This window comes from Polaribacter aquimarinus (assembly GCF_003129485.1).
GTDB classification, from domain to species: Bacteria; Bacteroidota; Bacteroidia; order Flavobacteriales; family Flavobacteriaceae; genus Polaribacter; species Polaribacter aquimarinus.
On sequence record NZ_QFFG01000006.1, the window covers coordinates 115,343 to 173,013 of the forward strand.

The 57,671-nt window shown below is 29.0% G+C and carries 63 protein-coding genes and 2 tRNA genes (2 of these 65 running past the window's edge); 37 read left to right on the top strand and 28 right to left on the bottom strand.

Going from position 1 to position 57,671, the window contains the following annotated elements:
* Positions 1–238, top strand: partial view of a hypothetical protein gene (locus tag DIS07_RS12965; protein ID WP_109405683.1) — the final stretch only. Its footprint begins 872 nt before the window's first position; 238 of the gene's 1,110 nt are visible here — the last part of the coding sequence; the start codon falls outside the window, past its left edge; its stop codon occupies positions 236–238.
* A gap of 37 nt (positions 239–275) precedes the next feature.
* On the opposite strand, the gene DIS07_RS12970 is transcribed toward DIS07_RS12965, so the two are convergent.
* Entirely contained in the window at positions 276–1,172 is an 897-nt protein-coding gene (locus DIS07_RS12970; RefSeq protein WP_109405684.1) for a sterol desaturase family protein, read from the bottom strand.
* A gap of 124 nt (positions 1,173–1,296) precedes the next feature.
* Between DIS07_RS12970 and rpsF the strand changes: the two genes are divergently transcribed.
* The 4 genes from rpsF to DIS07_RS12990 all read left to right on the top strand — a co-directional run bounded on the left by rpsF (position 1,297) and on the right by DIS07_RS12990 (position 2,957).
* Positions 1,297–1,635 (top strand): 30S ribosomal protein S6, encoded by a 339-nt coding sequence (rpsF, locus tag DIS07_RS12975; protein ID WP_109405685.1) that lies wholly within the window; start codon positions 1,297–1,299, stop codon positions 1,633–1,635.
* 3 nt (positions 1,636–1,638) lie between these two features.
* Positions 1,639–1,935 carry a 30S ribosomal protein S18 gene (gene rpsR / locus DIS07_RS12980; RefSeq protein WP_109405686.1) on the top strand — a complete coding sequence of 99 codons (297 nt, stop codon included), beginning with the start codon at positions 1,639–1,641 and terminating at the stop codon, positions 1,933–1,935.
* Positions 1,936–1,949: 14 nt separating this feature from the next.
* Positions 1,950–2,396 (top strand): 50S ribosomal protein L9, encoded by a 447-nt coding sequence (gene rplI, locus DIS07_RS12985; protein ID WP_109405687.1) that lies wholly within the window; start codon positions 1,950–1,952, stop codon positions 2,394–2,396.
* A 93-nt stretch (positions 2,397–2,489) separates the two neighbouring features.
* Positions 2,490–2,957, top strand: a complete 468-nt coding sequence (locus tag DIS07_RS12990; RefSeq protein ID WP_109405688.1) for a DUF6495 family protein — start codon at positions 2,490–2,492, stop codon at positions 2,955–2,957.
* Positions 2,958–2,990: 33 nt separating this feature from the next.
* Here the strand turns inward: DIS07_RS12990 and DIS07_RS12995 are convergent, their stop codons facing one another.
* Positions 2,991–3,680 (bottom strand): SIR2 family NAD-dependent protein deacylase, encoded by a 690-nt coding sequence (locus tag DIS07_RS12995; protein WP_109405689.1) that lies wholly within the window; start codon positions 3,678–3,680, stop codon positions 2,991–2,993.
* 57 nt (positions 3,681–3,737) lie between these two features.
* Between DIS07_RS12995 and DIS07_RS13000 the strand changes: the two genes are divergently transcribed.
* The 3 genes from DIS07_RS13000 to DIS07_RS13010 are packed head-to-tail and all read left to right on the top strand — an operon-like array spanning position 3,738 to position 5,461.
* Positions 3,738–4,421, top strand: a complete 684-nt coding sequence (locus DIS07_RS13000; protein ID WP_394340970.1) for a TrmH family RNA methyltransferase — start codon at positions 3,738–3,740, stop codon at positions 4,419–4,421.
* Between the two features lie 30 nt (positions 4,422–4,451).
* On the top strand, positions 4,452–4,865 hold the full coding sequence (locus DIS07_RS13005; protein WP_109405691.1) for a VOC family protein: 414 nt from the start codon (positions 4,452–4,454) through the stop codon (positions 4,863–4,865).
* Positions 4,865–5,461: a YdeI/OmpD-associated family protein gene (locus tag DIS07_RS13010; RefSeq protein WP_235869147.1), complete on the top strand. Its 597-nt coding sequence runs from the start codon at positions 4,865–4,867 to the stop codon at positions 5,459–5,461. The genes DIS07_RS13005 and DIS07_RS13010 overlap by 1 nt, the downstream gene beginning before the upstream one ends.
* Before the next feature lie 81 nt (positions 5,462–5,542).
* Here the strand turns inward: DIS07_RS13010 and DIS07_RS13015 are convergent, their stop codons facing one another.
* Genes DIS07_RS13015 through tsaE form a run of 4 tightly spaced genes read right to left on the bottom strand, consistent with a single transcriptional unit; the run spans position 5,543 to position 7,992 of the window.
* On the bottom strand, positions 5,543–5,947 hold the full coding sequence (locus DIS07_RS13015) for a DUF4258 domain-containing protein (protein WP_109405693.1): 405 nt from the start codon (positions 5,945–5,947) through the stop codon (positions 5,543–5,545).
* A 15-nt stretch (positions 5,948–5,962) separates the two neighbouring features.
* Positions 5,963–6,331: a DUF4258 domain-containing protein gene (locus tag DIS07_RS13020; RefSeq protein ID WP_109405694.1), complete on the bottom strand. Its 369-nt coding sequence runs from the start codon at positions 6,329–6,331 to the stop codon at positions 5,963–5,965.
* 48 nt (positions 6,332–6,379) lie between these two features.
* A complete protein-coding gene (locus tag DIS07_RS13025) occupies positions 6,380–7,576 on the bottom strand; it encodes an alanine dehydrogenase (RefSeq protein ID WP_109405695.1) in 1,197 nt (398 codons plus the stop codon).
* Positions 7,577–7,587: 11 nt separating this feature from the next.
* Complete coding sequence (gene tsaE, locus DIS07_RS13030; protein ID WP_109405696.1) at positions 7,588–7,992, bottom strand: tRNA (adenosine(37)-N6)-threonylcarbamoyltransferase complex ATPase subunit type 1 TsaE; 405 nt, start codon at positions 7,990–7,992, stop codon at positions 7,588–7,590.
* Between the two features lie 130 nt (positions 7,993–8,122).
* On the opposite strand from tsaE, the gene DIS07_RS13035 reads away from it, so the two are divergent.
* Entirely contained in the window at positions 8,123–8,797 is a 675-nt protein-coding gene (locus DIS07_RS13035) for a hypothetical protein (protein ID WP_109405697.1), read from the top strand.
* An 11-nt stretch (positions 8,798–8,808) separates the two neighbouring features.
* Positions 8,809–10,788, top strand: a complete 1,980-nt coding sequence (locus tag DIS07_RS13040) for a hypothetical protein (RefSeq protein WP_109405698.1) — start codon at positions 8,809–8,811, stop codon at positions 10,786–10,788.
* A gap of 55 nt (positions 10,789–10,843) precedes the next feature.
* On the opposite strand, the gene DIS07_RS13045 is transcribed toward DIS07_RS13040, so the two are convergent.
* On the bottom strand, positions 10,844–11,419 hold the full coding sequence (locus tag DIS07_RS13045; protein ID WP_109405699.1) for a DUF1287 domain-containing protein: 576 nt from the start codon (positions 11,417–11,419) through the stop codon (positions 10,844–10,846).
* A 91-nt stretch (positions 11,420–11,510) separates the two neighbouring features.
* Positions 11,511–13,058 (bottom strand): T9SS response regulator signal transducer PorX, encoded by a 1,548-nt coding sequence (porX, locus tag DIS07_RS13050; RefSeq protein ID WP_109405700.1) that lies wholly within the window; start codon positions 13,056–13,058, stop codon positions 11,511–11,513.
* A 255-nt stretch (positions 13,059–13,313) separates the two neighbouring features.
* Between porX and DIS07_RS13055 the strand changes: the two genes are divergently transcribed.
* The 12 genes from DIS07_RS13055 (at position 13,314) to DIS07_RS13110 (ending at position 25,874) form a co-directional block, all read left to right on the top strand.
* On the top strand, positions 13,314–14,537 hold the full coding sequence (locus DIS07_RS13055) for an HD domain-containing protein (RefSeq protein WP_109405701.1): 1,224 nt from the start codon (positions 13,314–13,316) through the stop codon (positions 14,535–14,537).
* Between the two features lie 45 nt (positions 14,538–14,582).
* Positions 14,583–15,626, top strand: a complete 1,044-nt coding sequence (gene lpxD / locus DIS07_RS13060; protein ID WP_109405702.1) for a UDP-3-O-(3-hydroxymyristoyl)glucosamine N-acyltransferase — start codon at positions 14,583–14,585, stop codon at positions 15,624–15,626.
* Positions 15,619–17,010 (top strand): bifunctional UDP-3-O-[3-hydroxymyristoyl] N-acetylglucosamine deacetylase/3-hydroxyacyl-ACP dehydratase, encoded by a 1,392-nt coding sequence (locus DIS07_RS13065; protein WP_109405703.1) that lies wholly within the window; start codon positions 15,619–15,621, stop codon positions 17,008–17,010. Before lpxD ends, DIS07_RS13065 begins: the two co-directional genes overlap by 8 nt.
* A 7-nt stretch (positions 17,011–17,017) precedes the next feature.
* Complete coding sequence (lpxA, locus tag DIS07_RS13070; protein ID WP_109405704.1) at positions 17,018–17,803, top strand: acyl-ACP--UDP-N-acetylglucosamine O-acyltransferase; 786 nt, start codon at positions 17,018–17,020, stop codon at positions 17,801–17,803.
* Between the two features lie 8 nt (positions 17,804–17,811).
* A complete protein-coding gene (efp, locus tag DIS07_RS13075; protein WP_109405705.1) occupies positions 17,812–18,378 on the top strand; it encodes an elongation factor P in 567 nt (188 codons plus the stop codon).
* A gap of 6 nt (positions 18,379–18,384) precedes the next feature.
* Entirely contained in the window at positions 18,385–19,155 is a 771-nt protein-coding gene (locus DIS07_RS13080; RefSeq protein WP_109405706.1) for a class I SAM-dependent methyltransferase, read from the top strand.
* Between the two features lie 2 nt (positions 19,156–19,157).
* Positions 19,158–20,087, top strand: a complete 930-nt coding sequence (locus DIS07_RS13085) for a UDP-3-O-(3-hydroxymyristoyl)glucosamine N-acyltransferase (RefSeq protein WP_109405707.1) — start codon at positions 19,158–19,160, stop codon at positions 20,085–20,087.
* A 107-nt stretch (positions 20,088–20,194) separates the two neighbouring features.
* Positions 20,195–21,067: a succinate--CoA ligase subunit alpha gene (gene sucD / locus DIS07_RS13090; protein WP_109405708.1), complete on the top strand. Its 873-nt coding sequence runs from the start codon at positions 20,195–20,197 to the stop codon at positions 21,065–21,067.
* Positions 21,068–21,173: 106 nt separating this feature from the next.
* Positions 21,174–21,920 carry a 3-oxoacyl-[acyl-carrier-protein] reductase gene (gene fabG / locus DIS07_RS13095; protein ID WP_109405709.1) on the top strand — a complete coding sequence of 249 codons (747 nt, stop codon included), beginning with the start codon at positions 21,174–21,176 and terminating at the stop codon, positions 21,918–21,920.
* A gap of 104 nt (positions 21,921–22,024) precedes the next feature.
* Complete coding sequence (locus DIS07_RS13100) at positions 22,025–24,052, top strand: VWA domain-containing protein (protein WP_235869148.1); 2,028 nt, start codon at positions 22,025–22,027, stop codon at positions 24,050–24,052.
* Positions 24,053–24,096: 44 nt separating this feature from the next.
* Positions 24,097–24,999 (top strand): cation diffusion facilitator family transporter, encoded by a 903-nt coding sequence (locus DIS07_RS13105; protein WP_109405710.1) that lies wholly within the window; start codon positions 24,097–24,099, stop codon positions 24,997–24,999.
* 44 nt (positions 25,000–25,043) lie between these two features.
* Positions 25,044–25,874, top strand: coding sequence for a prohibitin family protein (locus DIS07_RS13110; RefSeq protein ID WP_109405711.1), 831 nt, complete (start codon positions 25,044–25,046; stop codon positions 25,872–25,874).
* A 54-nt stretch (positions 25,875–25,928) separates the two neighbouring features.
* Here the strand turns inward: DIS07_RS13110 and DIS07_RS13115 are convergent, their stop codons facing one another.
* Positions 25,929–26,465, bottom strand: a complete 537-nt coding sequence (locus tag DIS07_RS13115; RefSeq protein ID WP_235869149.1) for a DUF1572 family protein — start codon at positions 26,463–26,465, stop codon at positions 25,929–25,931.
* 148 nt (positions 26,466–26,613) lie between these two features.
* On the opposite strand from DIS07_RS13115, the gene DIS07_RS15230 reads away from it, so the two are divergent.
* Positions 26,614–26,736, top strand: coding sequence for a hypothetical protein (locus tag DIS07_RS15230; RefSeq protein ID WP_262503149.1), 123 nt, complete (start codon positions 26,614–26,616; stop codon positions 26,734–26,736).
* Between the two features lie 64 nt (positions 26,737–26,800).
* On the opposite strand, the gene DIS07_RS13120 is transcribed toward DIS07_RS15230, so the two are convergent.
* Entirely contained in the window at positions 26,801–27,604 is an 804-nt protein-coding gene (locus DIS07_RS13120) for a carboxypeptidase-like regulatory domain-containing protein (protein WP_109405713.1), read from the bottom strand.
* A 249-nt stretch (positions 27,605–27,853) separates the two neighbouring features.
* On the opposite strand from DIS07_RS13120, the gene DIS07_RS13125 reads away from it, so the two are divergent.
* The 3 genes from DIS07_RS13125 to DIS07_RS13135 are packed head-to-tail and all read left to right on the top strand — an operon-like array spanning position 27,854 to position 31,408.
* Entirely contained in the window at positions 27,854–28,855 is a 1,002-nt protein-coding gene (locus DIS07_RS13125; protein ID WP_109405714.1) for a GlcNAc-transferase family protein, read from the top strand.
* A 32-nt stretch (positions 28,856–28,887) separates the two neighbouring features.
* Entirely contained in the window at positions 28,888–30,366 is a 1,479-nt protein-coding gene (locus DIS07_RS13130; RefSeq protein ID WP_109405715.1) for a hypothetical protein, read from the top strand.
* Position 30,367: 1 nt separating this feature from the next.
* Positions 30,368–31,408, top strand: coding sequence for a 2OG-Fe(II) oxygenase (locus tag DIS07_RS13135; RefSeq protein ID WP_109405716.1), 1,041 nt, complete (start codon positions 30,368–30,370; stop codon positions 31,406–31,408).
* Between the two features lie 26 nt (positions 31,409–31,434).
* Here DIS07_RS13135 and DIS07_RS13140 read toward each other — a convergent pair whose 3' ends face one another.
* The 3 genes from DIS07_RS13140 to DIS07_RS13150 form a co-directional block, all read right to left on the bottom strand.
* Positions 31,435–33,861, bottom strand: a complete 2,427-nt coding sequence (locus tag DIS07_RS13140; RefSeq protein ID WP_146190737.1) for an outer membrane beta-barrel protein — start codon at positions 33,859–33,861, stop codon at positions 31,435–31,437.
* Positions 33,862–34,201: 340 nt separating this feature from the next.
* Complete coding sequence (locus DIS07_RS13145) at positions 34,202–34,945, bottom strand: glycosyltransferase family 2 protein (protein ID WP_109405718.1); 744 nt, start codon at positions 34,943–34,945, stop codon at positions 34,202–34,204.
* 1 nt (position 34,946) lies between these two features.
* Positions 34,947–35,720 (bottom strand): TylF/MycF/NovP-related O-methyltransferase, encoded by a 774-nt coding sequence (locus DIS07_RS13150; RefSeq protein ID WP_109405719.1) that lies wholly within the window; start codon positions 35,718–35,720, stop codon positions 34,947–34,949.
* A 40-nt stretch (positions 35,721–35,760) separates the two neighbouring features.
* On the opposite strand from DIS07_RS13150, the gene DIS07_RS13155 reads away from it, so the two are divergent.
* The 3 genes from DIS07_RS13155 to DIS07_RS13165 are packed head-to-tail and all read left to right on the top strand — an operon-like array spanning position 35,761 to position 38,202.
* A complete protein-coding gene (locus tag DIS07_RS13155) occupies positions 35,761–36,018 on the top strand; it encodes a PqqD family protein (RefSeq protein WP_109405720.1) in 258 nt (85 codons plus the stop codon).
* A complete protein-coding gene (locus tag DIS07_RS13160; RefSeq protein ID WP_109405721.1) occupies positions 36,011–37,111 on the top strand; it encodes an FkbM family methyltransferase in 1,101 nt (366 codons plus the stop codon). The genes DIS07_RS13155 and DIS07_RS13160 overlap by 8 nt, the downstream gene beginning before the upstream one ends.
* Positions 37,108–38,202: a hypothetical protein gene (locus DIS07_RS13165; RefSeq protein ID WP_109405722.1), complete on the top strand. Its 1,095-nt coding sequence runs from the start codon at positions 37,108–37,110 to the stop codon at positions 38,200–38,202. The genes DIS07_RS13160 and DIS07_RS13165 overlap by 4 nt, the downstream gene beginning before the upstream one ends.
* Here the strand turns inward: DIS07_RS13165 and DIS07_RS13170 are convergent.
* The 3 genes from DIS07_RS13170 to DIS07_RS13185 form a co-directional block, all read right to left on the bottom strand.
* On the bottom strand, positions 38,186–38,713 hold the full coding sequence (locus DIS07_RS13170; protein WP_109405723.1) for a cysteine peptidase family C39 domain-containing protein: 528 nt from the start codon (positions 38,711–38,713) through the stop codon (positions 38,186–38,188). The genes DIS07_RS13165 and DIS07_RS13170 overlap by 17 nt on opposite strands.
* A 962-nt stretch (positions 38,714–39,675) precedes the next feature.
* A tRNA-Leu gene (locus tag DIS07_RS13180) sits at positions 39,676–39,759 on the bottom strand.
* Between the two features lie 46 nt (positions 39,760–39,805).
* Positions 39,806–39,878: transfer RNA gene (locus tag DIS07_RS13185), tRNA-Lys, on the bottom strand.
* A gap of 95 nt (positions 39,879–39,973) precedes the next feature.
* On the opposite strand from DIS07_RS13185, the gene DIS07_RS13190 reads away from it, so the two are divergent.
* Positions 39,974–40,492 carry a shikimate kinase gene (locus tag DIS07_RS13190; protein ID WP_109405725.1) on the top strand — a complete coding sequence of 173 codons (519 nt, stop codon included), beginning with the start codon at positions 39,974–39,976 and terminating at the stop codon, positions 40,490–40,492.
* Here DIS07_RS13190 and DIS07_RS13195 read toward each other — a convergent pair.
* The gene (locus DIS07_RS13195) at positions 40,484–40,987 is read right to left on the bottom strand and encodes a phosphoribosyltransferase domain-containing protein (RefSeq protein WP_109405726.1); all 504 of its coding nucleotides are present in this window, start codon (positions 40,985–40,987) and stop codon (positions 40,484–40,486) included. The two genes, DIS07_RS13190 and DIS07_RS13195, sit on opposite strands and share 9 nt — an antisense overlap.
* Entirely contained in the window at positions 40,984–41,364 is a 381-nt protein-coding gene (locus tag DIS07_RS13200; RefSeq protein WP_109405727.1) for an RNA-binding S4 domain-containing protein, read from the bottom strand. Before DIS07_RS13200 ends, DIS07_RS13195 begins: the two co-directional genes overlap by 4 nt.
* 79 nt (positions 41,365–41,443) lie before the next feature.
* Between DIS07_RS13200 and DIS07_RS13205 the strand changes: the two genes are divergently transcribed.
* Positions 41,444–42,355, top strand: coding sequence for an FKBP-type peptidyl-prolyl cis-trans isomerase (locus DIS07_RS13205; RefSeq protein WP_109405871.1), 912 nt, complete (start codon positions 41,444–41,446; stop codon positions 42,353–42,355).
* 76 nt (positions 42,356–42,431) lie between these two features.
* Here the strand turns inward: DIS07_RS13205 and DIS07_RS13210 are convergent, their stop codons facing one another.
* The 5 genes from DIS07_RS13210 to smpB all read right to left on the bottom strand — a co-directional run bounded on the left by DIS07_RS13210 (position 42,432) and on the right by smpB (position 46,154).
* Positions 42,432–43,031, bottom strand: a complete 600-nt coding sequence (locus tag DIS07_RS13210) for a porin family protein (RefSeq protein WP_109405728.1) — start codon at positions 43,029–43,031, stop codon at positions 42,432–42,434.
* A gap of 50 nt (positions 43,032–43,081) precedes the next feature.
* On the bottom strand, positions 43,082–44,035 hold the full coding sequence (locus tag DIS07_RS13215) for a transketolase family protein (protein WP_109405729.1): 954 nt from the start codon (positions 44,033–44,035) through the stop codon (positions 43,082–43,084).
* A gap of 60 nt (positions 44,036–44,095) precedes the next feature.
* Positions 44,096–44,674 carry a Maf-like protein gene (locus tag DIS07_RS13220; protein ID WP_109405730.1) on the bottom strand — a complete coding sequence of 193 codons (579 nt, stop codon included), beginning with the start codon at positions 44,672–44,674 and terminating at the stop codon, positions 44,096–44,098.
* An 86-nt stretch (positions 44,675–44,760) separates the two neighbouring features.
* Positions 44,761–45,687, bottom strand: coding sequence for a geranylgeranylglycerol-phosphate geranylgeranyltransferase (locus DIS07_RS13225; protein WP_109405731.1), 927 nt, complete (start codon positions 45,685–45,687; stop codon positions 44,761–44,763).
* A complete protein-coding gene (gene smpB, locus DIS07_RS13230) occupies positions 45,687–46,154 on the bottom strand; it encodes an SsrA-binding protein SmpB (RefSeq protein ID WP_109405732.1) in 468 nt (155 codons plus the stop codon). The genes DIS07_RS13225 and smpB overlap by 1 nt, the downstream gene beginning before the upstream one ends.
* 104 nt (positions 46,155–46,258) lie before the next feature.
* Between smpB and DIS07_RS13235 the strand changes: the two genes are divergently transcribed.
* The 4 genes from DIS07_RS13235 (at position 46,259) to DIS07_RS13250 (ending at position 49,740) form a co-directional block, all read left to right on the top strand.
* Positions 46,259–46,987: a DUF6503 family protein gene (locus DIS07_RS13235; protein WP_109405733.1), complete on the top strand. Its 729-nt coding sequence runs from the start codon at positions 46,259–46,261 to the stop codon at positions 46,985–46,987.
* 32 nt (positions 46,988–47,019) lie between these two features.
* Positions 47,020–48,678 (top strand): ATP-binding protein, encoded by a 1,659-nt coding sequence (locus DIS07_RS13240; RefSeq protein WP_109405734.1) that lies wholly within the window; start codon positions 47,020–47,022, stop codon positions 48,676–48,678.
* A 2-nt stretch (positions 48,679–48,680) separates the two neighbouring features.
* A complete protein-coding gene (locus tag DIS07_RS13245; protein ID WP_109405735.1) occupies positions 48,681–49,316 on the top strand; it encodes a response regulator in 636 nt (211 codons plus the stop codon).
* A 118-nt stretch (positions 49,317–49,434) separates the two neighbouring features.
* The gene (locus DIS07_RS13250) at positions 49,435–49,740 is read left to right on the top strand and encodes a hypothetical protein (protein ID WP_109405736.1); all 306 of its coding nucleotides are present in this window, start codon (positions 49,435–49,437) and stop codon (positions 49,738–49,740) included.
* 120 nt (positions 49,741–49,860) lie between these two features.
* Here DIS07_RS13250 and DIS07_RS13255 read toward each other — a convergent pair whose 3' ends face one another.
* The 4 genes from DIS07_RS13255 to clpB form a co-directional block, all read right to left on the bottom strand.
* Complete coding sequence (locus DIS07_RS13255) at positions 49,861–50,355, bottom strand: phosphoglycerate mutase family protein (RefSeq protein ID WP_109405737.1); 495 nt, start codon at positions 50,353–50,355, stop codon at positions 49,861–49,863.
* Positions 50,356–50,424: 69 nt separating this feature from the next.
* Positions 50,425–50,883 carry a hypothetical protein gene (locus DIS07_RS13260; RefSeq protein WP_109405738.1) on the bottom strand — a complete coding sequence of 153 codons (459 nt, stop codon included), beginning with the start codon at positions 50,881–50,883 and terminating at the stop codon, positions 50,425–50,427.
* A 70-nt stretch (positions 50,884–50,953) separates the two neighbouring features.
* Positions 50,954–51,382 carry an Hsp20/alpha crystallin family protein gene (locus tag DIS07_RS13265; RefSeq protein ID WP_109405739.1) on the bottom strand — a complete coding sequence of 143 codons (429 nt, stop codon included), beginning with the start codon at positions 51,380–51,382 and terminating at the stop codon, positions 50,954–50,956.
* Between the two features lie 200 nt (positions 51,383–51,582).
* Entirely contained in the window at positions 51,583–54,189 is a 2,607-nt protein-coding gene (gene clpB, locus DIS07_RS13270) for an ATP-dependent chaperone ClpB (protein ID WP_109405740.1), read from the bottom strand.
* A gap of 159 nt (positions 54,190–54,348) precedes the next feature.
* On the opposite strand from clpB, the gene ytxJ reads away from it, so the two are divergent.
* Together ytxJ and DIS07_RS13280 are read left to right on the top strand one after the other, a co-directional pair.
* Positions 54,349–54,750 (top strand): bacillithiol system redox-active protein YtxJ, encoded by a 402-nt coding sequence (ytxJ, locus tag DIS07_RS13275; RefSeq protein WP_109405741.1) that lies wholly within the window; start codon positions 54,349–54,351, stop codon positions 54,748–54,750.
* Positions 54,751–54,810: 60 nt separating this feature from the next.
* Positions 54,811–56,361, top strand: coding sequence for a DEAD/DEAH box helicase (locus DIS07_RS13280; protein ID WP_109405742.1), 1,551 nt, complete (start codon positions 54,811–54,813; stop codon positions 56,359–56,361).
* A gap of 71 nt (positions 56,362–56,432) precedes the next feature.
* Here the strand turns inward: DIS07_RS13280 and DIS07_RS13285 are convergent, their stop codons facing one another.
* Positions 56,433–57,671, bottom strand: the final stretch of a protein-coding gene (locus tag DIS07_RS13285; protein WP_109405743.1) for a caspase family protein. 2,193 nt of this gene lie beyond the right edge of the window; 1,239 of the gene's 3,432 nt are visible here — the last part of the coding sequence; its start codon lies beyond the right edge, outside the window — the gene reads right to left on this strand; it ends in the stop codon at positions 56,433–56,435.

Below are 57,671 nucleotides of genomic sequence, written 5' to 3' on the forward strand. Positions count from 1 at the left end.
AGGTTTCGTAGGATTTAAATTAGGAACAAGGCAATATTTAGAATATAGAGATACTAACGGATCAGAAGTAAAACAAGTTCAGTTTAATAACTTTAATATGAATACAGTTAATTATGGTTTAAGTGCTTATTTAGGTTATAGAGATACTAGCTTTTATGTAAAGTATGATATGAATCCTTTATTTAAGGGTACAAACACCAGAAATATATCTATGGGAGTTCGTTTAGATTTAAATTAATTAATGAAACTTGTAGTTTTTAAAAAAGTCAATATCTCTAGATATTGACTTTTTTGTTTTTCTCCCATTTAGCTCTCAAATCTTTTGAGACCATTCCAGAATCATCATGCTTCCAACCTGGGGGTTTAATAAAATATTTTATTTTTTTTATCATAGATGTTTTAGAAGTGAAAAAGTCTTTAAACATAAAATACCATTCTAAAAAAGCAATTTTTAGAGGGTTATATGTTTCTATGTTTTTTACCAAACCATAAGATGGTTTTTCAATTTCTGGTTCGAATGAGTCAAAAAATTTATCCCAAATAATAAAAACACCCGCAAAATTTCTATCTAAATACTGTGGATTAGTTGCATGATGTACTCTATGATGACTAGGAGTATTAAAAATAGCTTCAATCCATTTAGGCAGTTTACTTATGAATTCTGTATGAATCCAATATTGATATATCAAACTAATAGACATTTGTACCAAAACCATAATAGGGTGGAAGCCAATTAAAATCAAAGGAATCCAGAAAATAAAAGTGTAAAAACCACCTGTCCAAGTTTGACGTAAAGCTGTGCTAAGATTGTATTTTTGTGAGGAATGATGCACAACATGGCTAGCCCAAAAAAACCTGCTTAAATGTCCAATTCTATGTGCCCAGTAATAAGTTAAATCTTCAGCAAAAAGCACTAAAACCCAAGCCCACCAAGTAAATGGAATAGTTAAAAATCGATATTCATAAAAAAACAAGAAAACTCCTAAAACAATTCCTTTTGTAAATAAACCTATAGTAACATTGCCTAATCCCATAATTATAGAAGTACCAGCATCTTTAAACTCATATTCCGTCATTTTAACTTTTACAGTTAACACAATTTCCAAGATAACCGTAATAACAAAAAAAGGAATAGCATAGTGAATTAAATTTGGAAATTCAGGTATTTGCATATCAGATAATTAAGTTTAAAATATAAGGTATACAAATATGATAATTTTAATAGAGAAAATAGGTGTTAAATAGTAAAAAGTATGTATATTTGCAGCCGTTAAAATAAATTATAAATAAATACTTATGAATCATTACGAAACTGTTTTCATTTTGAATCCCGTTTTATCTGATACTCAGATAAAGGAAACAGTACAAAAGTTCGAGGACTATTTGGTTTCTAAAGGTGCCGAAATGATTTCTAAAGAAGATTGGGGCTTAAAAAAATTAGCTTACCCAATTCAAAAGAAAAAAAGTGGGTTTTACCACTTATTAGAGTACAAAGTTGCAGGAGAAGAAATCTCTGCATTTGAGTTAGAATTTAGGAGAGATGATAGCGTTATGCGCTATTTAACTGTCAAATTAGACAAACATGCAGCAGCTTGGGCAGAAAAAAGAAGACAAAGTAAAACTGCAAAAAACTAAGAAATGGCATCAATAGAACAACAAGCAAAAGGTGGTAAATCTGCTGACGTTAGATATTTAACGCCATTAGACATCGACACAAAAAAAGAAGCAAAATACTGTAGATTTAAAAAGAAAGGTTTTAAATACATCGATTATAAAGATGCAGACTTCTTAATGTATTTAGTAAACGAACAAGGTAAAATTTTACCAAGACGTTTAACAGGAACATCATTAAAATATCAACGTAAAGTTGCGCAAGCAATCAAAAGAGCGCGTCATTTAGCGTTAATGCCTTACGTTGGAGATATGTTAAAATAATAAAGAGGTAGACCATGGAATTGATATTAAAACAAGACGTAGAAAATTTAGGGTTTAAAGATGATGTTGTATCTGTGAAAAACGGTTATGGTAGAAACTTTTTAATCCCAACAGGACAAGCAATTTTAGCTACTTCTTCTGCTAAGAAAGTATTAGCGGAAAACTTAAAGCAAAGAGCTTATAAAGAAGCAAAATTAATTGGAGATGCTAATAAATTAGCAGAGACAATTAAAGGGTATGAAATTAAAATAGCATCTAAAACTGGTTCAGGAGACAAATTATTTGGTTCTGTAAATAATATAGATTTAGCTGCAGCACTTGCAAAAGCAGGTACAGAAATTGACAAGAAGTTTATTAAAGTTGTTGGAGGTTCTGTAAAAAGATTAGGTAAATATGAAGCTTCTGTGAGATTACATAGAGATGTAATAGCTGACATTACTTTTGATGTAGTTGCTGAATAGTAATTACACTATATAATAATAAAAAGCTCGTTAGAAATAACGAGCTTTTTTACTTCCAACTTTACACTTCATCCTTCGAACTTCAAACTTAATATGAAATATAGACAACTTACCAAAGAACAATTCGAAAGTCTGCATAATGAGTTTGCACATTTTTTAGCAACTCAAAGTATAGATGTAAAAGAATGGAATGAAATCAAAAAAGAGAAACCTCATGTAGCTGAAGAAGAAATGAATGTGTTTTCTGATGTGGTTTGGGATGATGTTTTAAATAAAACTAAATTTGTAGAGCATTTTTCTGCAACTACTGCTAATTTGTTTAAATGTGAAGAAAATGAAATTCATAGAATTGCTATTAAAGTAAATTGGGATATTAATTTACTTGAACAAGAAGGTTTTGAATGGTTGATGAAAAATCCAATGGATAATTCTGTTGATATTTTTAAAGGTTCAAAACCTTATAATTCAGAAAGAAACACAGAAATTTTTGATTTGATAGAAAAAGGAAGTTCAATTTCTAAAGGAGAAATTTTTGAGTATTTTAATCAATTGATTTCTTAAATCTCTGTTATTTAGAATGTAATCGAGAGGTTTTTATAATTTATTATTCAATATTTTTACTAAATTATCTGTCCCAGAACTAGCAACATCATTAATAATTGTTAAATTATTAAAATCGTTTTTAGTAACGGAAGGTTTTGGGTCTATAAAATAAATAGGAGTATTGGGTTTAATATAATTTACCAAACTCGCAGCAGGATACACTTGCATAGAAGTCCCTATAATGACCAAAACATCAGTTGTTGCTGTTATTTCTATGGCTTTATCTAACATTGGTACCATTTCTCCAAACCAAACAATATGTGGTCTTAATTGGTTTCCTTTAGCATCTACATCTCCTAAAATCAAATCTTTTTTCCAGTCCAATACTAAATTTTCATCAACAGTACTTCTTACTTTAAATAATTCTCCGTGTAAATGGGTAACATTTTTACTTCCTGCACGTTCGTGCAAATCATCCACATTTTGTGTCACAATTTGAACATCAAAATGCTGCTCTAATGCGACTAAATTAAAATGTGCTTTGTTGGGAGTAACTTCTAATAATTGTCTTCTACGTTGATTGTAAAAATCAAAAACCAACTCTGGATTTGCTGCAAAACCTTCAGGAGAAGCCACTTCCATTACATGATGTCCTTCCCATAAACCATCAGCATCTCTAAAAGTTTTTATTCCGCTTTCTGCAGAAATTCCTGCACCAGTTAAGACAACGATTTTTTTCATAAATTAAAATTTAGTATTCTTCTAAAAGACTTCTATGATGCTAAAAATAATAATTTTATGTTTGTAAATATGATTGATAAAAAACTATTGCACTATTTTGAAGGGTATTTAACAGAGAAACGAAAAAATACCTTTAAAGAAGTTTTAGCAAACAGAACAAGACATTTTAGTGTGGTATTAGAAGATATTTTTCAACCTCATAATGCTAGTGCTGTTGTGAGAACTTGCGATATTTTTGGCGTACAAGATATTCATGCAATAGAAAATAAATACATCAATAAAGTTTCAAGACACGTTGCTAAAGGTTCACAAAAATGGATTACTTCCAAACGTTATAAATCTGATGGAAATAATACACAAATCTGTTTAGATCATTTAAGAGCAAATGGTTATCAAATTATTGCCACAACTCCTCATAACGATTCTTGTTTACTACAGGATTTTGACATCACTAAAAAATCGGCATTTGTATTTGGAGTAGAAGCAGAGGGAGTTTCTGACTATGTTAAAGAACAAGCAGATGGTTTTTTAAAAATACCAATGGTAGGTTTTACAGAGAGCTTAAATATTTCTGTGGCCGCTGCTATTATTTTACAAGATGTTACCACAAAATTGAGAAATTCTGATGTTGATTGGCAATTATCTGAAGAAGAAAAAGAAATTTTGTATTTTAATTGGGTAAAGAAAACTATTAAAAATGTTGATAAAATAGAAGCACATTATTTAAAAAACATTGTATAAATTTAAAACATCAACCTAAAAATTAGAATTATGAAATGTGATATGTATTTAACTTTCGATGGAAATTGTGAAGAAGCTATGTTGTATTATAAAGCTGTTTTGGGTGGGGAATTTACAGTAACAATGCGTTATGCTGATGGTCCACCTGAATATTCGAATCCAGAAATAGAAAACAAAATAATGCATCAAACTTTAATTTTTGGTGATGGTTGTGAGCTAAAAGCTTCCGATAGTTTTCATGAGCCATTAAATAAAGGAAATAATTTTCACGTTTCTATTTCTACAAGTAATGAAGCGCAAGCATTTTCTTTTTTCAAAGGTTTATCTAAAGAAGGAACCGTTACAATGCCTTTTGAGGAAGTTTTTTGGGGTGGTAAATTTGGAAGTTGTATCGACAAATTTGGTGTACAATGGATGGTAAGTTTAGAAGCTAAAACTATTTAATGATGAATCCAAAGGTTACAGATTATATTTCTTCCAATATAAAATGGCAAAAAGAACTTGAAATAATTAGAAATGTTTTGTTAGAACTTCCTTTAGAAGAGGATATAAAATGGGGGATTCCAGCCTATATCTACAAAAAGAAGAATATTATGGGTTTGTCAGCTTTTAAGAATTACTGCGGGCTTTGGTTTCATCACGGATGTTTTTTGAAAGATGAAATCAATATTCTAATTAATGCACAGAAAGACAAAACGAAAGGAATGCGTCAAATGCGCTTTATTTCTGTAGATGAAATTGATACAGATATAGTTAAACAATATGTTTTAGAAGCGATGGCAAATTCTGAAGCGGGTTTAGAAGTGAAACCAAAAAAAAATACCAATCCTGTGGTAATTCCTGAGGAATTAAATATTCAGTTTTCTAAAAATGAAAAATTAAAATATAAATTCAACGAATTTACCTTATCCAAACAGAGAGAATTTTGTGAGTATATTTTATCTGCCAAAAGAGAAGCAACAAAACAAAGTAGAATAGAAAAAATTATACCAATGATTTTAAATAAAATAGGGTTGAATGATAAATACCGGAATTGTTAACCTCTTTGTCATTGCGAATGTAATGAAGCAATCTCCTTTTTAATCAATAGATTACTTCGTCATTCTTCCTCGTAATAACTTTTACTCCACAATAATCTTTTCAATAGTAGCAGTAGAATCGCAACGTTTTACTAGCAAATTCACCTTTTCCAATTCTTTTTTTCCAGTTACATAATATTCAGCACAAGGTTTTTGTCTTGGATTTCCTTTCCCAAAATCTATATCTCCATTCCGAAGAATAGATGAAATTTGAGCCGTATCAATTTTAATTAATGACATTGTTTTCTCAGCTTCTTCAGAGTAGAGGCGTTTAAGAGCTAAAATTGTTGGTAAAGTTCGATTTTTCTTGTTGAAAGGATTTTCAGATTTAAGCTCAACTTTCTCATTATTCAAGAAAATATTTATTTCATTTGTTTCGACTTTTTCTATTCTCTGTTTACAAGAAAATAAAAAAAGTAAATATGATAAGTAGATTATTTTTTTCACAGACTTACTAAATTATTAATCAACTATCACTTTCTCAATAGTAGCAGTAGAATCGCAACGTTTTATGATCAAATTAACATTTTCTAATTCTTTTTTTCCAGTTACATAATATTCTGCACAGGGTTTTTGTCTTGGATTTCCTTTTCCAAAATCAACATCACCAGTATATAAAATAGTAGAGATTTTTAAAGTATCTATATTGTACTTTTCCATTGCTATTTTAGCTTCCTCAGAAAACAAACGCTTTCTAATTCTTATGGTTTTAAGTGTCCTTGCATCCATTCCATAATCGAAAGAAGCATCTTTTTTCTGCCAAAAAAAATAGACAGCTACTGAACCAATTGATAAACCCACTAAATAATAACCTATTCGCTTAATTAACATTGTAAAATATTGAAGTGCAAATGTACTTTAATACAGTGATAAAAAGAATTATAAAATCAACAAATTAATATCTCTAAAAGGCAAATCAAACCAATTCGCAACAGTTCTATTGGTTAGAATTCCGTGATAAAAATACATTCCGTTTCTAAGGCTTTTATCAAAACGAGCCGCATTTTCAAATCCTCCTTCATCAGCTATATTTAATAAATAAGGTGTAAAAATATTGCTAATTGATAAAGAAGCAGTTCTTGCATAACGTGCAGGAATATTAGGCACACAGTAATGTACCACTCCGTGTTTTACAAACGTTGGCGTTTTATGTGTAGTTACATTGGAAGTTTCAAAACAACCACCTCTGTCAATACTTACATCAATAATTACAGCCCCTTCTTTCATCGTTTCTATCATTTCTTCTGTAGCACAAATAGGCGATCTATTTTTACCTCGAATTGCTCCAATAGCAACATCTGCACGCATTAATGCTTTAGCAACGGATTTTGGTTGTAAGGTTGATGTATAAATTGGCGATGGTAATGAATGTTGTAATTTACGTAGTTTGCTTATAGAATTATCAAAAACCTTCACTCTAGAACCTAAACCTAAAGCAGTTCTTGCTGCATATTCTCCAACAGTTCCTGCTCCAAAAATAACTACACTACTTGGAGGAACACCTCCAATATTTCCTAGTAACAAACCATTTCCTTTGTTAAGTCCACTCATCAATTCCGCAGCAATTAACACAGAAGCAGTTCCTGCAATTTCGCTTAACGATTTTACAATAGGATAAGTGTTATGATCATCTTTAATATAATCGAATGCTACAGCCGTAATTCGTTTTTTTGCTAAACATTCAAAGTATTTTTTATTTTGAGTTTTCAACTGTAAAGAAGAAATCAGAATCGTTTGCGGATTCATATATTCAATTTCTTTTTCAGTTGGTGGGGCTACTTTTAAAACAATATTGCATTTAAAAGCTTCTTCTACATCATAAGAGATTTTTGCTCCAGCTTCAGAATATTCTTTGTCTGAATAGTTGGCATTGTCTCCTGCACCAGTTTCTATAACAATTCTATGTCCGTGTGTACACAAAGCTGAAACTGCATCAGGAGTTAAGCAAACACGTTTTTCCCCTAAATAGGTTTCTTTGGGTAAGCCAATAAATAATTCTCCTTTTTGTTTTTTTATCTCTAACATTTCTTCCTGTGGAAGCAATTCTTCTTTACTGAAAGGAGAGAATGAACTCATAATTTGGTTGTTTATAGTTGAATGTTGCGTTGTCCGTCCTCTAAAATAGTCAATTGAATTCGAACAGCATCTAAAGGTAATAAATTTTCGATATTTTCTGGCCATTCCACCAAACACCAAGCATTTTGATAAAAATATTCTTCAATCCCCATATCTAAAGCTTCTTCTTCATCTTCGATTCTGTAAAAATCAAAATGAAAAACTTTTGCATCAGTAGTTGTGTGATATTCATTCACCAAAGAAAAAGTAGGAGAGGAGATATTGTCTAAAACATCTAATTGCTTACATAACTTTTTAATCAGTGTTGTTTTACCAACACCCATTTCGCCATAAAATAAAAGGGTTTTATTTTTTGATGATGCAATTATTTCTTTTGCAATTTCTTCTAATTTTTCTAAAGAATAGTTTTTATTCATGCTACAAAAATAGATTTGTTTTTCGTTTTCTCATAATTTTAATTGCAAATGTATTTCACTATATGTAGGTATTTTTTTTAGTAGTCTTTTAGTTGACTTTTGTTTTGTTAAACAACTAAAACTATTAAATATGAAGAAAAAAAAATATTTATTTATTATTTGTTGCTGTTGTGTTTTATATGCAACTGCCCAAAAAAGAGAAAAATTCTCGAACAAAGAAAGGAAAAATGCTTTTGGAATATCTGGAGGAACAGGATTCGGATTTGATTATTCAAGAAAACTTAGTGATAAGTTCTACACAACGATTAGTTATAATTCATTTGTTTATTCCATTAAAGATTTTGAACAAGAAATTAGTGGAGAAACATTATTAGTAAACACCGATTTAGATTTTACAAATATTGATGTTAAAATTAGTTATCACCCTTTTTCATCTGCTTTTAAACTAGTTGCTGGTTTAGGATTCTTTTCATCAAGTAATGTAAATATCTCTACTACCTTCAAAGATAATATTAAAATTGGGGATGTTGAATTTAATTCAGCGGATTCAGGAAGCCTGTTAATAGATATGAATTGGGGTAAAACTTCACCTTATATAGGTTTAGGATTTGGAAGATCAGTACCTAGAAAAAGGTTAGGATTTGCTATTGATATTGGTACATACATGTCAAGTTCTCCAGAAATTACTCTAGATGCTACAGGGATTATAGAAGACACAAAAAATCAAGAAGGGCTTCTAAATGAAACTTTTGAAAGTTTTAAATTCATTCCTTATGCTGCCTTTAGATTATCATATTCATTTTAAAAAAAAACATCATGAAAAAATATATTAAATGCACATTTTTATTATTACTTATAATATTTACAAACTCTTGTAATTTTGAAAAATTAAAGACTCTAGAAGATGATTTTATAGTTACAATAACTCCAGAACCGGTAACAAATAAAAAAAAATTAGTAGTAGTTAATTATGAAGATGATGGACAGGTTCCTGATAATTTAAAAATCGAGTTTTCTGGAACTTACTCTGACTTTATTTATCGTTCTGATGGAGTAAAGGATTTTAAGTTTGATGATAATGAATTATCAATTGGATTAGGGCTTAATAGTGGTATAAAACCATCCGCTTCTAACCCAATTGAATTAACTGCAAAAATTAGCGCCCCAGGGTTTCAAGAAGAAGAGTTTAATTTTACATTAAACAGTCAAACGATTAGTAGTGAGGTTTTTAAATTAAAGTCATTAAGTTATATTCCTGTAGGTAAGGTGGAAACTAAATTGTCCACCAATTTAGTTGGTGGAAAAGTTTCGCAAGATATTGTTGTTAAAACTGATGGATTTGAAGATATAGTAGATGTAGATGAATTGGTAATACCCAAAGCAACTGAATTTTTTGATGAAAATGGAGAGTCAACTAATGTTTCTGAAATTGAAATTCAAATGGACTCATATGAACCTGATACAGATTCAGATACTCATGCTTATGATGCTCATCCTTCAGATGAAGATTTATTTGAAGACGGAGATGATTCTAATATTTCCTTTAAGGGTTCTAATAAAAAAAATAATAGTAAAAAAGAACTTGAGATAAAAAACAAATTAATATCAAAAAATATTAATAATGCTTATTGGCATCGCTATGCAGCAAGATTTACAAGAATAATTAGTAGGAATGGAGTGAGTATGAGATTTAGAAGATTATTTATAAATATTCCTTTATATAGAATAGAAAGAAGGGGGAGGAGAAAGGTTGCGGTTAAAACAGTAAACCCCTCAACAGGTAAAAATTTTAAAAATGGTGAGGAAGCTTGGGTTGTAAAAGCTTATCCAAAAAGAAGAGGTTCTGGGTATTGGTATTTTATTAAAAAAGCAACTATTCAGGTTAATAGAAGAGGATATGCTTCGATTCCTACTGTAATCTATGATAATCGAGCAATGGTTACGGCTTATATTTTTGTACCGCCAACAACAATTTCTTGTGATAAATTTGAATTTAAATATGCTGGTGTACCTGTTAAGAATTTAGCCTTGAGAGCCACAAATAAATTTACAGAGGAAAAAGTAAGTTTTTCATTTAAAAATTTCTGGCAAAGTACTTTTAAATCTAGACCAGAAGAGAGTTTTGATGGTACAATTAATTCTCAAATTATTTATGATGGGGCTAAATATGAGTTTAATTTGTTAGGACAGAATGAAAAATTCATTGAAGATATAATTACATTTCGTAAGCGAGTAAGAGAAAATTTTAATAATAATGATACAGACAAATTAAAAAGAAATTTAGGGCATTTAAGATATTTGTACAGAGAATACTACAGATTTAGAAAGTTCACGAGGTCTGATAATGACTATCTTATTAGTTATCCCAATTTTAATTGGACTACTGGTCACACTACAATAAGTTTTACTAATCAATGTGATGTTGTTACAGAGATATCAAATTTAACTAATTATCAAGGTAACTCACAGGTCAAAAAATCTGACATAAAATTTCAAGTAGAATGTGCAAAAAGAAAATTGGCACTGAAAAACAATGGGATATATTACAGATTAAAAGATGCACCATTTTATTTACCTAACACATCAACTATTAATATTTCATTGTTCGGATTTACAGACAATGAAGGCAAATTCGTAAATAAAGTACCTGTTTTAGAAGATAACAAAGAGTATATATTTTATGTTTATTGGGGCGGTAGAAAAGAAACTGAACCAATATTAGGTAGTAAAATAAATGCATTTAATCCTAACTTTGACTTTTCAACTCTATGTGATTATATTGACTCTCAAATATAAATTTGATTTTTATTAAGCTTGGTTAAGCGGGTTAATTTCATATTAACTCGCTTTTTCATTCACATCTATAATGACCAATAATTTTGAAAGAAAACAAACAATCTTCTAAAACTTGTCCTGCTCCAATATTATGTACAATTAAAAAACGTTTATTGTCTTTAGACTTTTTATTTACAACTACACCTGTATGTGTAATTGCACCGCCTAAATTCCAGCAAATGACATCTCCAGGAATATAATCTTTAGGATTTTTAGTAATTGGTTTTATAGTTCCTTTTCTAGAAAAGAAAGTCATTAAATTAGGAACTCTTCTGTGGTCAATATTCTTATCAGTATTTTTTAATCCCCATATTTTTGGATAGATAGAAAAATTAGATTTCATGTCTTCATGAACTTCTTTTTGTAAATCAACACCTAACTTTCTGTAAGCTCTAATAACTACATCTGTACAAACACCTTTGCCTTTTGGCACATCCCCATTAGGGTAATCAATAGAAAAATAACTTGGGTCGTAAACAACTTTGTCTTTGATTAATTCTAAAGCAGCTGTAGATAGTTTATCTTCATCAACTTGTGAAAAAAGAATATTTATTGATAAGAAAAGAAATAGAATTGAAAATGTTTTTTTCATAAAATCTAGCTATTTTTTATGGTTGACCACAAAGATTCATTGAATATATAAATTTACTGAGACTGAGACTGAGACTGCTAACAAAACTACTCTACTTAGGACTATAAACCGCACAAGGAATAATGACTTCTTCTAAAGAAACACCACCATGTTGGTACGTGTTTTTATAATATTTTACGAAGTGATTAAAGTTGTTTGGATAGGCAAAAAACAAATCTTCTTTTGCAAAAATAAAAGGAGCATTCATTGCAATTGTTGGTAAGAAAATATCTTTAGGATTTCTTACTGCATACACGTCTTTTTCTTCATAAGAAAGACTTCTACCAGTCTTATAACGCAAGTTTGCACTAATGTTTTTATCACCAATTACTTTAGTAGGATGTTTACAATTTATGGTTCCATGATCTGTAGTGATAATCAATTTTTGACCTATTTGTTGTGCTTTTTGAATGATTTCAAACAATGGTGAATTCTTAAACCAACTCAACGTTAAACTTCTATAAGCTTTATCATCTCCAGCCAATTCTTTAATTACTTCCATTTCTGTTTTAGAGTGGGAGAGGATATCCACAAAATTATACACAACTGCAGTTAAATCATTTTGTTTGGTTCCATTAAAATTATCCGCTAATTCTTTTCCATTTCTTAAAGAAGAAATTTTATAATACTCGTGTTTAATATCTAATCCTAAACGTTTTATTTGAGCCGATAAAAACTCATTTTCAAATAGATTCATTCCACCTTCATCTGTATCGTTTTTCCAAAAATTTGGATGACGTTTTTCCATTTCAGAAGGCATTAATCCAGAAAAAATGGCATTTCTTGCATACTGAGTTGCAGTAGGCAATATTGAGAAATAAGAATATTCTTCTTCTTTTTTATAATGATTGTTAATTAGTGGTTCTAAAATTCGATATTGATCGTATCGTAAATTATCAATAACAATCCATAAAACACCTTGGTCTTTGCTTAATTCAGGAACTACATAATCTTTAAATAATGTATGAGAAAATGTAGGCTTGTCGTGAGCAGTTAAATAGTCTTCATAATTCTTTTTAATGAACTTAAAAAACTGACTATTAGCTTCTTGTTTCTGACTTTCTAAAATCCCTAACATACCAGGATCACTTATGTTTTCTAATTCTAATTCCCAGTGAATTAGCTTTTTATACAATTCAATCCAATCTTCATAAGAATTCACCATTGCCAAATCCATAGAAATTTTTCGGAATTCTTGCTGGTAGTTAGAAGTTGTTTTTTCAGAAACCAAACGAGAATGGTCTAAATTCTTTTTTAAACTTAATAAAATCTGACTAGGGTTTACGGGTTTAATTAAATAATCAGCAATTTTAGAACCAATCGCTTCTTCCATAATATATTCCTCCTCACTTTTAGTAATCATTACTACAGGTAAATTGGCCTGCTTTTGCTTGATTTCAGAAAGTGTGTCTAACCCCGTTAAACCTGGCATATTTTCATCTAAAAAAACAATATCAAAATTCTCTTCATCAACCAAATCAATGGCATCTGCACCATTAGTGCATGTGGTAACTTTATAATTTTTACGCTCTAAAAAAAGAATGTGAGGTTTTAATAATTCTATTTCATCATCAACCCATAATATGTGAATACTGCTCATCTATTGTTTTTTTTTAACATTTAACGTTAAAAATATAGATTTGTTATACTTTAAAGTGTTTTAAAATGATAAAATATTGCCAATTTTTTATACCAAAAATTTATTAATTAGTATTTTTTGTATTTCGTTAAAATGAATATTTTTCTTAGTTTTTATAAAAATTAAGCATATGTTTTTTATTAACTAAATGCTTTATAAATTTGTGAATTCGTGGCATTAATTTGTATTTTGCCATAGATTGATAAAAACTCTCTTTTGAAGAAAAAAAAACCTAATAAATTAAAGATTTTAAATGATCCTATTTATGGATTTATCCAAATACCAAATTCTTTAATTTTTGATATTATAGAACATCCTTATTTTCAACGATTAAGAAGAATTACTCAAATGGGTTTTTCTAATTTAGTATATCCCGGTGCAAATCATACTCGATTCCATCATGCTATTGGCTGTATGCATTTAATGCAAAAAGCTGTACAAGTTTTACGCTTTAAACAAGTAGATATTTCTGAGGATGAAGAAAACGCATTGTATATTGCAATTTTATTACATGATATTGGACACGGGGCTTTTTCTCATGCATTAGAACATAGTATTGTAGATGGAATTTCTCATGAAGAAATTTCATTAAAATTTATGAGAAAGTTGAATGATGAGTTTGATAAAAAACTCTCATTAGCAATAACAATTTTTGAAGGGAAAAATCCTAGAAAATTCCTCTACCAGCTTATTTCCAGTCAGTTAGATATTGATAGATTAGACTATTTAAAAAGAGATAGTTTTTACACTGGAGTTACCGAAGGAAATATTTCATCTGATAGATTAATTGCAATGATGAACGTTATAAACGATGAATTGGTAATTGAACAAAAAGGAATTTATTCTGTAGAAAAATTCTTAATTGCAAGAAGATTAATGTATTGGCAAGTATATTTACATAAAACTGGCTTAGTAGCAGAAAATATGTTAGTAAAAGTACTTAAAAGGGCTAAAGAATTAGCTGAAAAAGGAGAAAAACTATTTTCGAGTACATCGCTCAACTATTTTTTAAGTACTAAAATTTCTAAAACCAATTTTAATGATAAAACATTAGAAATGTTCTCTAAATTAGATGATTATGATGTGCTATTATCTATTAAAGAATGGACACATCATCAAGATAAGGTGTTGTCATTATTGTCAAAAATGATTGTAAATAGAAAACTATTTAGAATTGAAATTCAAAATAATAAATTTGATAAACAATACATTTCAAAAAAAACAGATACAATATCAGAAAGATTCGGTTTAAATAAAACTGAAAGCAGTTTTTTTGTTTTTTCCGATATCATCATAAACCAAGCATACAATTCAAATAAACCAATATATATCTTAAATAAAAAAGGAAAAATTGAAGATATAGTAAATGCTTCAGACCAATTAAATCTTCAGGCACTTACAAATCCTGTTATAAAGCATTTTATTTGTTATCCAAAGTAAAATGATATTAGTCAAATCACTATAAATTTTATATTTTTGCGATTAATGAAATTTACAGCGCAGCAAATAGCAGACATTTTAGAAGGCGATATTGTAGGAAATCCTAATGAAGAAGTTTCTAAACTGTCTAAAATAGAAGAAGGAGAAAAAGGATCTTTAACCTTTTTATCAAATCCAAAATACAATCCCTATTTATACACAACAACTGCTTCTATAGTTATTGTTAATAAATCTTTTCAGCTAGAAAAAGAAACTTCTACAACCCTTATAAAAGTTGATGATGCTTACAAATCTTTTTCAAAATTATTAGAATTTTATAACGAAGTAAAGAATAACAAAATAGGTATTGAGCAACCAAATTTTGTTTCGGGTTCTGCTAAAATAGGCGATGGTATATACTTAGGCGCATTTTCTTATATAGGAGAAAATGTGGTAATTGGTAATAATGTTAAAATCTACCCTAATTCATTTATAGGGGATAATACAGTTATTGGTAATAATTGTGTGATTTTTTCTGGAGTAAAAATATATTCAGAAACACAAATTGGTAATCATTGTAAAATACATTCTGGTGTAATAATTGGCTCAGATGGTTTTGGTTTTGCACCAGATGAAAACGGTGAATATAATGCTATTCCTCAAATTGGAAATGTTATTATAGAAGACCATGTAGATATTGGATCTTCTTCAACTATTGATAGAGCTACATTAGGTTCAACTATTATAAGACAAGGAGTTAAACTTGACAATCAAATTCAAATAGCTCATAATGTGGAAATTGGAAAGAATACTGTTATTGCTGCTCAAACAGGAATTGCTGGTTCAACTAAAATAGGAGAAAATTGCATGATTGGTGGGCAAGTAGGGATTGTTGGTCACTTAACAATTGGTAACAACGTTCGTATTCAGGCTCAATCTGGTATTACCAAAAATTTAAAAGATAATGACCTTGTGCAAGGTACTCCTGCATTTGGTTATTCTGATTTTAATAAAAGCTATGTTTATTTTAGAAATTTGCCTAAAATGGTATCAAAACTAAATGATATAGAAAAAGAATTGAAGACTCAAAAATCAACCATAAATGAGTAAGAAACAAAAAACAATACAAAAAGAAGTTAGTTTATCTGGTGTTGGAATTCACACTGGAAACACAGTTAATATGACAATTAAACCTGCTCCTGTAAATCACGGATTTGCTTTTAGCAGAATAGATTTAGAAGGCTCTCCAACTATAGAAGCTAAGGCAGAATATGTTGTAAACACACAAAGAGGAACTAATTTAGAGAAAAATGGCGTTCAAATTCAAACTTCAGAACATGTTTTAGCTGCTGCAGTAGGTTTAGATATCGATAATTTATTGATAGAAATAGACTCTTCTGAACCACCAATTATGGATGGTTCTTCAAAATATTTTGTAGAAGCATTAGAGAAAGCTGGTGTAGAAGAACAAGATGCTGATATTGAAGAGTACGTTGTTAAAGAAATTATTTCGTACAAAGATGAAGTAACTGGTAGTGAGATAATTTTAATGCCTTCTGATGAATATCAGGTTACAGCAATGGTAGATTTCGGAACTAAAATTTTAGGTACTCAAAATGCTAATTTAGAAAAGATTTCTGATTTTAAAGAGGAAATAGCTGCTGCAAGAACATTTAGCTTTCTTCATGAAATAGAAATGCTTTTAGAAAACGATTTAATAAAAGGAGGTGATTTAAACAATGCCATTGTATATGTTGATAAGGAATTATCAGGGACAACAATGGAAAAACTAAAAAAAGCCTTTAAAAAAGACGATATCACTGTTAAACCAAACGGTATTTTAGATAATCTTACATTGCATTGGGCAAATGAAGCAGCAAGACACAAACTTCTTGATGTTATTGGAGATTTAGCTCTAGTAGGTACAAGAATAAAAGGTAAAGTCATTGCAAATAAACCCGGACATTTGGTAAATACTGTTTTTGCTAAAAAATTAGCAAAAATTATCAAACAAGAAAAAAGAAACAATGTTCCTCAATACGATTTAAATCAAATACCATTAATGGATATTCATCAAATTATGGATATTCTACCTCATAGACCACCATTTTTATTAATTGATAGAATATTAGAACTTTCTGATAAGCATGTTGTGGGAATGAAAAATGTTACGATGAACGAAAATTTCTTTGTTGGGCATTTTCCTGGAGCTCCAGTTATGCCAGGGGTTTTACAAGTTGAAGCAATGGCACAGTGTGGAGGAGTTTTAGTGTTAAGTACGGTTCCAGACCCTGAAAACTATCTTACATATTTCATGAAAATGGATAATGTTAAGTTCAAACAAAAGGTTTTACCGGGAGATACAATTATATTTAAGGCTGAATTAATTACACCTATTCGAAGAGGAATTTGCCACATGCAAGCCTATGCTTATGCAAATGGAAAATTAGTTGCAGAAGCTGAATTGATGGCACAAATTTCTAAAATAAAATAAGATAAATATGAATCAACCATTAGCATACGTTCATCCACAAGCTAAAATTGCTCGTAATGTTGTAATAGAACCTTTTACAACAATTCACAACAACGTCAAAATTGGTTCCGGAACTTGGATAGGTTCGAACGTAACAATAATGGAAGGTGCAAGAATAGGTAAAAATTGTAGAATTTTTCCTGGAGCTGTAATTTCTGCTATACCTCAAGATTTAAAATTTGATGACGAAGAAACTACTGTAGAAATTGGCGACAATGTTACTATTAGAGAATGCGTTACTATTAATAGGGGAACTAATGATAGAATGAAAACCAAAATAGGAAACAATTGCTTAATTATGGCTTATTGTCATATTGCTCATGATTCTTTTGTTGGTGATAATTGTATTTTTTCTAATAATTCAACTTTAGCAGGACATGTTACTATTGGTGATAATGTAGTTTTAGCGGGTATGGTGGCTGTACATCAATTTGCGTCTGTAGGTAAACATGCGTTTGTTACTGGTGGTTCATTAGTTAGAAAAGATGTTCCTCCTTATGTAAAGGCTGCAAGGGAGCCTTTATCTTATGTAGGAATCAATTCTGTAGGATTAAGAAGAAGAGGGTTTACCACTGAGAAAATAAGAGAAATTCAAAATATATTCAGAATATTATTTCAAAAAAATTATAATAATTCACAAGCGATAGAAATCATTGAAGCAGAAATGGAAGCAACACCAGAGCGAGATGAAATAATTCAGTTTATAAAAGATTCGCACCGAGGAATTATGAAAGGATATTATAAAGCTAATTAAAAACAAGAATGGCAACAACATCAGATATTAGAAACGGATTGTGTATTAGATACAATAATGATATTTATAAAATTGTAGAATTTTTACATGTAAAACCAGGTAAAGGTCCTGCTTTTGTTAGAACAAAATTAAAAAGTGTAACTAATGGAAAAGTAGTAGATAATACTTTTCCTGCGGGTAGAAAAATTGATGATGTTAGGGTAGAAACTCACAAGTTTCAATACTTATATAATGATGGAGATACTTACCATTTTATGAATGAGCAAGATTACTCTCAAATTCAATTGCAAAAAACAGCCTTGGATGTTCCTGAATTGATGAAAGAAGGAGAAGTTGTTACCATTATTATTAATTCTGAAGATGATATGCCTTTATCTGTTGAGATGCCAGCAAGTGTTATCTTAGAAGTAAGTCATACAGAACCTGGAGTTAAAGGAAATACTGCAACAAACGCCACAAAACCTGCTACAGTAGAAACAGGAGCGAGAATTAATGTGCCTTTATTTATTAATGAAGGAGATAAAATTAAAGTAGAAACTACTAAAGGTACTTATCAAGAACGTATCAAAGACTAATTGTTCATGGCAACTAAAACCAGAGAGGAGATTAATCAGACTGAAAAAGACTACTGGAATGAAGGTAAGCTAGACAGAACAAAGATTAAAAAACTTCGCAGGCATGCTTTTTACTATTCTTACAAAAGAGAAAAGAAAATTTTAAAAAAACTTTTAAAAGATTTTAACGGTAAAGATGTTTTAGAAATTGGTTCTTACACATGGGCAGCTTGGTTTAATAAAGACACAAAACCAAAAAGTTTAACTTGCATAAATATTTCTGAGGTTGAGTTAGAAAATGGAAAACTTCATGCGGCAAAACAACCTTTTCAAATTAGCCATCATTTAATGGATGCTAATGCATTAACTTTTGATGACAATTCTTTTGATGTAGTTTTTGGTGGTGCAATATTACATCATTTAGACATAGAAAAATCTATTGAACACATTCATAGAGTGTTAAAACCAGGAGGAAAAGTAGTATTCCTAGAACCACTAAACATGAACCCTTTGTATAAGATTTATAGAAAGTTGAATCCACAAGAGAGAACTCCAGATGAACATGCTTTAGTTTCTAAAGATTTTAAAATTATTCGTAATAAATTTACTTTCAATCACTATTTTTTCGATTTCTTTTCTGTTGCTTTTGGGTTCATTTCTTTAAAAATTTTTGGAGATAAAAACTACGACAATTGGATTAATAAATTAGGTTATAATTTAGATGTATTTTTCTCTAAAATACCTTTTCTCTACGTATTATTTGCAAGAGTTATAATTTACGGAAGTAATAAAAAATAAATATGAAATTTAAATTCCCTCAAACTCTAAGTGGAATAGCTGACATTCTTAATGTTAATTTTATTGGTGATAAAAATTTTGAAATTTTAGGAATTAATGAAATTCATGTTGTAGAAAAAGGTGATATTGTTTTTGTAGATCATCCAAAATATTATGATAAAGCTTTAAATTCTGCTGCTACTACTATATTAATTAACAAAGAAGTAGATTGCCCAGAAGGAAAATCATTATTGATTTCTGACGATCCATTTCGTGATTTTAATAAATTAACCATACATTTTAACCCTTTTATTGCATCGATAGTTAGTATTTCTGATTCAGCAATTATAGGAAAAAACACCATAATTCAACCTAATGTTTTTATTGGAAATGATGTAAAAATTGGTCGAAATTGTATTATACACCCAAACGTGTCAATTTATGATAATGCTGTGATAGGAGACAATGTTACCATTCATGCAAATACAGTTTTAGGAGCTGATGCATTTTATTATAAAAATAGACCTACAGGTTACGATAAATTAATTTCTGGAGGTAGAGTTGTTATAGAAGACAATGTAGATATTGGTGCGTCTTGTACTATAGATAAAGGTGTTTCGGGTAGTACTACAATAGGAAAAGGAACAAAAATTGACAATCAAGTTCACGTGGGTCATGACACCATTATTGGTAAGAAATGTTTAATTGCATCTCAAACAGGAATTGCTGGATGTGTTATCATAGAAGATGAAGTTACAATTTGGGGACAAGTTGGAACAAATAGTGGTATTACAATTGGAAAAGGTGCAGTAATTTTAGGTCAAACTGGGGTTACAAAATCTGTTGTTGGTGGGAAAAGTTATTTTGGAACTCCTATATCGGAATCGAGAGAAAAGTTAAAAGAATTAGCAGAAATAAAACGTTTCTTAAAAGAAAGAAAAAATACTGAGTAAATTTTAACTTATTATAAGGATTAATATTAATATAATTATTAGGTTTTCTTTTTTAAAAAGCAAACAAAGAACTATTTTTGCATCACTAAATTAAAAAAAATCAAACCATGAGTGTTTTAGTAAATAAAAATTCAAATATAATTGTACAAGGTTTTACTGGTAGTGAAGGAACATTTCACGCTGGACAAATGATTGATTATGGAACCAACGTTGTTGGGGGAGTTACTCCAGGAAAAGGAGGTCAAGAGCACTTAGGTAAACCAGTTTTTAACACTGTTGTAGAAGCTGTAGAAAAAGTACAAGCAGATACATCTATTATATTTGTACCCCCAGCTTTTGCCGCTGATGCCATCATGGAATCTGCAGATGCTGGAATAAAAGTAATTATTTGTATTACTGAAGGAATACCTACTTCAGATATGGTAAAAGTAAAAGCATACATCGCAGATAAGGATTGCACATTAGTTGGTCCTAACTGTCCGGGAGTTATTACTCCAGATGAAGCTAAAGTAGGTATTATGCCAGGTTTTATCTTTAAAAAAGGAAAAGTAGGTATAGTTTCTAAATCGGGTACACTAACTTATGAAGCAGCAGATCAAGTAGTAAAACAAGGTTTTGGTATTACAACTGCAATTGGAATTGGAGGAGACCCAATCATTGGAACTACTACTAAAGAAGCGGTTGAATTGTTAATGAATGATGATGAAACTGAAGCTATTGTTATGATTGGTGAAATAGGTGGAAATCTAGAAGCTGAAGCAGCAAAATGGATTAAAGCAGATGGTAATAGAAAACCAGTTGTTGGGTTTATTGCTGGACAAACAGCACCAGCTGGAAGAACAATGGGGCATGCTGGAGCAATTGTTGGTGGTGCTGATGATACTGCACAAGCGAAAATGAAGATTTTAGCTGAAAATGGAGTTCATGTAGTTAGTTCTCCTGCTAAAATTGGTGAAATGGTGGCTAGTGTTTTAAATTAAATCTACAATTTATAATATTTCTTATTACAAAAGAACTCGTAAAGTATTTATGCTTTGCGAGTTTTTTATTTTATTATCTTTGGAGCCTTAAATACAACTAAACAATATGAAATTATTAGAAAACAAATCAGCTATTATTACCGGTGCTACTAGAGGTATTGGGCGTGGTATAGCTATTGAATTTGCTAAACAAGGAGCCAATGTTGCTTTTACCTATAGTTCTTCTGTTGATGCAGCAAATGCTTTAGAAGAAGAATTAAAAGCATTAGGTGTTTCTGCAAAAGGATATCAATCTAACGCTGCAAATTTTGATGCTGCTCAAGAATTAGCTAAAGATGTTTTAAAAGAATTTGGATCAATTGATATTTTAGTAAACAATGCAGGTATTACTAAAGACAACCTGTTAATGCGTATCACAGAAGAAGATTTTGATAAAGTAATAGAAGTTAATTTAAAATCTGTATTTAATTTAACAAAAGCAGTAATTCGCCCTATGATGAAACAAAGAGGTGGTTCTATTATTAATATGAGCTCTGTTGTTGGTTTAAAAGGAAATGCTGGTCAAACTAATTATGCAGCTTCAAAAGCAGGAATTGTAGGTTTTTCAAAATCTGTCGCTTTAGAGTTAGGGTCTAGAAACATTAGAAGCAATGTTGTTGCTCCTGGTTTTATAGAAACAGAAATGACTGCTAAATTAGATGAAGCTACTGTACAAAGTTGGAGGGATGGAATTCCTTTAAAAAGAGGAGGGCAACCCGAAGATATAGCAAATGCTTGTGTTTTCTTAGGCTCTGATATGAGTGCTTATATTACTGGCCAAACTTTGTCTGTTGATGGAGGTATGTTAACTTAAAAGTATCTTAAAATATAATTTAATTAATAACCTGTAACAATTAATCGTTGCAGGTTTTTTATTTTTTAATAGTTCTTTATATCTTCACAATAAATAAAAAACCTTTGCAAATAGTCAGTATTTTTTATATCATTATTGCTTTCTTATTAAGTGTTTTTGTTGGATATTTTCAATATTTTTATAAAGTAAAAAAAACTCCAAGAATTCATATTTTTCTTTCTATTATAAAATCACTTGCACTTTTTTTTCTTTTTTTATTACTTATTAATCCAACATTAAAAAGTGTAGAATTTGAAAACACAAAACCTGTTTTAATTATTTTGGTTGATAATTCTAAATCAATTTCCTTTTTTAAGGAAGAAAATAATGTCAGAGATGTTTTAACGTTTTTAAAAGAGAATAGTAAGCTTAACAGAAAATTTGATGTCAAAGAATTTTACTTTGGAAAAACTATAAAAAGTGAAGATAGTTTAACTTTCACTAAAAGTAATACTAATATTTTTAATGCTATTCATGAATCTAAAGTATTGTATAGAAATCGAATTTCGCCAATTGTTATGCTTACTGATGGTAATCAAACTATAGGGAATGATTATCAGTTTACTATAGCAAAACAAGGTATTTATCCTTTAGTATTTGGAGACACTTCGTTATATAAAGATTTAATTATAAAACAGTTAAATGTTAATAAGTATAGTTTTGTTAAAAATAAATTTCCAGTTGAAGTAATTCTTAACTATGATGGGAAAGAAACTGTTAATACTAAGTTTAAAATTTCTAAAAATGGAAAAGTTGTTTTTAGAAAAAGAATTCAATTTTCAGCAAATGAAAATTCTAAAGTTATAACTACACATTTAACATCCACTAAAGAAGGCTTACAATATTATAAAGCTTCGGTTGATAAAGTTAATGGAGAAAAAAACATAAAAAACAACTCTAAAAATTTTTCAATAGAAGTTATAGATGAACAAACAAAAGTATTAATACTCTCTTCATTTTTACATCCTGATTTAGGGGGCTTAAAAAAAGCAATAGAGCAAAATAAACAGCGCTCAGTAGATATTATAAATATTAACGAATTTAAAAAAGATTTAAATGGTTATCAGCTTATTATTTTGTATCAACCTACAGTTAAGTTCAATAATGTTATCAATGATATAAAACAAGAAAACCTTAATTATTTTTTGATTTCTGGAACTAATACGGATTGGAGCTTTATCAACAGAAAAAGACTTGGTTTTTCCAAACAATTTATCAACAAACTAGAACTATTTGCTGCAAAACATAATAATGGGTTTCTAACTTTTTCTCAGAAAAATATTGGTTTTGAACAATTTACTCCATTAAAAGACAAGTTTGGAGAAATCTCAATTAAAAAAGAACATCAAAACTTATTATATCAAAATATTAATGGATTACTAACGGAACAACCATTACTTTCAACTTTTGAAGAAAACAATCAAAAAACTGCAATTCTATTTGGAGAAGGAATATGGAAATGGAGAAGTAATACCTTTTTAAATACTAGTTCATTTCAAGATTTTGATGAATTTATAGGAAGTTTAGTACAATATTTGGCTACTAATAAAAAAAGAAATCGCTTAGAAGTTAATGTAGAAAATTTATATCCTGCAAATGCAATTATTTCTATTTCTGCCTTCTATACAGATAAGAACTATAAGTTTGATTCAAGAGCTTCGTTAGAAATCTCCATCACCAATACGGTTACCAAAAAGGGTGTTAAATTGCCTTTTTCATTGGCAAACAATTCTTATCAAGCAGAAATAGAGAATCTTCCATCTGGAGATTATGTTTACAAAGTAACTGTTTTAAATCAAAAAATAAATAGTTTCGGAAAATTTAAGATTACTGATTATCAAATAGAAGAACAGTTTACAAATGCGAATACAAATAAGCTGCAAAAATTAGCGGATAAATCGAATGGTAAACTTTTTTACAAAAATCAAAAAGAGGAACTGTTAAATGAGTTATTAGATAATAAAGCTTATTATACTATACAAAAATCGATTACAAAAGAAAGACAATTAATAGATTGGAAATGGATTTTATTCATTATAATCTTTCTATTTACTTCTGAATGGTTTACAAGAAAGTATTTTGGTAAAATTTAATTAAAATGCATCTTTTATTTAAATTTATAATCAAATAAGTAAAAATGGAACATCATCACCACCATCATGCACATCAGCATCATTCTTCAACAGAAAATATTAGTGCTGCTTTTTTTCTTAATTTATTTTTTACTATTGTAGAGTTTATAGGAGGGGTATATACAAATAGTCTAGCTATAACTTCTGATGCAATTCATGATTTAGGAGATACTATAAGTTTAGGAATGGCATGGTATTTTCAAAAATTATCTAACAAAAAAGCAACTAAAACTTATTCTTATGGTTTTAAAAGGTTCTCATTATTAGGAGCTATTATAAATTCTATAATTCTTTTCATTGGTTCAATTTTTATTATTATCGAATCTATTCCGAGAATTATATTGCCAGAACATTCCGATGCAAAAGGTATGATGTGGTTTGCAATTTTAGGTATTATTGTTAACGGTGCTGCAGTTTTAAAACTGAGAAAAGGAACGTCTATTAATGAGAGAGTTGTATCCTTACACATGCTAGAAGATGTTTTAGGTTGGACTGTTGTGTTAATTGGAAGTATAGTCATGCAATTTTATGACATTCCTGTTTTAGATCCTGTTTTATCTCTATTGATAGCAGCATTTATTCTTTATAATGTGTTTAAAAATGGTAGAGAAAGTATAAGAATTATTTTGCAAGGTACACCTGTAAAAGTTTCTTCTGATGAAGTTCGCAAGCAAATTTTGCAAATAGAAGATGTGAAAAGCATACACGATTGTCATCTTTGGACTATGGATGGAGAGTATAATATTTTAACAATGCATTTAATTGTTGATGAGTCTCTTTCCTGGAAAGAAGGGAAAGCTCTAAAAGACAAAATTAGAAGCCTTTTGCATGATAATTTTAGTTTTGAACATGTTACACTAGAATTAGAAATAAAAACAGAAGATTGTGACTATATCAATTGTGTTTGAAGAACATAAGTTGTAAATTTGAAATAAATTAAAAAACTTTAAAAATGGCAAATAATCAAGTAGATATAAAGTTTCCTAAAGGAGGTGTGTTTTTTATTGTAGTTGCAGTAGCTTTATTAATATTATTCTCAAAATCAACAGTTACTATTGGTCCTGGTGAAGGTGGAGTAGTTTTTGAACGTTTTGGTGATGGTATAAATACAGAGAAAACTTATGGAGAAGGTTTTCAAATAGTAGCTCCATGGAATGAAATGATTATACGTAAAGTGCGTCAGCAATCGGTTTCTGATGAAATGAATGTACTTTCTGTAAACGGATTAGAAGTAAAAGTAAGTGGAACGGTATGGTATGAACCTGAATTTTCGAATCTAGGTTTATTAATTAAAACTAAAGGTGAAGATTATGAACGTGAATTGTTAGATCCTGCAATTAATGCAGCAGCAAGAAGTGTTTTTGGACGTTATACTCCAGAACAATTGTATTCTAGTAAGCGTGATGTAATTGAACAAGAAATTTTAGATGAAGTTCAAAAATTATTGAAAGACCAATATTTAATGGTAAAAAGAGTTTTAGTTAAAGACGTTAAATTACCACCTACAATTAGAACAGCAATTGAAACTAAATTAAAACAAGAACAAGAATCTTTAGAATACGAATTTAGAATTGCTAAAGCTAAAAAAGAAGCTGAAAGACAAAGAATTGATGCTGAAGGTAAAGCAACTGCAAATAAAATTTTAAGTGCTTCTTTAACTGATAAAATTCTACAAGAAAAAGGTATTGAAGCTACTTTGAAATTATCTGAATCTAATAATAGTAAAGTAATAGTTATTGGTTCTGGTAAAAACGGAATGCCTATTATTTTAGGAAATCAATAAAACAGAATCTAAATAGAAATGAAAAAATCCAGCTTTTGCTGGATTTTTTCATTTCTACAAATCATCAGAGAAATCACCATCATGTTTACCCTTAGAAAACTTTTTTGCATTAAATTCCATGGATTTTCCTTTAGGGATTGTTAAACTTTTCCATCCACGTCCTTTTATCATTTTGCCTATTTGCACTATTTGTCCAATGTGATATGAATAATGTGCTAACTGTCTATTAATTGCTTCAATTATCGTGTGTTCCTGATTTCTAATATAAATAGTTGTATTAAAATTTTCTTCATTTATTGAGTTTAGTGCTTCAAAAAAACATTGCCAACCATCATTCCATTTTTCAAGAAGTTCTTCTTTGTTTTTTATGACGGATTCAAATTCCAAATCTCTATTTCTCCATTCTTTCTCTCCATCAGAAGTTAAAAAATTTGTCCACCTTGAATTCATATTTCCATAAAGATGGTTAACAATTATTGCTACAGAGTTAGAGGCTTCATTAAACCGCCAAAACAATTCTTTTTCTTCAAGTTGTTTAAAGGTTTTTTCTCCAACTGATTTATAATATTTGAATTGTGTTTTGACATTCATTAAGTAATTTATTTCCATATTTAAAGATATCATTTTTTGAGCTAGCAACAAATTAACATACATTCTTAAAGTTCTGTTAAACCGATTTTTTATTGTAACTAACTTAAGAGGTAGGCGTCATATGTATATAAATTAAATAAAAACAACCATGACTAAACATCAAAATAATAATCAAAAAAGAGAGAATTCATTCGAAATAATTCAATCTAAAAGAATGACTTGGAATACAAGAAGAAAGTATAACTACAAATACATTACAACAGTATTTTAGTTATTTAGTTAGTTTTTAATAGTTGATAAAAGGTCGGAAAATATTTTTCTGACCTTTTTGTATTTTAATTCTTTACAGGAATTTTATCTCTATCTATTTTACCTTTTTTAATGGCTTTATAGTTTTCATAACAATCTAAAATAGCTTCAATCATTTGAAGATCTGAAGCTTTTTTTATAAAATACTCAGAATAGTTACAATCGGTTAAAAGTTCTGTGAGTTCTTGTCTATCCATCTGTAAATACTCCATCATTACTTCACGATCAAATTTACCAGCCAGCATTTTTCGTAAATCGTCTTCTTTTTTTAATTTTCGGAGTTTCTTTAATTGTTTAGGTTTTTTTCCAAAAAGATTATAAAGAAAATCTACAGGCTGAAAAAGAGCGGCAATAGGAGAGGAGAAGTCTTTTCCTTTTGGTTTACCTATTTCGTATGTTTGTGGAAGTCCGTTTATCTTTATCCTGGTAAATTTATCTTTTGGTACTAATTTTACATCAACTTCTAAAACTCCAATTAATTGAGTAGATTTTATAACCACTTCCTTAATTTCTTCAGGTTTTTCATATAAAGCGATTAACAATTCATTACCTTTTAATAAATCGTTGGTAATTTTTAGTTTTATAGAAGCAAAACCAAGATACGAAACCAATATAGTATCATTTGTTTTGGTAGGTAATTCAAAAAAGCCTTTATCATTTGTTATGGTTCCTTCTACAGTATTTAAGTTTAAAACATGGGCAGCACTTAAAGGGCGTTTTGTATCAGCATGTACTATTTGACCTTTTAACTTATTAATTTGAATACTATCTTTTTGAGAAAAAGTGTTTATTGAAATAAATATGCATAAAAGTGATAATAGTTTTTTCATGATACAATATTAGTAATAAAAGCTTTTAAAAAGGTTAATTTTTTGTGAAACCATTCTGAATTATAAACTTCAAATATCATTAATAAAAAATAAAATATACCCTTAGATACAATTTAATTTACAATAACTTATTACTTTTATCTAAGAATTTATTAATTCTATTTCATATACTATTTTACTACCTTTTTAGTTTTAATCATATATTATATTCTAATTTTAATTATATTAAACAGATTAAATAATAGCTTAATGTTTAGAAGTAAAATACCTATTGAACAACTAAACTATGATAAAATTAAAATTCATAGCTTTAGTAAGCCTAGTAAAAAATATAAAATATTTGTTTCCATTGCATCATTTAGAGATGAGGAATTAGAATCTACTTTAATTGATTTATATACCAAAGCAAAACATCCAGAAAGCATAAGAACATTTTGTTTAATGCAAACTTCAAATGAAGATCCTTTTAATATTAATCCATACACAACCAAACTAAAAATATTTAGTATAGATTTTGGAGAAGTCAATGCAACACTAAGCAAGGGAGTATGTTGGGCAAGAGCTCTTTGCCAGCAACAACTTCTAAATGAAAAATATTTTCTTCAAATTGATAGTCATATGCGTTTTGCTCAAGATTGGGATGCATCACTTGTAGAATTACTGCATGAGACAGAAGATTCTAAAGCAATTTTATCTTGTTATCCACCAGCATATCAGCCAAATAACACTAATTTAATACCCGCAATTATTTATAATAAAACTATATCTTTTGAAGATAATCATTCCCCTAAACTAAAAGGTCACATTATCAATTCTGATTTAGAATATGAAAAACATAAATTACATCAATGGATTTCTGCCGGTTTTTTCTTTACTTACGCTAATTTTTGCAAAGAAATACCCTATGATCCTTATCATTATTTTATTGGAGAAGAAATAGATATTACTACTAGAGCATATACTAGAAATTGGAATAGTTATGCTCCAAAAAAATGTCTAATTTGGCATTATTATTATATAAAAGAAGATAATACTAGAGTGCTCCATTGGGATGCAGACAGTAATTGGATTCGTCTTTCACAGCTTTCTGATGAAAGAGTTAAACTCAAGCTTAAAATAATAACTAAAGAAGATTGTAATGATGAATCAAAAAAGAATATTGATTTATTTAAATTAGGAGAAGATAGAACATTAGAAGATTTCCAAAGTGAATTAGGGATAAATTTTAAGAATAAAAGTATTAATAAGTAAATCTTAATTCTTAAAAAATAAAATCAAATTTTATGTTGATCAAAAATAAAAAAGGTTTCTGGATATTAATTGCCGTTGTTTTATGTTTTATTCCAATGTTTTTTCCGAATGCATTGGTAACAGATTGGGGTTCAGATTGGGCTTTTTACTTACATCAAGCAAGAAATATTGTAAACGGAATACCACAATTGGATAATGGATTTATTATTAATGAAGCCTGTTTTGAAATATCAAGTAAAGCTTATCCAATTGGTTTTCCTCTTTTATTAGCAAGTGTTTATACCTTTTTTGGTGAAAATATTCCAGCTTTCATTACGCTTCAAACATTCATTCTCTTTTTACTTGGTATGACTTGGTTTTTTACATTTCGAAAAAGAATGGGTGAATTTTTAGCAATTCTTGGTGTCTTTTTTATTGTGTATAGCCCTTATGTTATTTGGTTTAGAAATAACATTTTATCAGAATATTCTTATTTACTTTTTCAATCTCTATTTATTTTAGTTTACATTTTCCAAAAAAGAGAAAAAAAATGGTGGTTATTAGGAGTATTATATGGTATCGCTTGGATTATGAAAGGTGGTGGAGTCCAGTTAATATTTAGCGCTTTTCTATTTGAATTATCTACTCTCTTAATGCACACCAAAAGTCCTTCGGTTATGCAATTGGCAGCTAAAAAGATAAAGTTGCTTTTTGGAATCTTTGTAGTTGGTTTGTTCATCAATTTAGCATTTAATAAATTATTTTTTAACACTGGAGATAGTTTTGGGTTCTATGTAAAAATATATCAGGAAAAATATAGTTTAGACCAATGTTTGTTAAATTTTAAATATTATTTAAACGAAATTTATTATTCCTTTTTTGTTTATTGGCAAACAAAATGGTTTGGATTTCTTGGAGCTCTTGCATTTCTATATTTTTTAATTAATGGGTTCAAAAAATTAGTAGGTAGAGAGAAACTAATAGTGTTTGTGCTTATAATTCAATTAGTTTCTATAATTGCTTTTCCATTTCAACAAGGTATGCGTTACGCTTTACCAATAATGCCATTAATCGTTTATGTAATGCTTAAAGGATTAAAAACTTCTTTTCCTAAGAATAAAATGTTGAAAATTATTACTTTAGTAATCTTTGGTGGGTTTGTGTTTTCTCAAGTAAACGGAATTAACAGTTTTAATAAGCAAGTAAGCGATTCCATTAATTGGACTCCATATACTTATGAAACAGCTTTGGGATGGCAATTTATAAAAAACAATACACCTAAAGATGCAGTTTTTGTAACGGCATTTCCTCGCGTGTTATCATTCTTTACAGAAAGACCCGCATATAATCCTTGTGTTTTGAGTAGTGAAGAAATTAAAAACGACATGATAAAAAATAATGCCAAATATATTATTTTAAACAAACAAACAGAAAAATGGGTTCCTACCTTAGAACCTTTTGTAAAAGCAAAAGTTAGTAAATTAGATACTGTTTATATAAACGAAGAGGTAGTAATTTTAAAAGTAAAATAAGATGGAAAAATTATTAGACAAATGGGTTAATCAAACCAATTGGAATGAAAATATTGCAAGCGCTTTAGCTACTTTTTGTAAACTAGAGAATTTAGAAATTTCAAAAAAAACCATTTTTGAAAATTATATTGGAGGCGAAAAGATGGCAAATTTTAGCGAAGTTTCAAGATTTTGTACAGAATGGGGAATAGATCATATTGGACTAAACTTCGTAAAAAAACATCTAGATAATCAGTTTTTGCCTGCATTTGTATTAATGGATAAATACCATACTGTTCTCGTTATTAAAATAAAAAATGATGAAGTTTATTTTTTTGATGGAGTAAGAGGTTTAATACAAGAATCAATAGATTCTTTTTTTGAAAGATCAATGGGGCACATTGTTTTGGTTGAAGTTGGAAATTACAAGAAAGAAGCTTATTATCAAAAACATGTTAAAGAAGAAAACGAAAGAATAAAAAAGATAAGTGATCATTTTTCAGTTAAAATTATTGATCATTTTTTGACCTCAGAAGAATGTGATCTTTTAAAAGAAAAAGGTGAGTCTCTATATGTAAGAAGCCAGGTGAGTGCTTCTGAAGGTAATGGTTCAGAAATCAGTTCTATAAGAACGAGTTCTTCAGCTTTTTTAGTTCAAAAAGATTCTTTTTTTGATGATATAAGAGAAAGAGCTGCACAATTAATAAATTTAAACAAAGAACGTTTCGAATCTATACAATTAACATCTTATACAAAAGGGCAACTTTATGATGCACATTCAGATGCTTTTGCTGATTACGATACTGATGCTTTAAAAGAAGGGCAAAGAACAGATACAGTATTAGTGTATTTAAATGATGATTATGAAGGAGGGGGAACCTTTTTTCCATATTTAAATAAAATTATTAAAGCAAAAAAAGGAAGAGCAGTTACTTGGAAAAGTTTAGATGAAAATGGGAAAATTGACCCATTAGGGACACACGGTGGGTTGCCTGTTATGAATGGGAGAAAATATATTTGTAATTTATGGGCAAGAAATACAGATCAAAGTAATTGGAAATAAAAATTACTACAAAACAAAAAAAATACTTAAATATCAAGAGAAAACCCTAAAAGTATATATCTGCCTAACATTGTTTTTTGCTCTTGAGTAAAGTAAAGTGCTGTCGGGTTTTGGGTAATGTCTTTATTTTGATTTAGTATATCGTGCATAGTAAAAAGTAAACTAAATCGCTGTTTTTTTAATAATGCATATTTTGCATTGAAATTTAAAATGGAGTTTATATTGTTGTTCACATTTTGTGAATTATTGGCATCTACTTGAAAAGAGGTGGCATCGAAATTTAAAAGTAATGAGTTAAATAATAAATATCTAATATTTAATCTACTATTCCAATTTATTACAGACTGTTTATTTTCTGGGCTTAATGAGTTTTCTATTTCTGCGTAACTTGCAAAATAGTTGAAATTAAAAGACAAAACTTTGTTTGGATAATAGTTCCAGTAAACACCAGAATTAAATCTCTTTATTTTTGTTTCTGCGTTTCTATTATTTTGTCTACTTGGAAATACATCTTTTCGAAAACCATAATTTATACCATATTTAAATTTTTCTGTATTTCGTTCATGATTCATAGAAAAATTTGAACTTATTTGATGTTTAAAATTTGATGGTTTAAGTAGTTGTGTACCTTGTTTTATTGAAAATCCATTAACAATAGAATCTTTTGTTGGCAAATAAATATTTTCTCCTATAAAATTGTTAGTTTTAGTGGTATTAAATCTAAAAATATGTTGAATATTGTAACCTCCTTGGTGCTTAAATTCAATATCAAAAACATGTTTTATTTCAGGTTCAAGATCTGGTTGTCCCAAAAAAGGTCTTGAAGGTATTATATTATCTAGTATTGGGTTCAAATGTCTAAAAAGAGGTGCTTCTTGAAGAGACTTATAGGCAATTTTAAATCTTGTCATATTTTTATTATTAAAAACAAAAGATGCTATTGGTAAAATTGCTGGGTAGCTTGACTTGAATTTTTCTTGAAAAGGATAAATTAAGTCGCCGAAAATTGTAAGATTTTTATATTCTAAACCTACTGTTGTTTGTGTTTTTCCTTTATTTCTATATAATTTAATTGATGCTTCTTGATTTTGTTGTTTTATTTCATTAATAGATGATAATGGTGCAACTAACTCTCCTGAAGTATAATTCTCATCATCAAATTTAGAGGTTAAAATTTCATTATTAACAGTAACTCTATTGGCAGAAATTGAATAGTTAACTATGTAATTGTCACCCCAATTTTCGGTAACTCCTATAGTTCCTGAACTTGTTTTAATTGGGACTGAAGCGTTTCGTATTTGCCATAAATTTAATGATGGCACATCACTATAATTATAAGATAAGCTATCTATAGTACTGTCTTCTCTAAGATTATACCTGTATAACAAAGAAATTTCTCTGTTTTTTATAAGCTTATCACTTGTTCTATTAAACCTCTTTATAATATTTATGGAATTATCTAAATTCAAGGTTTTTTGCTCTGAATTTGTTGTAGAGCTTAAATCATAAATATTAACTGATTTTAAGAATCTCTGATCTGTGTACAAATTATTGTTTAATGAAGTTAAATTGTTGCCAACTGATTCTATTATCAGAGAATAGTTAGAATTAAAATCGTTAGAAAATAATAAATCATAGCTAAAAACAGATTCATTTATATTTACAGTATTTGTTGTGTTTAAGATTGGTCCCTCATCAATGGCACCCAATAAATATTGTTTATAAAGTTGGTTTTGGTTTCTTTTTAAAGAATTACTTATCAAATTAAACTCAAGTGCTGTATTTTCATCATCCGATTCATATTGGTAGTTAAGTCCACTTGCTAAAAGCGAATTAGTACCTTCAAACAATTCAGATAAATCATTGGCTAATAAATCCTCTTTATTAATATTATTTGCATCAGCAATTGTGGTTAGTCTATTATGTTTTGTTTTAAAATAATAATTTCCTGCAAGTCTATTTCTTTCATTTGATCCGTAGTTCGTTACAATTTTACCAAAAGTGAGCACATCTTTAGGCTTTGTAACAATATTTATTGTCTTTAATTGCACAGCAGCATCATCTGGAGAAACATTATCTATAACTTCTATTCTATAAATTATGTCTGATGGAATTTGATTTAATGTTGCAGATACATTAGCTTTTATATACGTTTTTCCATCCAGCAAGATGTTATTAACTTTGTCTCCTTCAATCATCAAATTTCCGTCTGTAAGTAATACCCCTGGTAGTTTTTCAATAATATTTCCTACATTTTCATCTGTATCAGATTTGTAGCGATTTGCATTGTAAGAAATTGTATCTCCATGAACTGTAAATCGTTCTTTTTTAGATCTTATTATAACTTCATCTAATTGATAATTGTAAGTTTCTAATTTGATAAATTGTATTTTTTTTCCTGTTTTTATTTTAATTACCGTTTTATTTTTATATCCTAATCCTGAATAATTCAAAATAAAAGTGTGATTAATAGGAAGATTCAAAAAGTTAATCTCTCCATTTTTATCGGTTAAGCCTTGTCTAATTATTTGGTTAGACGAATTTTTTAGTTGAACCTGTATACCATAAAAATTTTTATTCTTGATAGAATCAAAAAATTTGATACGTATTATGTTTTGAGTAGTAACTCTATTTTTACTTGCTTTTTTTGTTTGAGAATTTACTGAAAAGGAGAAAAAAATGAAAACCAATAAAAAAAACTTTGAAGTATTTTTAAAGCTAACAAAAGGTATTCGTTTATCGTTTTTATATTGTTTAATCAAGACTTGCAAAAGAGTATTCTGTATTGAGATTTTATTTTTTAAAAATGCTGATAGAAAAATTTAAATTTTTAGCTAAGAAATATTGAATTGATGTTTTGAGTACTCCCAATCCATAAATAGTACTTCTTTTTAAATTAATTGATGAGGCTTCTTTAAAGTATTTAGTTGGACAAGTAATTTCTGCAATTTCATAATTTCTAAAACAAATTTGAGCTAATACTTGGTTATCAAATATAAAATCATCTGAGTTTTTATTAAAATCAATATCTTTTAAAACTGCTGAAGAGTAAGCTCTATAACCAGTATGGTATTCTGATAATTTTTGCCCCATTAAAATATTCTGGAATAAAGTAAGAAATCGATTTGCAATATATTTATAAATAGGCATTCCACCTTTAAGAGCACCTTTACCTAAGATACGAGAACCTAAAACAATAGAATAAACATCATTAGCTATCAAATAACACATCGAGGTGATTAATTTAGGTGTGTATTGATAATCTGGGTGTAACATTATTATGATATCTGCATTCAATTCTAAAGCTTTGTTGTAACACGTTTTTTGATTACCTCCATAACCTATGTTTTTTTGATGCCGAATTATAGTTTTAATTCCTAATTTTTTTCCAACCTCTATCGTTTTATCTGTACTAAAATCATCAACTAATATTACATCATCTACAATTTCAAATGGTATTTCGCTATATGTTTTTTCAAGCGTTTTTTCAGCATTAAAAGCAGGAAGAACAACTATAATTTTTTTATTATAAATCATTTTAATCTTTTATCCAATAAGCTCCTGTCCAATCAATTTCAATTATCTCTTCTGTAATTCCTCTGCTGTTTCTAAAATCTGAGATTGCTAGTTTACAACATTCCAATCCATAATCATCTACTACAATATACCCTCCAGAAACAACTTTGTCATATAAATTATTTAAAATATCCATGGTAGATTCATAAAGATCGCCATCTAATCTTAAAAGTGATATATTTGAAACAGTTGCATTTGGAAGTGTATCTTTAAACCATCCTTTAAGAAAAAACACATTATTAGTTAATAAATTATAGTTTTTAAAATTTTGAATTACCTGCTTTAAAGGAATAGATAACTCATTATATTGTGTAAAATCAAAATCAACATCTTGCGGTAATGTAGGTTTAGGGAGGCCTTCAAAAGAATCTGCTAACCATATATTTTTTTTACCGTCACAGAAAGCTATATTAAGCGCATTTAAGTAAATAGATGCACCACCTTTCCAAACACCTGCTTCAAAAAAATCTCCTTCAATTTTATTTTTAGCAATATCCTTAACCAGTTCATGAAGATTTAAAAGTCTTACCAATCCAATCATAGTTTCACCTTGGTTTGGCCAATCTTTTCCATAAAATCTTTTTAAAGAATCGTATTCTTTTACAGTACAAAGAACTTCGTCTCCAGCTCTTAAATCTTGAATATTCTTTGGTTCGCAATACAAAAAATTACCATATTTATAATCTGTCAGCTTTTCTCTCAGTAACTTAAGGTACGCCTCTTGGTAATCAATCATTATTAGTATATTTGGTTAACTTGTCTAATATACAATTTAAATGAAGTTTTTTATAAATCAGCACATAATTTCTAGCCCATATTCTAATGAATTAATGATTTATGACTCTTTATTGAATAAATATTACTTAATTAAAGGAAATGGTAAAGAAATATTTACCTTAATAAATGAAGGAAAATCTGTTAATGAAATTTGTTCCTCTATATCTGATTTGTATGGGAACGATTTAATTATACAGAAAGAGGTAATGAAGTTTATTTATTCTATGGAAGAAAAAAAAATAATTAAGCGTGAGTAACATATATTCTACTACTAAATATACAGAGTTTACTCATTTAGATTTATTCTATGAAGAAATTTTAGGAATAAATGCGAATGGAAGTTTTATAGAAATAGGTGCTTTTGATGGAGAAACAAATAGCAAAACTGCTCATCTTGCAGATATTGGTTGGAGAGGTATTTATTTAGAACCAATTAAAGAATACAGAGATAAGTGTGCAAAGAGACATAAAGATAATAACGTAAATGTATTGCCTTTTGCAATATCAGATAAAAATGAAATTGTAAACATGCATAAAGGTGGTTTACCTTCAACACTAAAATCATCACACCAAGAACATATAAGTAATTATACAAAATTAAACTCTTCTGAATTGGAATTTTCAGACGAAAGTGTGGAGTCATTAACGTGGGATAAATTTGTTAATGGTTATGTTACTAAAGTACCTGATGTGTTAGTTATAGATGCCGAAGGTTTTGATTTGGAAATTATAAATAGTATAGATTTTAAAAGCTTTAGACCTACTATTATTTGTTGTGAAATATTTCCTGAATCAACAAGTTTTATTCACCAATCCACTATAGCCGATGGTAGAAAAATAATAGAAAAGTTAACAAATAATGGATATTTTATTTGGCTTCAAGAGGAACATAATATTTTATTTTCTACAAAACCAATTCCTAAATCTATAAGTCAAATTAATGTCAGTTACCCTTTTTTATTTGACTTAGCGAATAAAAATAATAAAAAAGCTAATGCATTAAGTTTTTTTCGCCAATTGCTAAAAACTTTAATTTTAACTAAAAACATCCATAGATATGAATTTTTGATAAGCATATTTGCAAATCAAACAGATGATTTTTACATGGCTGATAGTAACTTACTGGTTTTATTATTAATGGCCGTGAATAAAGAATCTGAAGCTTATAATATCTTAAAATGGAGTGAAAATAACTCTGAATATTATGATATCTCAAATCAGTTATTACAAATACTTAATAAGAAGAGCACTTTAATATCATATAAATTAGATAGAATTAACCAAATCATTGAACATTCACCTTATGATCTTAGATATGTGGCATTGCGAAAATTAATACTGCAATCATGAGAGTACTTTGTTTAATTTCATCGGGTAGAGGGCATTTAGATTTAGGAGGTAATGGATTTACCAAATATATCACTCAGTTAAATGTAAATAATGAAGTCCATATAATTTCAACAACTTCTCAATGCAAATTGTTAGAAAATATAACTTATAAAACGCATGTTACTAATCATATCGATCAATTAATGCTCCCTGTTGAAGAACATGAAACTTATCAATTTACAGAATACTTTTTTCAATTTCTTAAGTTATTAGAGTTAAAGGTTAAAAGTATTAACCCTGATCTCGCAATTGTAGACCGTATATTAGGGTTGGCAGACCCCTTACTTAATTCTCTTTCCATAAAGTATATTAGTATGGGAACAAACGGGATAGATTGGCGAAAGCACAAGGGTTTTATTTTGGATCCTAATTTATCTGTACACAATAAGAATGGATTAACAGCTAAATTATCCTCTTTTTTAAAATGGCCTAAAACTCGACTTTCTGCATGGAGTCAATCGAAATATTTAAATATTTGTTTTGTAGACAGAGATTTTTATCCTTTATCAAATAATAGAGTTCACCACATTAACATGTTTTCTGAAAATTCTTATTTAGTAGATGATAAAAAAAATATAGGAATTTCATTAGGTAATGGTTATTATAACCAAGAAGAGTTTTGTGAAAAATTAAATGCTATACTTAGTATTTTTCCTAGCAATTTAGAAATATTAATATTTGGTAATAATGATAGATGGAAAACCCTTTCAAAAAATATTAAAACACCAAATAAGTTAAGATTTTTAGGGTATGTTAATTTTAATGATTACTTCAAAAGCATTTCACATTTAATTTTTGCAGGTGGAGTAGGTACCTTATGGAGCTGCATTCAATATGGGGTTATTCCAATTACCATATCTGGAAATATTCACGACCAAAATTATAATGCAACATACATAAAACAAAAACTTGATATATTTATATCAAACATTTTTGAAAAACAAGGTTATTATCGTAAAAAAATTGAGGAAATGAAAAACTCAACAAAATATACTCATTCAATAAAAGAAAGTGTATCAATAATTGAGTCTGAAATTAAACTCGGATATTGAAATCAGTCATTAAACTTTCTGGTGTTAGTTCAATAATTTTTGGAGATACCCAATTTCTTTTTGATTCAAGCTCATTTTCTAATTTTGTTAATTTTTCGAAATTCACTTCTTTTAAATAAGAAGAATTTGGATTTAAATAAAAATAATGACCTGTAGCATAACTAATAAATTCATCTAAAGACTCAGTGTTTTTACCTGTTAGTGAATCCAAATAGGTAATGTTAGTGTCTGTAAAATCAATTATAATTACAGTTCTATATCCTTTTACTAAAGCTAAGATTGGAAAAACCAAACTTTTAAAATTCGATTTATCAAAAAAACCAGAAGAATATTCAAATGCATAAGTATTTGCAAAATCCTGTATTCTAACAAAATCTTGCATTTTTTCAGAATCATTAAAGGATTTATAAATAGAACTTTTACTAATCTTTATATTGTAATATTTACAAAAAGTAGCTAATGAAGCAGCTAGATTATCATTCCAACTTTTTTGAACAACAATTTCTTTCATTTCAAAATAGCTTTTAAAAAAAAGTCTTGATATTACTCAAGACTTTTTAAGATATATAATTTATTAATTGATTTAAACAAAGTATAAATTTCTTTTTACTTCTCTTATTAATTAATAAGGATTACTCGGTGGCGCAGGTGGACTATATGGACTACTTGGTGCACTAGTCGGTGCTGGTGGTGGTGCTCCATATGGATTAGTCGTTGGCGGTGGCGCTGGTGCACTTGTTGGCGCAGGCGGTGGTGCCGGATATGGATTAGTCGTTGGCGGTGGCGCTGGTGCACTTGTTGGTGCAGGCGGTGGTGCCGGATATGGATTAGTAGTCGGCGGTGGCGCTGGTGCACTCGTTGGTGCAGGCGGTGGTGCCGGATATGGATTAGTCGTTGGCGGTGGCGCTGGTGCACTCGTTGGTGCAGGCGGTGGTGCCGGATATGGATTAGTCGTTGGCGGTGGCGCTGGTGCACTTGTTGGTGCTGGCGGCGGTGCCGGATATGGATTAGTAGTCGGCGGTGGCGCTGGTGCACTCGTTGGTGCAGGCGGTGGTGCTGGAGCAGTATACAAAACATCTCCATGAGCCAAATGTGCTCGAACCGCTCTTTTGGACACCTTAATTACTCTACCATTATGGATAACTTTAACTTTCTTATTTCCCTTTTTTTTAGGTCCCTTTTTTTTGTTATGCTTACCTTGAGCACCTAGTGCAAGAGTAGCTGCCAAAGCTGCAGCGGTTATAAATTTTTTATTCATAATAAACTGATTTTAAGTTAATCATCCCGATTGCAATATACAAAAAAATTAACATATATATAACACAATAGAATATCACAATATTGTAAAACTATAATTCTATAACAAATAACACATTATAAAAGTATATTATGAATATATTTATAATAACAATTTGATGCATTTGCATGATTAAGACAAACTAAATTGAAGAATATTATGAAGGTTTGCAAAAGTGCGCACGAGAAGATTCGAACTTCCACGAACTTGCATTCACTGCCCCCTCAAGGCAGCGCGTCTACCAATTCCGCCACGTGCGCTTTTCTTTATTAAATAAAAAGGTTAAGCTTTTGCTTAACCTTTTAGTGACCGGGCTGGGGCTCGAACCCAGGACCCTCTCCTTAAAAGGGAGATGCTCTACCAACTGAGCTACCAGGTCGTTCTTTAAATGGTTTGCAAATATAATATCAATCATTGAAATTTCATCTATTAAAGTCAAAATTTTTTGTAGATATTTGCAAAAATTAAATTTAAATGAAAATAGTATTGTTAGGCTATATGGCTTCCGGTAAATCTAGTATTGGAAAAAAACTTTCTAAAAAACTATCAATGAAGTTCTTAGATTTAGATGACTATATTATCGAACAAGAATGCATGTCTATCAATGAAATTTTTAAAGAAAAAGGAGAAGTATATTTTAGAAGAATTGAGAATAAATATTTAAAAAAAATTATTTCTAAAAAAGATAACTTTATCCTAGCTTTAGGAGGAGGAACTCCATGTTATGCGAATAATATGGAAGTAATTAATAATACTGATGATGTATTTTCCATCTATCTTGATGGAAGTACTTCCACAATGATCGAAAGGTTGATAAGAAAAAAGAGTAAACGCCCTTTAATTGCTTCTTTAAAAGATGATAAAATACCTGAATTTGTGGCAAAACATTTATTCGAAAGAAGACCTTTTTACGAACAAGCTAAATTGATAGTTAAAATTGACAAAAAATCAAAAAAAGAAGTAGCTAAAGAACTAGAAATTTTATTAAACTAGGTATGCTACTGCAGAATCTTTAGAAAATTCAACTTGAATATGTTCTTTAATTGATGTTGAAAGAGATATCCCTTTAAAATCTGCTTTAACTGGATATTTTTTATGGTTTCTATTCACTAAAACAGCAGTTTTAAACTTCTTTAAAGGAACATTTAAAAAATGTTTTACACCATATATTAAGGTAGTACCGGAATTCAAAACATCATCAACTAGCACTAAAGATTTATTTTTGTAGGCTTCTATTTCTAATGAAGTTGTAATTGCTTCCAAAGGTTTTTTCTTGTTAATGTTTACTTTACAAAGAACAACATTTAAATTAGATATTTCTTTTAAAGTGTTTACAACTTTTTCAGCAAAAATATATCCATTACCAACGATTCCAGCAATAATAACCTCATTTTCAGAACTAAAAGTTTCGTAGATTTGATAAGAAATACGTTTTATTTTTTGTTCAACTTGTGTAGTGTCTAATATTATATTTGCTGATGTTGTCATAAATTTTCTATTGAATCGTCTTGATAGTTATCGATATCTCTTCTATCTTTTTTTGTAGGTCTCCCAGTTCCTTTTTTTCTATAATAGTCTTTAGAGTACTTTAGCAACTCAGTTCTTTCGAATTCTTCTTTTGGAGTAATATCTTTTCTATATAAGTCAACTAATTTTGCACCAACTCTACTAGATGGTAAATCTAAAACTTTTATTTTATAATTGATTTGATTTTTTCGAACTAAAATTAATTCATTTCCAAAAACTTCTTTAGAAGGTTTTATATTGTTGTTTTCTATTTTTACTTGCCCTTTTTTACATGCATTTGTAGCTAAACTTCTAGTTTTAAAAAGCCTAATACACCAAAGATATTTGTCTATTCTCATAAAAAAAGTTAAAAAGAAGAGTTTGTCTTTTTACAAAGATATAAAAATGGTAAATTGCACGCCCAAAATATTAATTTTAATGAATCGAATTAAACAACTTTTTTTAGTCACAACATTATTTGTTCTTATATATTCCTGTGATGACAATAATAGAGGTATTGTTAATCCTTATGCAGATGTAGATCATAAAGAACTGGCAATTTCTGATAATGATTCTATAGTTGCGTTTTTAAAGAATCACTATTTCGATACCAGTATCGATTCTGTAAAAGCAATTACATCTGGTCAGGTGTCTATGTATACTGATGGCAAATTAGAAACAGTAGATGTTAATTTTAATGACATAGACTATAAATTATATGTATACATTTCGCAACAAGGACAACCAAAAATAGATAAAGGAAATCCAACAAAAGCAGATTCTGTATTTGTGAAATATAGTGGTAGACAGATTAGCACCACAACTTCTTTAGGTGGTACTTTTGATAGCAATACATCAGGGACTTGGTTTACTCTACTTAATGTCATTAACGGTTGGTCTTATGGTTTTACCAAGTTAAAAGGGGGAGAACTTAAAAAAGATTCAAATGGAGGTCCTTTTAACGGTCCAATTACTTATCTAAATAGTGGTAAAGGTGTATTACTTATTCCTTCTGGTTTAGCTTATTCATCAAGTGATTTAAATAACATTAACAATATTTTAGTTAATAAAAATTTAATGTTTTATGTTGATTTATTGGATTTTGTTCCTGACACAGATAATGATAATGACGGTATCCCTAATATATTAGAAGATCCCGATGGTGATGGTGATCCAAGAAATGATGATACTGATGGAGATAGAGTTCCTAATTTAGCTGATGTTGACGATGATGGTGACGGTGTATTAACTAAAAATGAAGATAAGAATGGAGACGGTAACCCTGCAAATGATTTTAATGATCCAAATAATCCTAATTTACCTGATTATTTAAACCCTGATATCAAATAAAGATTTGTAATAATATACTAAAAAAAGCTCTAGAAATTTCTAGAGCTTTTTTTAATTTGCTTTTATAAAATTTATTTTACAATCTATAAGATAATCCAATAATAATTTGATTAATTCTTGTGTCAAATTTTTGTTCCACTGTACCAGAAAGAAAAGTAGATTCTATCCCAGAAAAAGCTCTTTCCCAACGAACATCAATCCCTAATTTACCTAATTCTATTCCACCACCAAACTGTAAACCAACTGTAAACCCATCAGACTTAACATCTTTTATGTCACTAAAACTAAAATCAGAATCTAATACATATTGAAAAGAGGGACCTATATAGATATTACCAACACCAAAAATCTTTTTTCCTAATAAAACAGGAATATCAATTTTTTGAAAATTATAATCAGTAGAGTTTCCAGAAGTTTTATATCGAACTTCATTTTCTAAATTTGTATATACCAATTCTGGTCTTAAATAAAAACCAATCACAGGAATTTTAAAACGTAGCCATATACCTGCATGGTAACCTGTTCTACTTTTAGCTCCGTCAAAAACATCTGTCTGAACTTCTTTAATAGAATTAGAGTTGTAATTGATTCCTCCTTTTACACCAAATGCAACTTGAGCATTTGCAATTTGACTTAACCCAAAAGTCAAACATAATATTAAAATTACTTTTTTCATCATATTTATTTAAAGTTAATACTAAGACGTTTTGTAATGATAAAACGTTATTATTTTCTAGAAATTACTTTTTTTACTGCTTTTACAACAGCACTAGCATCTAAACCATACTTAACCATTAATTGATCTGGAGTTCCAGATTCTCCAAAAGTATCATTTGTAGCAACAAACTCTTGTGGAGTAGGCTTGTTTAAAGCTAAAGTTCTTGCAACACTTTCTCCTAAACCTCCTAATTTATTATGCTCTTCAGCTGTAACAATACAACCCGTTTTAGCTATTGACTTTAAGATGATTTCTTCATCTAAAGGTTTTATTGTATGGATGTTAATTACTTCTGCAGAAATACCTTCAGCTTCTAACTGTTCAGCAGCTTGCAAAGATTCCCACACTAAATGTCCGGTAGCAACAATAGTTACATCTGTACCTTCTGTTAATTGTATTCCTTTACCTATTTCAAACTTTATATCTTCAGGCATAAAAATTGGCACTTTTGGACGACCAAAACGTAAATAAACTGGCCCATCAAAATCTGCAATAGCAATAGTTGCAGCTTTTGTTTGATTATAATCACAAGGATTTATAACTGTCATTCCAGGTAGCATTTTCATCATACCAATATCTTCTAAAATTTGGTGAGTTGCCCCATCTTCTCCTAGTGTAACACCAGCATGAGATGCACAAATTTTTACATTTTTACCAGAATAAGCAACAGATTGACGAATTTGGTCATACACTCTACCTGTAGAAAAATTAGCAAAAGTTCCTGTAAAAGGAATTTTGCCTCCAATAGTTAAACCAGCTGCAATTCCAATCATATTTGCCTCAGCAATTCCTATTTGGAAAAATCTTTCTGGGTTCTCTTTAATAAATTGATCCATTTTTAAAGAGCCAATTAAATCTGCACATAAAGCAACTACGTTTGGATTTGTTCTTCCTAATTCTGTTAAACCATCACCAAAACCAGAACGCGTATCTTTTTTTTCTGTGTACGTGTATTTTTTCATTGTAAAATTGTGTGTTGTTAAATTCTGCTGTAAAAATAAACTTTTATTTGAAGTCTAGCTTTATAAATTCATCAATTCTTTGTATAGTTTATGAACAGGTAAGCCTACAACATTAAAATAACTTCCTTCTAAATTATCTATAGCTATGAAACCAATCCATTCTTGTATTCCATAGGCACCCGCTTTATCAAATGGTTTATAATTTTCGATATAATAATTAATTTCTTCATCAGAAATTTCTTTAAAAGAAACTACGGTTGAATCGCTTATAACCTTCTGATAATTTTCATTTTTTATACTTATTGATGTTATTACTTCATGCTTTTTACCAGATAAAGTTCTCAACATACCAAAGGCTTCTTTTTCGTTTTTTGGTTTCCCTAAAGCTTTATTTTCTAACCAAACAATGGTATCTGAAGTAATCAAAATATCTTTTTCTGATAATTTAGTAAAAGCTTTGGACTTTAAATCTGCCAAATAATCTGTAATCTCACTTCCTTTTAATTCTTTAGGATAAATTTCTTCTACTTCTTTCGTTTGTATGGTAAAATCGATATCTAAATCTTTAAAGAATTGTTGTCTTCTTGGTGATTTTGAAGCTAGAATTATATTGTAATTTTTAAGTTTTTCTCTTAACATTTTATTTCTATTGGTATCCCTGTGGAAACAGGAATCTATTTTCTTATTTTTTTGGATTCCTGCCTACGCAGGAATGACAGACTGCTTTAATTAATTGCAAACAACAACATTGATAATATTCCAAATAGCATAATCACTTTCATTAAACTACTCAATTTAGAAAAATCTTTTTTGTTTTCTGCTGTCCATAATAAATACATAAAATAGAGTAGTGGTAGTAAAACTAGAACAATTCCATAACTTAAAAACAGCATATCGCTTTGAAAAAACTGTAAAACTATCAATAGGAAAATTAATAGTAGGCCACTACTGAAAAAAGCGACTTTAGAAGCTCTTTTTCTACCAATTACAATGGGTAATGTTTTGGCATTAAGTTTTAAATCGCCATTTATATCTTCTATGTCTTTTATGATTTCTCTGATGAATGTTGTTTGAAATGCAAAAAAAGCAAATGTATAAATAACGGTAGATAGCCTAAATGAATTATTCTTATGCAAATTAATATAAGAAACAAAATCATGTCCATTATCAACTTTTATATATTCAAAAATTGATATTTGAAGAATCATCAACCAAATAAAACTAGAAACCATCAAATTACCAATAATAGGTAGTTTTTTAAAAAATTTCGAATAAAAAAACAAACCAATTATAGTAAAAATAAATATAAAACTATTTATTGGGAAATTATGATTTTTTGATATGTACAAACCTAAAATTAGTCCGAAAAAAGTCAATAAATAATAGCTTTTCCAAGCATTTTTTTTGGAAATAGTTACATTAATAAAAACTTTATTTGGTTTGTTTATTTTGTCAGTTTCTATATCATAAATGTCATTAATAATATATCCTCCTGCAGTAATTAAAACAACTGATAAAGCTAAAAGTGAGAATTCTAAATGAGATAAATAAGTTTCTTTAAGAAAAGAATGAATTAAAGCATATTTGGTAAAAATCATTGTCAATAAAACCATTAAAAGGTTTTTGTAACGAATGAGTTTTAAAAAGGCCATTATGCGTTATAACTTTTTTTAATTCGTGCTAAATCTCGCTTATTATCTCTGTCTTTTAAGACATTTCGTTTGTCGTGCGTTTGTTTTCCTTTGGCTAAAGCAATTTCTAATTTGGCAAAACCTCTATCATTAATAAATAAACGAAGTGGAACAATTGTATTTCCTTTGGCTTCAACATCTTTTTTTAAGCTACGTAATTCGCGTTTATTTAAGAGTAAACGTCTTTCGCTTTTGGGTTTGTGGTTAAAATGATGACCGAACATATATTCTTGAATATACATATTTACAATAAACAATTCTCCTCGTTCATTAAATTCACAAAAACTTTCTGTTATTCTAGCTTGACTATTTCTAATCGATTTTATCTCGGTTCCCGTTAATTGAATTCCAGCCACAAATTTGTCAAGAATTTCATATTCGAAACGCGCCTTTTTATTCTGTATGTTTATTTTTTTCTGTACAGTCATTGACTGATATTAATTTAAATAATTTTAACAAAGATACATTTTTGATTAAGATAAAGAAGTGTAATTTTACAACTCATTAATTGATCAAAATCAAACGAAACCTAATGCGATTTATATTTATTCTTTTATCTGTTTTTATTATTTCTTGTCAATCACCTAAAAAGGAGTTATCTGCTCAAGAAATTATAGATAAAAGTATATTGTATTCTGGCACTGATAAGGTTGCAAATTCTGAGATTAAGTTTAAGTTTAGAGACAAAAGTTATTTTGCTTACAGACAAAATGGAAACTTTAAATTAATAAGAGAATTTGATTCAATTATAGATGGACTAACCAATGAAGGTTTTCAAAGATTTATCAATTTAGAAAAACAAGAACTCTCTAAAGAAGATGCTTCTAAATATGCAAATTCAGTAAATTCGGTACATTATTTTTCTGTGCTTCCTTTTGGTTTAAATGATAAAGCTGTTCATAAAAAGCTACTATCTTCATCAACCATAAAAGGAAAAGAATACTATAAAATTGAAATTACATTTTCTGAAGATGGAGGAGGAGAAGATTTTGAAGATGTGTTCATTTATTGGATAGGGAAAGATGATTTTTTAGTTGATTATTTAGCCTATTCTTATCATACAAATGGCGGTGGAAAACGCTTTAGAGTGTTAAAAGAACAATGTATTAAAAATGGAATTCGTTTTGTAGATTATCATAATTACAAGCCTTTAAATATATCTATCTCTTTGATTGACATAGATAAAGCTTTTGAAAACAATCAGCTAAAAAAAGTATCTGAAATTGTTTTGAAAGATATAAGTGTAAAAATCATCAATTAAAATTCTTATATTCAGCCTAATAATAAGCGAATATGAATATTAAAAGTTGGATCGTATTTATTATAAACCTACTTGTAGTGTTTGTAGTAGTTTTTCTATCATTTACATTTTATAAAGAGTTTTCTAGAGTTATTGATGAACGTGTTTTATTGCAATTAAACTCTATTAAAACCTTAAAACAAATTCAGTTTGAAAAGCTCATTAACTTAGAATGGGAAAAGTTTAGTAAAGAAAATACTTCTGAATCACTAGATTTTGAATTACCAAATGATAATTATACATCTAATGGTATTTTTGATGTAACTCATTTGCATCCTCAAAAGCAAACCTCTATAATATTTGTAAAAATAATTAACGGAGAAAGGATTGTAAAATTTCTGAAATATGCCAAGATAAAAAACATACTATTAGAAAGAACAGGAATGGGGTTAACAGGAGAATCTTATTTAGTTGGTAATGATTTTAGGTTGCGTTCTCAATCTCGTTTTTATCCCCAAAAAACACCTTTTCAAATTACGGCAAAAACCAAAGGTGTTCTTAATGGCGTTAAAAACAAACAGGGTACAGGGGTTTTTACAGATTATAGAAATACACCTGTTTATAGCGCATATCAACCTATAAAAATTGGCAATCTAAACTGGGTTATTTTGTCAGAAATTGATGTGGAAGAAGTTACTACGCCTTTAATAGAAATGCGTAAAAAATTAATATTAATCACCTTTTTTATCATTATAATTTCTGTTATTATTTCACTTTTTTTAACACGAATAATTACCAATCCAATTATTAAAATGAAAGAAAAGTTAATTGTTATGGCTAAAGGTAATTATACAGAAGAAAATAAAATAACGCAATCTGAATTCACTTTTTTAAACCTTCCAAAAGAAATTAATGAAATGTTTGAAGCTTTAAATAGTTTAAAAACTGCACTTTCTGGTGCAGTAGAATTTACGGTTGATATTGGTAATATGAATTTAAATTCTAGCTATTTACCCAAAAGTTCTGATGATTTGCTTGGACACACGCTATTAAAAATGCGTAAAAATTTAATTGATTTTAGAAATAAAGAACAACAAATTAATCTTACCAATAAAAGATTTTTAGTAGAACGATTAGAAGATGAGCGCAGAAAACTAGCTAGAGAATTGCACGATGGTATAGGTCCTTTTTTAACTTCATTAAAATTTTATGTACAAAATCATATTGATGATGATGCACATAAACAAGAAATAAAAAAGATGATTGATGCTACCATAACAGAAGTAAGGTCAATGACAAATGCTTTAATGCCCTCTACATTAACAGATTTTGGTATTGGAGCAGCTTTAAAAAATTATATAGAATCTATACAACAATCTGTCAAGATTCATATAAATTTTGATGATTCATCAAAAAATAAAGAGTCTAAAATTTCTGACAAACAAGCAGTAAACTTGTTTAGAATTACCCAAGAATTGATAAATAATTCCATAAAACACTCAAACGCGAGTAAAATAATCATCACACTTTCTGAGTTCAACGATTTTATATCACTTTATTATTATGATAATGGAGGAGGTTTTGATTTGAAAACCGTAAAATTGGGTTCAGGAATTACCAATATAAAAGAGAGAGTAGAAATTTTTAATGGAAAAATAGATATTGAGACTACTAATGGTAATACTATTTTCGAAATTGAATTACCTTTATAAATATGAGTGAAATAATAAGATTAGTAATTGCAGATGACCATATTTTATTTAGAGCTGGTTTATCTGAATTACTGAAAAAAAATGAAGATATTGTTATAGTTGACACCGTTTCTGATGGTGAACAATTTATGAAACTAATTGAAAACCAAAATAAAATAGATATTGTTTTGTTAGATATTACAATGCCTAATTTAGATGGATTTGGTGTGCTCAAAAAAATGAATGCTGTAAAAACCAACATAAAACCGATTATAATTTCTATGCATAATGAAGGGAATTATATTGCAAAATGTGCAAAAAGTGGAGCTTATGGATATTTATTAAAAAATGCAGACGAAGAAGAATTATTAAAAAGTATACGAACAGTTGCCAAAGGGAAAAAATATTTTAGCCCAGAAATTGCTGAGAAAATGATAAACTTTATGTCTGAAAACAAAATAAGCTCAGACATATTAACCACGAAAGAGTTACAAGTTCTTAAACTTATAGCTAAAGGAATGACTACTAAAGAAATTGCTTTACAACTATACGTAAGTACCAGAACTATAGAAACGCACAGAGCCAATATTCTTAAAAAGTTAGAAGTAAAAAATACTGCAGCGTTAATAAAAAAAGCAACAGATTATAACCTGGTTTAGTTATATCCGTATTTATACGGATATAAATTACCGAATTTCTTATATCCCATAAAAGTAGGTTTCGTTAGTAATTTTGATGTAGAATAATAATGTTTAACATTTTTAAAACAACATCATAATGAAAAAAATAGTTTTAACATCTGTATTTATTTTAATTTCATCTTTTGTTCTTGCTCAAAAACAAGATAGAAAAAATTTAAAAGGACCCGCTTTTAAAAATTACAAAGTTTGGGAACACAAATTGCAACCAGTTGTGCTTTATGTAGGTAGTGATAAAAAAGGTTTACAAGGGCCTGCTTATAAGAATTACAAACCTTGGGAAAATAAAAATAAACTTACTAAAATAGTAACTACTTCTTCTAAAAGACCTAAAGTTACTGGACCAAAATATAAGAATTATAAACCTTGGAAAAACAGTCATTAAAAAATGATGTTGTTTAATATCTTAATCCTTTAAGGTGTTATTTAACTAAACCTCAAGAGATTTCTCTTGAGGTTTTTTTTAGTGTATTATTTTTTCTAATCTTAATATAAGGTTTAAATCCTATTCTACTTTCTCAATTTTACTAGTTTTTTTATCTTCAGTAATAGTAACAATAAATAAGCTAGCATTGTCATTATCTTTCATCCATTCATATTTCTTTTTACCTAAAATTTTGTTGGCAAAAACAGGAGTTGTATTGCTGTGACCAACAACTAAAACCGTTTTTCCTTTGGTGTTTTGTTGAAAAATAGAATCGTACATTTTTCTAGGATTGTAATTGATAATTTCCAATTTCTTGTTTTCTGCAGTTGGTGTTGCAGTTTGCATTGTTCTGTTGTATTTAGTAGAATAGACAGCGTCTAAATCAATATTTTTAAAATATTCTACCCATTTTTTTGCTCTTTCTAAACCTTTATCATTCAAATTAGGATTTCTATTAGTTTTATCTGTTCTGTCTTTTTCTGCGTGACGAATTAAATAATAAGTAGTGGTTTCATCAGAAGTACAAGAGAATAAACTAAAAGCGAAAAGGAAAAGGAAGAAATATTTTTTCATAAAGATTGATTTAAGTATCAAATATACTTAAAAAGAAAAAGCGATGATAAAGAGCATCGCTTTTAAATATTATAGTTGCTTTTTGTTTTTCTGATTTATGTAAAAGTCATTTTTTACAGAATCCATTCTTTTTAATATTTGATCTATCCTTTTTTGATGTGATTGAAAGCTTTTCTCAAAAAAATCATCAGTATAAAAATTATTTTTATTGAATGGAGAACCATTGAAAAAATCATTAGTAAAAAGCGAATCTAAAGGAGTAAATTGTTTATCAAAATTAAACTTAAATTGATTGAAAATATCTCTTTCTAAAATAGAATCGCTCTTAATATTTGAGTAGAAATAAGAGTAGGTAGAATCTAAGGCTATGAGATTGCCAAATTCATCATACTTTTTATTTACTTTAATTTTGGTTTGAGGTTTTATAGTGTCCTTTTGCACTTCAATATCACTTTTCTCTTTGTTGTGCTGACTTTGACAATTATAAAAAGACAAAGCCATTAACATAAAAATTGCTAACTTTTTCATCACCTTAAAATTTAAATTTATAAAAATAGGCTGTTAAAAATTAACAGCCCATTGTAACCAATCAATCAACTTACTTTACCTCAATTAGTTTCGCAGGTTTCGGTTTTGCTTCTTCTAATTTTGGTATCGTAATTTTTAACTCTCCATTTTTATAAGTAGCTTTTATTTTATCGCTATCTACAACTCCTTTTGGCAAAGTAAAACTCCTTTTAAATGACATATAACTGTATTCTTTTCGAGTATAATTTTCATCAGAAGTATCATTATTTGTAGTTTTTTCTGATGAAATAGTTAATACATCATTGTCTAAATCAATTTTAAAATCTTTTTTATCCATTCCTGGTACAGCAACTTCAACCATAAAATCGTTTTCTGTTTCTTTAATGTTTACAGCTGGTAATGTTGTATTTGTATCAGAAAAATTGGAGGTAGACCAATCTCTAAAAAAGTCGTTAACGACATTTGGTAAAATTGGGAAATCTTTGTTTTTTACTAACATAATTTCACATTTTAAAGTTAAACATTATCATTTTTTAGAACTATAAATGCAAAAAAAATACCATTCAAAAAATTATGTCAATTTTTCATTTTAAAACTGAAAAAATGACATTATATGTTTAGTTTTAAGGTGTTTGCATAAAAAAAAGGCGATTCACTATACAGTAAAATCGCCTTTTCCAATCAACCAAAAACTATAAATTAATTTTCTACCAAATCAGATTGATTTCTAAACACTAATTTATCATCAAAAGCATCTAATAAGATAATACTATCAGTCGTAATTTTTCCTGATAAAATTTCTTTTGACAACTGATTTAATACTTCCTTTTGAATGACCCTTTTTACGGGTCTTGCACCAAATTCTGGCTGATATCCTCTTTTTGCTAGATATTTAATAGCCTCATCTGTAGCATCTAAAGTAATTTCTTGTTTACCAATCATTTTTTTCAGACTATCTAACTGTAAACTTACAATCTCAAATATATTACTCTGAGTTAGTGGTGTAAACATAATTACATCATCAATTCTGTTTAAGAACTCTGGTCTTACAGACTGTTTTAATAATCCTAAAACTTCAATTTTTGCGAGTTCTGTAACAGCATCTAAATCGGCTTTTGGGTCTGCAAATTTTTCTTGAATAATATGGCTTCCCATATTAGAAGTCATAATGATAATGGTGTTTTTAAAATCTGCAACACGCCCTTTATTATCTGTCAATCTTCCCTCATCTAAAACTTGTAATAAGATGTTAAAGGTATCTGGATGCGCTTTTTCAATTTCATCCAAAAGTACCACAGAATATGGTCTTCTTCTCACAGCTTCTGTTAATTGCCCACCTTCATCATAACCCACATAACCTGGAGGCGCACCAACCAATCTGCTTACAGAATGACGTTCTTGATATTCGCTCATATCAATTCTAGTCATTGCATTTTCATCATCAAATAGATACTCTGCTAAGGCTTTTGCCAATTCAGTTTTTCCCACACCTGTAGTTCCTAAAAATAAGAAACTTCCAATTGGCTTATTCGGATTTTGCAAACCAGCTTTAGAACGTCTTACAGCATCAGAAATGGCAACAATTGCTTCTTCTTGACCAACGACTCTTTTGTGTAATTGTTTTTCTAAATGCAAGAGTTTTTCACGCTCAGATTGAATCATTTTTGTCACCGGAATTCCTGTCCATTTTGCAATTACTTCTGCAATATCTTCATAAGTAACTTCTTCTTTAATTAAAGAATTTCCATTCTGATTTTCAGCTAGTATTTGTTGATATTCTTCTAGCTTCTCTTGTGCTTGTTTTATTTTTCCATATCTAATTTCTGCAACTTTACCATAATCACCTTCACGTTCTGCTTTTTCAGCTTCAATTTTAAAGTTTTCGATATCCAATTTTGCATTCTGAATATTATCTACCACTTCTTTTTCTGATTTCCATTTTGCATTTATGGTGTTACGTTCTTCTTTTAAATTGGCTAAATCAGAACGTAACGATTTTAATTTTGCTTCATCTTTTTCACGTTTAATCGCTTCAATTTCAATCTCCAGTTGCATAATTTTACGATCTAAAACATCTAATTCTTCTGGTTTAGAATTGATTTCCATACGTAATTTTGATGCAGCTTCATCCATTAAATCAATGGCTTTATCTGGTAAAAAACGATTGGTAATATACCTTTGAGATAATTCTACAGCACCAATAATAGCTTCGTCTTTAATACGAACTTTATGATGCGTTTCGTACTTTTCTTTAATTCCTCTTAAAATAGAAATGGCACTTTCTGTATCAGGTTCATCAACTAAAACCTTTTGAAAACGTCTTTCTAGAGCTTTATCCTTCTCAAAATATTTTTGATATTCATCTAGGGTAGTGGCTCCAATTGCGCGCAATTCTCCACGTGCTAATGCAGGTTTTAAAATATTTGCAGCATCCATAGCTCCTTGTCCACCACCAGCACCAACTAAGGTGTGGATTTCATCAATGAACAATACAATATCTCCATCTGAAGTTGTTACTTCTTTAATCACCGCTTTTAAACGCTCTTCAAATTCACCTTTGTATTTCGCACCCGCAATTAATGCACCCATATCTAGAGAAAAAATCAATTTATCTTTTAGATTTTCTGGCACATCACCATCTACAATTCTGTGTGCTAAACCTTCTGCAATAGCAGTTTTACCTGTTCCTGGTTCACCTACTAAAATGGGATTATTTTTAGTCCTTCTTGATAAGATTTGTAGTAATCTTCTAATTTCTTCATCTCTACCAATTACAGGATCTAGTTTTCCGTTTTTAGCTAAATCATTTAAATTTTTAGCATATTTATTCAAAGAATTATAAGTTTCTTCCTGAGATTGAGAAGTCACTCTTTCTCCTTTTCTTAATTCTTCAATTGCCGCTTTTAAATGTTTTTCTGTGACTCCTTGGTCTTTTAAAACCTGAGCAATATTAGATTTAGATTTAAAAATAGCCAAGATTAAATGTTCAATAGAAACATAATCATCTTTCATATTTTTGGCAATGATTGCCGCTTCATTTAAGCTTTTTCCTGCTTCTCTTGATAACATCAATTCAGCACCAGAAACTTTAGGTAAACTTTCTAATTGTTTGTCTAAAATTTGCTCAATTACATTGTTGTTGATGCTTAGTTTCTTCAATAAAAAAGGCAACACATTTTCATCAACTTGAGTTAAAGCTTTAAAAATATGTTCGTTTTCTATTTGATTATGACCAAAACCTTGTGCAATTTGTTGTGCCAATTGAATGGTCTCTTGTGATTTTGTTGTATAGTTATTAAAATTCATAATCTTTTTTTGTTTTTGCTTTTTCTAAATCAATTATAATACCATCATTAAAAGTTGTAAAAAGCAAGTCAAATTGTCTTGTAAAACCTTGTTTTTACTGACTTTTTGACTGATGAAAGTTTTCTATCTTTACATCGACCAAGAAACTAAAAACAGACAATGGGTATATTTGATAAAATATTTGGAGGTAAAAGTGAAAAAGAAGCGAAACCTGAAAAAAAGTCATTCGTAAACTGGATTCCTTTAACTTATTTAAATCAATTAGAAGAGATAAAAGAACAGTCTAAAACTGAAACTATTCTTATTTTTAAGCATTCAACACGTTGTGGAATTAGTAGTATGGTTATCAAAAGATTTGAGAATTTGTTTCAAGAAGAACATAAACATGTAAAGGTATATTATTTAGATTTATTGAGTTACAGAAATGTTTCAGATGAAGTAGGTTATACCTTCCAAGTAATGCATCAATCTCCACAATTATTAGTGATAAAAAACGGTATTTCTGTTTACAATGCATCGCATTATGACATTACTCAAACGAATTTAACGAGATTTATATAGCATAAATTTGGGATAAACCTATTTTAAGTCTTATTTTTGTGTCTTAAAATTTTTAAAATTTTGTCAGAAATATACACTTCAGCTACAACAACAGGGAAAGAATTATACGGTTATCAAAAAGACGCCTTACAAGAAATTTTTAAGAGATTTGAAACTGCGCCTCAAGATTATCACCTATTATATCAATTACCGACAGGGGGTGGAAAAACAGTAATTTTCTCTGAAATTGTTAGACGTTATTTGCAAACGTTTAAAAAGAAAGTTTTGGTGCTAACCCATAGAATTGAGTTGAGTAAACAAACGTCTAAAATGTTAGGTGAATTTGGTGTTACTAACAAAATTATTAATTCTACTGCAAAATTAGATGATCAGCATGAATATGATTGTTTTGTTGCTATGGTAGAAACCTTAAAAAACAGATTAAATGATGAAAAACTAGATATTTCTGATATAGGATTAGTTATTGTAGATGAGGCGCATTACAATTCATTTACTAAAATCTTTAAATTTTTTAATGATTCATTTGTTTTGGGTGTAACTGCAACTCCTTTGAGTTCTAATATTAAACTCCCTATGTATGAGAATTATCAAGAATTATTTGTTGGTGAATCCATACAAGATTTGATTGATAATGGATATTTAGCTAGAGCAAATATGTACTCTTATAATGTAGGGTTAACATCTCTTGAAGTGGGAGCTAATGGTGATTATACTGTAAAATCATCTGAAGATTTATATACAAATTCAGATATGCTATCAAAATTGGTTTCTGCTTATGAGGAAACTGCAAAAGGAAAAAAAACTTTAATTTTTAACAATGGTATTAATACTTCTATTCAAGTGTTTCACGCATTTAAAAAAGCAGGTTATCCTATAGCTCATTTAGATAATACCAACACAAAAAAAGAGCGTGAGTTGATTTTACGTTGGTTTCATAAAACCCCAAATGCAATTATTACCTCAGTAAGTATTTTAACAACAGGTTTTGATGAACCGAGTATCGAAGCTATTATTTTAAACAGAGCAACTAAATCTTTAACGTTATATTACCAAATGATTGGACGTGGGTCTCGTATTTTTGAAAATAAAACAACTTTTGATGTAGTTGATTTAGGAAATAACTTCTATAGATTTGGACCTTGGGGAGCAGATTTAGATTGGCAAAAGATGTTTAGGGCGCCAGATTACTACTTAAATGCAATCCTTTCTGATGAGGAAATAGAAAGTACTTTTCGATATGAGTTACCTGCTGATGTAAAGAAAGAATTCGCCAAATCTACTGACACATACTTCGATATGAAAAAAGTATATATTGATACCATAAGAGCAGGAGAATCTTCTAAAAGAGTTTTAGAGAAATCGATAGTACATCATGCAAAAATGTGTATAGAGAATAGTGAAGATGTTTTTGATGCCTTGATTTTAGCAAAAATGTTAGGAGAGGAAATCGATGATAGAATTAATAGATATGCAAAATGTATTTCCAAAAGTACACACAATTTTGTAACATGGTTAAAAGATGATTATAGAAAAAAATTAAATTCTTATTTGAGAGAGAATTTTGACAGAGATTACGAAGATATTTTTGGACATCCACCCATAGATGAATAGTATCAATAAAAAAGCTCTAAATCCATAACATGAATTTAGAGCTTTTTTATGAAATCAAATTGTATCAAATATTATTGCCTTTTAATAAAAATAAAATCCCCACCTTCATCACCAGTTCTACTAATAGGTGCATATTGAGGCTTATTATTTCCCGAAGTATTATTAATTACAGGATCTTCTATCATATTAAACAGCTGTCCAGCTGATAAATATGTATTCGAATTTTCTCTTAACCTCTTTAACAAGTACTTCATAAAAACACTCTTATTTGGCACTGTTGTTAGAGTTCCACTTGTAATTGCTCTTCTACTTGGTAAAGCATATTTTGCTTTAACTGCATTAGAAGCTTTACTAAAAGATCTTGTTTTTGTTAAAATGCTACCACTAAAACAAGCATCAGCTATTAGTAATGTATGTTTAGAATTGATAGATTTTATATAAGATACAATACTTGTATTTAAAATTACATTTCCTTCGAACTCCATTTCTGCATCTGAAGGCATCCAATATCCTTTTTCACTTGCCTCATCATAATTACCATGACCAGCATAGAAAATAACGAGATTATCATTTGGACCAACTTTTTTTCTGAGGTTATAGAATTCTTTTATAATTTGATTTTCAGTCGGGTTCTTTAAAACAGTAACGTTTTGTCTGCTAAAACTATATTTAGTTGTTAATACATTGGCTAAAGCATCGGCATCTTTTGTTGGTTCACCATTTAAGTCCACAATACTCTCGTCTTTATAATCACTTACCCCAATTATTAAAGCATAATACTTACCAAAACCAACATCAATTTTATCTTTTGGGTCGTTATTTGTTATAATAGTATTATCAATATTTTTAGATTTTCTTTTAATCGTAAAAGTCTTAGTAGATGAAGACTGCTTCATATCTGTTGCTGTTACAATTAAATCATTTTTACCGTATTTTAAAGGCACATTAGCTGTAAAAGTTCCATCATCAGAAACATTTGCTTCTACACCGTTTACAGTAATTTCAAAAATCCCATCTGTATCTGTAGCTCTTCCTCTAACTTGAATCCTTTTTGCTTCGACAATTTTAAAACCTCTTTTTTGCTCCACATTTGGCGAGGTAATTACTACAACTGGAGGGTTATTAAAACTTGCCGATTGGTATTTTATATCTAAATAATCTACAGAAAGTTTTTTATCATAGTAGATGGTATATCCAAACTTATTGCCAAAAAAACCTTCAAATGCTGTTTCGTTAACGTATTGACCGTTTATAAAGAATCTTAATAACTGACCCGCTTTAACAATTTTAATTTTATTATAATCGTTAAG

Bases quoted from the DNA above. Each gene is read 5' to 3' on its own strand.
- DIS07_RS12970 (WP_109405684.1), bottom strand. From the start codon at position 1,172: ATGCAAATACCTGAATTTCCAAATTTAATTCACTATGCTATTCCTTTT.
- rpsF (WP_109405685.1), top strand. From the start codon at position 1,297: ATGAATCATTACGAAACTGTTTTCATTTTGAATCCCGTTTTATCTGAT.
- rpsR (WP_109405686.1), top strand. From the start codon at position 1,639: ATGGCATCAATAGAACAACAAGCAAAAGGTGGTAAATCTGCTGACGTT.
- rplI (WP_109405687.1), top strand. From the start codon at position 1,950: ATGGAATTGATATTAAAACAAGACGTAGAAAATTTAGGGTTTAAAGAT.
- DIS07_RS12990 (WP_109405688.1), top strand. From the start codon at position 2,490: ATGAAATATAGACAACTTACCAAAGAACAATTCGAAAGTCTGCATAAT.
- DIS07_RS12995 (WP_109405689.1), bottom strand. From the start codon at position 3,680: ATGAAAAAAATCGTTGTCTTAACTGGTGCAGGAATTTCTGCAGAAAGC.
- DIS07_RS13000 (WP_394340970.1), top strand. From the start codon at position 3,738: ATGTTTGTAAATATGATTGATAAAAAACTATTGCACTATTTTGAAGGG.
- DIS07_RS13005 (WP_109405691.1), top strand. From the start codon at position 4,452: ATGAAATGTGATATGTATTTAACTTTCGATGGAAATTGTGAAGAAGCT.
- DIS07_RS13010 (WP_235869147.1), top strand. From the start codon at position 4,865: ATGATGAATCCAAAGGTTACAGATTATATTTCTTCCAATATAAAATGG.
- DIS07_RS13020 (WP_109405694.1), bottom strand. From the start codon at position 6,331: ATGTTAATTAAGCGAATAGGTTATTATTTAGTGGGTTTATCAATTGGT.
- DIS07_RS13025 (WP_109405695.1), bottom strand. From the start codon at position 7,576: ATGAGTTCATTCTCTCCTTTCAGTAAAGAAGAATTGCTTCCACAGGAA.
- tsaE (WP_109405696.1), bottom strand. From the start codon at position 7,992: ATGAATAAAAACTATTCTTTAGAAAAATTAGAAGAAATTGCAAAAGAA.
- DIS07_RS13035 (WP_109405697.1), top strand. From the start codon at position 8,123: ATGAAGAAAAAAAAATATTTATTTATTATTTGTTGCTGTTGTGTTTTA.
- DIS07_RS13040 (WP_109405698.1), top strand. From the start codon at position 8,809: ATGAAAAAATATATTAAATGCACATTTTTATTATTACTTATAATATTT.
- DIS07_RS13045 (WP_109405699.1), bottom strand. From the start codon at position 11,419: ATGAAAAAAACATTTTCAATTCTATTTCTTTTCTTATCAATAAATATT.
- porX (WP_109405700.1), bottom strand. From the start codon at position 13,058: ATGAGCAGTATTCACATATTATGGGTTGATGATGAAATAGAATTATTA.
- lpxD (WP_109405702.1), top strand. From the start codon at position 14,583: ATGAAATTTACAGCGCAGCAAATAGCAGACATTTTAGAAGGCGATATT.
- DIS07_RS13065 (WP_109405703.1), top strand. From the start codon at position 15,619: ATGAGTAAGAAACAAAAAACAATACAAAAAGAAGTTAGTTTATCTGGT.
- lpxA (WP_109405704.1), top strand. From the start codon at position 17,018: ATGAATCAACCATTAGCATACGTTCATCCACAAGCTAAAATTGCTCGT.
- efp (WP_109405705.1), top strand. From the start codon at position 17,812: ATGGCAACAACATCAGATATTAGAAACGGATTGTGTATTAGATACAAT.
- DIS07_RS13080 (WP_109405706.1), top strand. From the start codon at position 18,385: ATGGCAACTAAAACCAGAGAGGAGATTAATCAGACTGAAAAAGACTAC.
- DIS07_RS13085 (WP_109405707.1), top strand. From the start codon at position 19,158: ATGAAATTTAAATTCCCTCAAACTCTAAGTGGAATAGCTGACATTCTT.
- sucD (WP_109405708.1), top strand. From the start codon at position 20,195: ATGAGTGTTTTAGTAAATAAAAATTCAAATATAATTGTACAAGGTTTT.
- fabG (WP_109405709.1), top strand. From the start codon at position 21,174: ATGAAATTATTAGAAAACAAATCAGCTATTATTACCGGTGCTACTAGA.
- DIS07_RS13105 (WP_109405710.1), top strand. From the start codon at position 24,097: ATGGAACATCATCACCACCATCATGCACATCAGCATCATTCTTCAACA.
- DIS07_RS13110 (WP_109405711.1), top strand. From the start codon at position 25,044: ATGGCAAATAATCAAGTAGATATAAAGTTTCCTAAAGGAGGTGTGTTT.
- DIS07_RS13115 (WP_235869149.1), bottom strand. From the start codon at position 26,465: ATGAATGTCAAAACACAATTCAAATATTATAAATCAGTTGGAGAAAAA.
- DIS07_RS15230 (WP_262503149.1), top strand. From the start codon at position 26,614: ATGACTAAACATCAAAATAATAATCAAAAAAGAGAGAATTCATTCGAA.
- DIS07_RS13120 (WP_109405713.1), bottom strand. From the start codon at position 27,604: ATGAAAAAACTATTATCACTTTTATGCATATTTATTTCAATAAACACT.
- DIS07_RS13125 (WP_109405714.1), top strand. From the start codon at position 27,854: ATGTTTAGAAGTAAAATACCTATTGAACAACTAAACTATGATAAAATT.
- DIS07_RS13130 (WP_109405715.1), top strand. From the start codon at position 28,888: ATGTTGATCAAAAATAAAAAAGGTTTCTGGATATTAATTGCCGTTGTT.
- DIS07_RS13135 (WP_109405716.1), top strand. From the start codon at position 30,368: ATGGAAAAATTATTAGACAAATGGGTTAATCAAACCAATTGGAATGAA.
- DIS07_RS13145 (WP_109405718.1), bottom strand. From the start codon at position 34,945: ATGATTTATAATAAAAAAATTATAGTTGTTCTTCCTGCTTTTAATGCT.
- DIS07_RS13150 (WP_109405719.1), bottom strand. From the start codon at position 35,720: ATGATTGATTACCAAGAGGCGTACCTTAAGTTACTGAGAGAAAAGCTG.
- DIS07_RS13155 (WP_109405720.1), top strand. From the start codon at position 35,761: ATGAAGTTTTTTATAAATCAGCACATAATTTCTAGCCCATATTCTAAT.
- DIS07_RS13165 (WP_109405722.1), top strand. From the start codon at position 37,108: ATGAGAGTACTTTGTTTAATTTCATCGGGTAGAGGGCATTTAGATTTA.
- DIS07_RS13170 (WP_109405723.1), bottom strand. From the start codon at position 38,713: ATGAAAGAAATTGTTGTTCAAAAAAGTTGGAATGATAATCTAGCTGCT.
- DIS07_RS13190 (WP_109405725.1), top strand. From the start codon at position 39,974: ATGAAAATAGTATTGTTAGGCTATATGGCTTCCGGTAAATCTAGTATT.
- DIS07_RS13195 (WP_109405726.1), bottom strand. From the start codon at position 40,987: ATGACAACATCAGCAAATATAATATTAGACACTACACAAGTTGAACAA.
- DIS07_RS13200 (WP_109405727.1), bottom strand. From the start codon at position 41,364: ATGAGAATAGACAAATATCTTTGGTGTATTAGGCTTTTTAAAACTAGA.
- DIS07_RS13205 (WP_109405871.1), top strand. From the start codon at position 41,444: ATGAATCGAATTAAACAACTTTTTTTAGTCACAACATTATTTGTTCTT.
- DIS07_RS13210 (WP_109405728.1), bottom strand. From the start codon at position 43,031: ATGAAAAAAGTAATTTTAATATTATGTTTGACTTTTGGGTTAAGTCAA.
- DIS07_RS13215 (WP_109405729.1), bottom strand. From the start codon at position 44,035: ATGAAAAAATACACGTACACAGAAAAAAAAGATACGCGTTCTGGTTTT.
- DIS07_RS13220 (WP_109405730.1), bottom strand. From the start codon at position 44,674: ATGTTAAGAGAAAAACTTAAAAATTACAATATAATTCTAGCTTCAAAA.
- DIS07_RS13225 (WP_109405731.1), bottom strand. From the start codon at position 45,687: ATGGCCTTTTTAAAACTCATTCGTTACAAAAACCTTTTAATGGTTTTA.
- smpB (WP_109405732.1), bottom strand. From the start codon at position 46,154: ATGACTGTACAGAAAAAAATAAACATACAGAATAAAAAGGCGCGTTTC.
- DIS07_RS13235 (WP_109405733.1), top strand. From the start codon at position 46,259: ATGCGATTTATATTTATTCTTTTATCTGTTTTTATTATTTCTTGTCAA.
- DIS07_RS13240 (WP_109405734.1), top strand. From the start codon at position 47,020: ATGAATATTAAAAGTTGGATCGTATTTATTATAAACCTACTTGTAGTG.
- DIS07_RS13245 (WP_109405735.1), top strand. From the start codon at position 48,681: ATGAGTGAAATAATAAGATTAGTAATTGCAGATGACCATATTTTATTT.
- DIS07_RS13250 (WP_109405736.1), top strand. From the start codon at position 49,435: ATGAAAAAAATAGTTTTAACATCTGTATTTATTTTAATTTCATCTTTT.
- DIS07_RS13255 (WP_109405737.1), bottom strand. From the start codon at position 50,355: ATGAAAAAATATTTCTTCCTTTTCCTTTTCGCTTTTAGTTTATTCTCT.
- DIS07_RS13260 (WP_109405738.1), bottom strand. From the start codon at position 50,883: ATGAAAAAGTTAGCAATTTTTATGTTAATGGCTTTGTCTTTTTATAAT.
- DIS07_RS13265 (WP_109405739.1), bottom strand. From the start codon at position 51,382: ATGTTAGTAAAAAACAAAGATTTCCCAATTTTACCAAATGTCGTTAAC.
- clpB (WP_109405740.1), bottom strand. From the start codon at position 54,189: ATGAATTTTAATAACTATACAACAAAATCACAAGAGACCATTCAATTG.
- ytxJ (WP_109405741.1), top strand. From the start codon at position 54,349: ATGGGTATATTTGATAAAATATTTGGAGGTAAAAGTGAAAAAGAAGCG.